Below are 56,104 nucleotides of genomic sequence, written 5' to 3'. Positions count from 1 at the left end.
AACCTCGACGAATGGGGGCTCGGCGGCCGTAGCTTCGGCACCTGGATCACCTGGTTCCTGCTGGGCGGCGACCTGTACACCGCGTACACCTTCGTCGCCGTCCCGGCCGCCATCTACGCGACGGGCGCGGCCGGGTTCTTCGCGGTGCCGTACACCATCCTGGTGTATCCGCTGATCTTCACCTTCCTGCCCCGGCTGTGGTCGGTGTCCCACAAGCACGGATACGTCACCACCTCGGACTTCGTCCGCGGCCGCTTCGGCTCCAAGGGGCTCTCGCTGGCCGTCGCGATCACCGGCATCCTCGCCACCATGCCGTACATCGCCCTCCAGCTCGTCGGCATCCAGGCGGTGCTGGACGTCATGGGCGTGGGCGGCGGCGAGGACACCAACTGGTTCATCAAGGACCTGCCGCTGCTGATCGCCTTCGGCGTGCTCGCGGCGTACACCTACTCCTCCGGGCTGCGCGCCCCCGCCCTCATCGCGTTCGTCAAGGACACCCTGATCTACATCGTCATCGCGGTGGCGATCATCTACATCCCGATCAAGCTGGGCGGCTTCGACGACATCTTCGCCAAGGCGGGCCACGCGCTGGCGCAGGAGAATCCGGCGACCGGGAAGCCGAAGGGGGAGCTGGCGAGCGGCGACAAGAGCCAATGGGCCTACGCCACGCTCGCCCTCGGCTCGGCGCTGGCGCTGTTCATGTATCCGCACTCGATCACCGCCACGCTCTCCAGCCGAAGCCGCGAGGTGATCCGCCGCAACGCCACCATCCTGCCGCTGTACTCGCTGATGCTCGGCCTGCTGGCGCTGCTCGGCTTCATGGCGATCGCGGCGGGCGTGAAGGTGGAGAACGGGCAGCTGGCCATCCCCCAGCTCTTCGAGAACATGTTCCCGGACTGGTTCGCGGGGGTCGCCTTCGCCGCCATCGGCATCGGCGCCCTCGTCCCGGCGGCCATCATGTCCATCGCCGCGGCGAACCTGTTCACCCGCAACATCTACAAGGACTTCCTGAAACCGGACGCCACCCCGGCGCAGGAGACCAAGGTCTCCAAGCTGGTCTCGCTGCTGGTGAAGGTCGGCGCGCTGGCCTTCGTCCTGACCATGGACAAGACCGTCGCCATCAACTTCCAGCTGCTGGGCGGCATCTGGATCCTCCAGACCTTCCCGGCCATGGTGGGCGGCCTGTTCACCCGCTGGTTCCACCGGTGGGCGCTGCTCGGCGGGTGGGCCGTCGGCATGGTCTACGGCACGGTCGCGGCGTACGGCGTGGCCAGCCCCACCCAGAAGCACTTCGGCGGCAGCTCGGACGAGATCCCGGGCATCGGCGAGATCGGCTACATCGGCTTCACCGCCTTCACCCTCAACGTCGTGGTCACCGTGGTGCTCACGTTCGTCCTGCGGGCGCTGAAGGCCCCCGACGGCGTGGACGAGACGTCCGCGTCCGACTACACGGCGGACGCGGGCGACCCCGGCGTCCAGGCCGACCTGCCCCCGGCGACGGCGGGCGCCCCCGGCGGCCACTGAGTCCGGCAGCGCGTCAGCGGGCCGCCGTCTCCCTCACGGGAGGCGGCGGCCCGTTCGTCTTGCTCACTGCACCGGACGGCGGCGGCCGCCGGGCCCCGGGAACGCACCGGACGCCCCAATTCCACCGAATTGTTCCAGCCAATCCTGTGCAGAATGGCGCATTCCGCCACCTTCCTCGCAACTGTTGTGCGCCCCCGGCGCGTCTGCACGTACGAGAAGTGTGCCGCCGGAGACCACCGGTGGCACGGGGGAGACACAACGGGGGTTCGGCCATGTCCGACACGCTTGTCCAGAACGATTCCGAGGAGACGGAGGAGCAGACCGCTCCGGCCGCGCCCGCGGCGGGGCTCGTGCCCTTCATGGACGCCCTGCGCGTACCGCCCCGGCTGCGGCCGGGGAAGGCAGAGGCGCTGCGGGGGATCACCGTCGATCTGCGCGCCACCTGGGTGCGGCTGCACTCGCAGCTGCCGCCGACCCGGGTGTGGGCCTACGAGGGGCACTTCCCCGGGCCCACCATCGAGGTGCGCCGCAAGCAGCGGCTCCGCGTGGCCTGGACGAACCGGCTGTCCGGCGCGTACCCGGTGACCGCGTACGAGGTGCCGGCCACCACCCCGCCCGCGGGCAACGCGCCGGGGCACGACGAGGTCGGTGCCGAGGAGGTCAAGGGCGTGGCGGAGCTGCCGCCCTGGTCGGTGACGCATCTGCACGGTGCCCCGACCGGCGCCGGAAACGACGGGTGGGCGCAGAACGCGGTCGCGCCCGGGGACGCCCAGCTCTCGGAGTACCCGAACGACTGCCGCGCGACGGCGCTCTGGTACCACGACCATGCCATGCACATCACGCGGTGGAACGTGTTCACCGGCCTGGCGGGCATGTACCTCATCCGGGACGAGGAGGAGGACGCGCTGCGGCTGCCGCGCGACGAGTACGAGGTGCCGCTGGTGCTGATGGACCGCAACCTCGACACGGACTCCGACGGACGGCTCACCGGGCGGCTGCTGCACAAGGTGCAGACCGTCGGCGAGGACCCCGAGGGGCGCAACGTCACCACGCCGTTCTCCGGGCCGTACACGCTGGTCAACGGGGTGATCTGGCCGTACTTCGACGTCGAGGCGCGCTGGTACCGGTTCCGGGTGGTCAACGCCTCCAACGCCCGCTTCTACCGGCTGGCGCTGATCGACGAGGAGACCGGTGAGCAGGTGACCGGGGCGGTCAAGCAGATCGGGACCGACGGCGGGCTGCTGGACCGCCCGGTGGATCTCGACGCCCCGGTGTCCATCGCCCCCTCCGAGCGGCTCGACCTGCTGATCGACTTCTCCCGGCTGCGCGGGCGCAACCTGCGTCTGGTCAACACCCCGGCCGGGAAGCGTCCGGGCGAGGCCGACGAGGCGAGGGGGATTCCGTATCCGCAGGTGATGCGGTTCCGGGTGGACCGCGAGCCGGTCCGCGACCGTTTCGTGCTGCCGAAGGTGCTCTCCTCCTTCCAGCGGCTCACCCACGCCAACGCCCCGTCGCACGGGCACCGGGTCATCGCCCTGACCCCGCCCGGCACGGTCGGCGGCAACGGCCACCCGGAGATCTGGGAGCTCCAGGAGGTCCCGGCGGCCGAGGTGACGGTCCCGGGGGACGGTGTGATCCAGGTCAGGAACGACAAGGGCGAGACGGTCACGTACCGGCGGATCGCCCGCTCCTTCGACGACACCATGGGCTTCAGCGTCGAGCTGGACTCCTGGGAGCAGTGGAGCTTCCTCAACCTGGGCGGCCCGACCCATCCGATGCACATCCATCTGATCAGCTTCCAGGCGATGAGCCGTCAGGCGTACGCGGCGGACGGCTTCGACCCGGCGCTGGGCGGTACGCGCGAGGGCGCGCCGGTCGCGTACTCCGGTGAGCTGGAGGTGCTGCCGAGCGAGCGGGGCTGGAAGGACACCATCCAGGTCGCGGGCGGCCAGATGGTCAACGTCATCGGCCGCTACACCGGGGCGACGGGCCGCTTCATGTATCACTGCCACATCCTGGAGCACGAGGACATGGCCATGATGCGGCCGTTCCTGGTCACCCCGGGCCAGGTGCTCGTCTTCGACCACCACCGCCCGGGCGGCGGCCACCACGGCATCGCCTAGGACACACGTCGGCACCGGCAGCCGGGGTGCCCCGGCTGCCGGTGCCGTACGGCTCACACGTGTCACACGTAGACGAAGCCGCCCAGGACGGTGGCGGTTCCGAAGGCCGTCACCAGGGTGACGGTCGCGGTACCGGCCACTCCGGGCGGAGTGACGCCGGTGACCGTGGTGGCGGTGGCGACCACGCTGGTGGCGGGAACGCCGTTGAACAGCACGCCCAGCACGCCGCCGAGGTTGGTCCCGTTGATGGTGAACGCCGTACCGCCGGCCGCCGGTCCGGTGTTGGGAACGATGTTGGTGGGCACCGGCGGGGGCGGAGCCACGAAGTAGGTGAACCCGCCCGGAACGGTGGCCACGCCACCGGGGCCAGTGAGGACCACAGCCGCGGTGCCGGCCGAGCCCGGCGGGGTGATGCCGACCAGCTGGGTCCCGGCGGGGTTCACGGCCACGATGGTCCCGGGGACACCGGCGAAGGTGATGCCGGTGACCGTGTTCAGGTTGGTGCCGTTGATCACGAACACGGTGCCGCCGGTGGTCGGGCCCACGGCCGGGGTGATGGAGGTGGCGGTGGGCGGGGGCGGCGCCACGTAGGTGTACGGCTGGCTGTTGCTGGTGCCCGCGGTGGTGATGACGAGGACCTGCACGCTCCCGGCCACGTGCGGCGGAGCGATCACCACGACGACGTCGGTGGACCCCGGCCAGCCGCCGCCCCAGCCACCGCCCCAACCGCCACCCCAGCCGCCGCCCCAGTCGGTGGGCTGGCTGACGATGGTGGCGGGGACGCCGCCGAAGGTCACGCTGATGACGTTGCGCAGGTTCGTCCCGGTCAGCTGGACGAGGTTCCCGCCGCTGGTGGGGCCCGAGTTGGGCACCACGGACACGAGCAACGGCGGGCCGGTCGGGGGCCAGTAGCCCGCGGTGGGTGCGGCGGCGGACACGAGATCGGTCGAGGTCATGGTCAGTCCTCCCGGGGAAGGGTGAGATGAGGTGCACTGGGCGCACGCAGGCCGACAGCGGAGGAAAGGAAAACCGGTGGGCCGCCGAGCGGTGCGCAGGGACGGTGCACGGATGAGGCGGGAGTAACGGGGCGAACGCCCGGCTCCTGAATGGCCGACGAGGTATGGGGCGGCCTCGATGCCACGTTTTCCAGTTATCCACGCGCATCCGTGTCGCTCAAGACTTCAGAACAGTCATCACTCGTTTGGCGCATGCGAGCTCGCACAGTGGCGTATTTATATGACGAACGCTCGGCTATTCGGGGGAATTCGCCGACGGAGTATCGCCTGTTGGGGCCCGTCGCGCTTGTAATACATGACATCGATCGAACCGGTAGATCGAACCGGTAAGGAACGATCCGATGAGCCTTGCAGCGTTCCTTCTCGCCCTCGGCACCACCTGCCGCATCACCCGCTTCATCACCAAGGACACCCTGGCGGCGGGCTTCCGGATGTGGATCGCCGACCGCTTCGGTGACGACTCTCCGGTCACCTATCTGGTCAACTGCGGCTGGTGTACGAGCACATGGGTGGGCGGAGCCACCGCCGCATACGCCTTCTCACTGGATACCACCGCGTGGTTCCAGATCCCGGCCACCGCCCTGACGCTTTCCTATCTCGCCGGTGTGGCATCGCGGTGGCTCGACTGAAAGGAAAATGCACCCATGGGCTGCAACTGTGGTGGAAGAACACCCCAACCCGTTGTCCTCTACCAGCTGACGCTGCCGGACGGCACGGTCCGCCGCTACGTCACCTACCAGGAAGCCGAGGCGGCCAACAAGCGCGCCGGTTCCACCGGAGTGATCAGCACCGTCACCCAGTGAGGGCCCGGTTGTCGGTGCCGTCCGGCAGACTGCGGACATGGATGTCACGATCAGGCGCGCGCGGGACGAGGAACTGGACGAGGTCGGGGAGTTCACCGCGGCCGTGTACATCGGGGACGGGCTGCTGGACTTCGGAGCCGAGGACCCGTACATCGAGGACCTGCGCGACGCGCGGAAGCGGGCCGCGGGGTCCGAGGTGCTGGTCGCGGCGGACGCGGAGAGCGACGCGGTGCTGGGCGCGCTGGCGTTCGCCGTGCACGGCGGGCCGTACGCGGAGCTGGCCGGTCCGGACGAGGCCGAGTTCCGGATGCTCGCGGTGCGGCCCGAGGCGCGGCGGCGCGGGGCGGCCGAGGCGCTGGTGCGGGCCTGTATGGACCGGACGCGGGAGCTGGGACTCAAGGGCATGGTCCTGTCCACCCACCCCAGGATGACCACCGCCCACCGGCTCTACGAGCGGCTGGGGTTCCGGCGCGCGCCGGAACGGGACTGGGAACCGATCCCGGGGATCGCCCTGTGGGCGTTCACCGTGGAGCTATGACCGCTCACGTCACCGCAGCCAGCCACGCTCCCGCAGGGCCGCAGTGAACGCGGCGTACGAGGCGTCGAGGGCTGCGTGCTCGCGCCCGTCCGGTTCGACGTCCCGGCCGGCGCCGACCATCGCGGCGGCGCTCGCCATGAGGTCCGGGTGGAGGGTCCCGGAGGCGGCCAGCAGGGCGGCGCCGAAGGCCGTTTCGGCATGGTCGGCGACGCGCAGCGGGCGGCCGAGGACGGTGGCGCGGATCCGGGTCCACAGCGGGCTGCGGCTGCCGCCGCCCGCGGCCCACAGCGGGCCCTCCACCGCCACGCCCAGCTCCGTCACCCGCTCCAACGCGAGGCGCTCCAGGAAGGCCACGCCCTCCAGCGTGGCGCGGTGCCGGTCGGCGTCGTCGGCCGGAGTGCCGAGGACGAAGCCCCGGGCGGCGCCGCTGACGAACGGGAAGCGCTCGCCCTCCCGGCGCAGCGGATACGCGACCACGGAGGCCGGGCCGCGGTCCGCGGCGGCGCGGTCGAGCGCGGGCAGGTGGTCGGACGGGACGTGCGCGAGGGCCTCGCCACCGGTGCTGGAGGCGCCGCCCGGCAGCCACCAGCCGTCGGGGTGGCGGTGGCTGTAGAGCGCGCCGGAGGGGTCGGCGAGCAGGTCGCGGGTGACGCCCTTGAGGACGTACGTGGTGCCGAGGATGCCCACGAACTGCCCGGGCCGCACGGCCCCGGTGGCGAGCTGTCCGGCGCAGCCGTCGGTCATGCCGAGCCGGACCGCGCACCCGATGGGCAGCCCTGTCTCCGCCGCGGCGTCCGCGCACACCGTGCCGATCGGCGTGGCCGGTGCCCGTACGGACGGCAGCCACCGGGCCGGTACGCCGAGCGCGTCGAACACCTCGCCCGGCCACTCCCCGGCGCGCGCGTCGTAGCCGCTCTTGAGCGCGTGCGACCAGTCGGTGGCCACGGGCCCGCCGGTGAGCCGCCACCCGACGAGGTCGGGGGTGTGGAGCAGATGCCGGGCGGCCTCATGGGCAACATGCCGGTTCCCCTGGGCCCGGTGCCCAAGGGCATCCGCATGCCGCTCCGCGCCCGCCAGCCAGGCAATGCGGCCGAGGGCGGCGGTCGGGGCGACCGACAGGCCGAGGGCCTGCCAGCGCGGCGCGCCCGCCTCCTGGGCGCGGGCGTTGAGCCCGGCGGCGCGGCGGTCGTCGTACATCAGGGCGGGGCCGAGGAGTTCGCCCCGGCCGTCCGCGAGGACGATCGTGCCGGAGGTGGCGGCGACGGCCACCGCCACGACCTCCCGGCCGCCCGCAGGAAGGGCCGCGGTGGCCTGGCGCAGGGCCGCCGCGACGGCGGGCCACCAGGCCGTGGCGTCCTGTTCGCTGTGGCCGCCCGCGCCCCGGCGCGGGGGCGGGAGTTCCGCGGTGCCCCGTGCCCGTACGCGCCCGTGCGCGTCGACGCACACCACCCGCACGGCCGCCGTGGCGATGTCGATCCCCGCGACGACCTCGGCCCGGTCGGACATCACCGATCACGCCCCTCACACGTGGAGTCAAGTTAACACTGACGATGTTAAGAAGGGCCGGGGGCGATCCTCACATCCGTACGCTCCCGCCACTCCCCCACCAGCCGGGCGTCCGCCGCACCGTCCACCACCAGATGGTCGAAGTCGGCCAGCGGGCACAGCCGGTGCAGCGCCGTACGCCGCGTCTTGGACGCGTCCATCAGCAGCGCCGTACGGGCCGCGGCGGCGAGCATGGCGCGCTTGACCAGCACCACGTCCTGCTCTTGGTGGTACGTGGTCGCCGCGTCCATGGCCGAGGTGCTGACCAGCGCCAGGTCCACCGAGACCGCCGCGATCGCCTCCGCGCACGGCACGCCGAGGAAGGAGTCATGGGTGTGCGAGTACTGCCCGCCGAGCCCGATCAGCCGGATCCGGGGCACCCCGGCGAAGACCTCGATCACCCGCCGGGCGTTGGTCACCACGGTCAGCGGGGCGGACTCCACCAGCAACGGGGCGAGCGCGAGGACGGTCGTGGAGTCGTCCAGCATCACCGACATCCCGGGCTCGACCAGCTCCGCGGCGGTGGCGGCCACCGCCTCCTTCTCGGCCCGGTGGGCGCCCATCCGATAGGCGAGGCTCGACTCGAAGACCGACGAGGGCAGGGCCGAGACCCCGCCCCGGAACTTGCGCAGCACCCCGAGCCGGGCCAGCTCGTCCAGGTCCCGGTGCACGGTCATCAGGCTGACGCCGGTGAGGTCGGCCAGCTCCGCCGCGGTGGCGGTGGAGTGCGCGAGGACGTATTCGGTGATGGTCTGTCTGCGGGCGTCCTGGGAGCGGACCGTGGTCATGGGCGGGTTCCTCCCGTAGCGCCGTCGGTGAGCACAATGTCGGTGGTGGGGACGTTCAGGGAGCGCAGCGCCGTGCGGTCGCCGTCGACGCCGATCTCGGTCACCGCCGCGTTGTCCAGCCGGGGGAAGACCGTGCGGTAGTGGCCGACGGGGATGCCGAGCAGGGTGCACAGCGCGGTCCGCAGCAAGCTGTTGTGCGCCACGACGAGCACCGTGCGGTCCGGATGCGCGGCGGCCAGCCGGCGCAGGGCGGCGACGGCGCGGGCCGCGGCCTCGCCGGGGCGCTCCGAGCCGGGGAAGGCGCCGGTCTCGGGGTCGTCGCGGAACGCCCGGACGGCCGCCGGGTCCTCCGCCTCCATCTCGGCGAGGGTGCGGCCCTCGCCCCAGCCGAAGTCCATCTCGCGCAGGTCCTCGACCACTTCGGGGACCAGGGACAGCGCGGTGGCGGCCGGTTCGGCGGTGTGCCGCGCCCGGCTCAGCGGGGAGCAGGCCACCGCGTCGATCTCCCGGCCCCGCGCCCAGTGGGCGAGGGCCCGTGCCTGCCGGTGGCCGCGCTCGGTCAGCGCGATGTCCGAGGTTCCGGCGTACCGGTTCTCCGCGTGCCACACGGTCTCCCCGTGGCGTACGAGCAGCAGTCGGGCGGTCATCCGGGTTCTCCCCTGCGTCCACCATGGCCTGAGCCATTGCCTGATCACGTCTCTGGTGTTAAATCTAGCATCACTCATGTGATGGAGCGCCGAGGTTCCGAAGGGAAGCAGGGCATGCGCATGATCATCGGAGTGGATGTCGGCACTTCCGTCACCAAGGCCGTGGCCTTCGGCCGCGACGGGGTCGCGCGCGCCTCCGCGGCCCGCCCCAGCCGACTGGACCGCCTGCCCGGCGGCCGGGTCGAACAGGACCTGGAGGACGTGCTGCGCACGGTCGCCGAGGTGGTGCGCGAGGTGGCCGCGGCGCTCCCCGGCCCGCCCGCCGCGCTCGCGCTCACCGGCCAGGGCGACGGGCTGTGGCTGCGCGACGAGGCGGGCCGGGCGGTGCGCCCGCCGATCTCCTGGCTGGACGGCCGGGGCGGCGGGACCATCGCCCGCTGGCGCGCCGACGGCACGCTCGAAGCCCTCTACGCGCTCACCGGCTCCGGGCTGTTCCCGGGCTGCCACGCGCCGCTGCTGCACTGGCTGGCCGAGCACGAGCCGGAGTCGCTGGAGCGGGCGGCGGTCGCGGGATACTGCGTGGACGCGGTGGCCCAGCGGCTGACCGGCGCCATCACCGTGGACGCCTCCGACGCGTCCCTGCCGTTCCTCGACGTCACCACTCGTACGTATGTGCCGGACGCCCTGGAACGCTGCGGTCTGTCCGGCCACGCCCGGCTGCTGCCGGACCCCGCCGCGCCCGGCACCGTCCTCGCGCTGGACGACGAGGGGGCCCGGCTGACCGGACTGCCGCCCGGACTGCCCGTGGTCTCCGGCCCGTACGACCTTCCGGCGTGCGCCATCGGCAGCGGGGTGCGGGACGTGGGCGACGGACTGCTCATCGTCGGCACCACGCTGGCCTGCCAGGTGCTCACCGACCGCGCGGCGGTGGACGCTTCGGCCGATCCGGCCGGAATGTGGCTGTGCACCCCCGACCCGGAGCGCTGGCTGCGCGCGATGCCCGCGATGGTCGGCACGGCCGCTCTGGAGTGGGTGCTCGATCTCACAGGCACGTCCACCACCGAACTCGACGCCCTGCTCGACGGCAGTCCGCCGGGCGCGAACGGCGTGACCGCGCTGCCCTTCCTGTCCGGCGCCGGGGAGCGCGCCCCGTTCGTGGAGCCCGCAGCCCAGGGGCGGTTGGACGGCCTCACCCTCGCCACCACCCGCGCCGACACCGTACGGGCCGTGTGCGAGGCCATCGCCTACGCGGCCCGCCACTGCCTGGAGGCGGCCGGGCTCTCGGGGCGGCTCGCGCTGTGCGGCGGAGGGGTGCGGTCCGCCGCCTGGACGGAGATTTTCGCGAACGTCATCGGCCGCCCGGTGGTCATTCCGGACGAGCCGGAGGTCGGCGCGCGGGGCGCGGTCGCGGTCGCGTGGCGGTCGCTCGGCGACCCCGTGGACGCGTCCCGGTGGCGCTCCGCGTCCCGTACGGTCGAGCCGCGGAGCGAGCTTCGCGGCGCGTACGAGGACGGCTACGCGGGCTACCGCGACCGCCTCGCCCGTGCCCTGGACGAATGGCGGACGAGCGGTCCGGCGAGCTAGTTTTCCCTGGGATTCCGGCGCGGCCAAAGCCCGCCGCGACTAGCACATCCATACGAATCCACCCAGCTGACGACACAACATCTGGGGGCGCGTGCGCAGCACGACACAAGATGTATGCTCGTCTCCGCTGTCGCCGCAGGGGAATCCGGCGCGAATCCGGAACTGTCCCGCAACGGTGTACGTGTGCGCTTTTGCGTACCCGTGAGTCCGATGACCTGCCGACGGCCGTCTGCATACGTCCGGGCCTCGCGGGTTGGGCCGATGGACGCTGCGTGGTGTGCCGTGAAGCGGAATCGGCATGCCCGTGAGCGGCCATCGCGCACTGCCTTCGCAGGCCCCAGCCGAGCGAGGGAGAACACTTCAGTGACCATCGCGCCCGCCGACCCGGTTTCAGAGGCAGCGGAAACTCCGGCAGCGGCCGACGCGCCCGGGACCGCCTTGTTGCGGACCCTCACCGGGCTCACCGCCGACCTGCCCGCCACCGACCCCGGCAAGGTCGCGGCCGCCGCCCTGCGCGGCCGCCATCCCGGTTCGGACGAGGCGGAGTTGCGCTCCCTGGCGACCGAGGCGGCGGCCGGACTCATCGGCGAGGAGCCGGAGTACTCCAAGCTCGCCGCGCGGCTGCTGACCCGCGCGATCGCCGAGGAGGCGGCCGGGCAGGGCGCGGACTCCTTCTCCGCGTCCGTCGCCGTGGGCCACCGCGAGGGCCTGATCGCCGACTCCACCGCCGAGTTCGTGACCGCCCACGCCGCCCGGCTGGACGCGCTGGTCGACCGGGCGCTGGCCGACGGCGCCGACGACCGCTTCGGCTACTTCGGGCTGCGCACCCTGCACAGCCGCTATCTGCTCCGCCACCCGATCACCCGTCAGGTGATCGAGACCCCGCAGCACTTCCTGCTGCGGGTGGCCTGCGGGCTCGCCGAGGACCTCACCGAGCGGGCGCTGGACGACGTCGCCGAGCTGTACCGGATGACGAGCACGCTGTCGTACCTGCCCAGCTCCCCCACGCTGTTCAACTCCGGCACCCGGCACCCGCAGATGTCCTCCTGCTATCTGCTGGACTCACCGCTGGACGAGCTGGACTCGATCTACAACCGCTACCACCAGGTGGCACGGCTGTCGAAGCACGCGGGCGGCATCGGTCTGTCGTACTCCCGCATCCGCGCCCGCGGTTCGCTGATCCGCGGCACCAACGGGCACTCCAACGGCATCGTGCCGTTCCTGCGCACGCTCGACGCCTCGGTGGCGGCCGTCAACCAGGGCGGCCGGCGCAAGGGCGCGGCCTGCGTCTACCTGGAGACCTGGCACGCGGACATCGAGGAGTTCCTGGAGCTGCGGGACAACACGGGCGAAGAGGCCCGCCGCACCCACAACCTCAACATCGCGCACTGGATCCCCGACGAGTTCATGCGCCGGGTCGAGGCGGACGCCGACTGGTCGCTGTTCTCGCCCGTGGACGCGCCCGAGCTGGTCGACCTGTGGGGCGAGGAGTTCGAGGCCGCGTACCGCAAGGCCGAGGCCGAAGGAAAGGCGCTCAAGCAGGTACCGGCCCGCCAGCTGTACGCCCGGATGATGCGCACCCTCGCGCAGACCGGCAACGGCTGGATGACGTTCAAGGACGCCGCCAACCGCACCGCCAACCAGACCGCCGAGGCGGGCCGGGTCGTCCACTCCTCCAACCTGTGCACCGAGATCCTGGAGGTCACCGACGACGGCGAGACGGCCGTCTGCAACCTCGGCTCGGTCAACCTCGCCGCCCACCTGGGCAAAGACGTCGGCGACGGGGAAGAGGTGATGGACTGGGAGCGGCTGGACCGCACCGTCCGCACCGCCGTGACCTTCCTCGACCGCGTGGTGGACATCAACTTCTACCCCACGGAAGAGGCCGGGGCCTCCAACTCCCGCTGGCGGCCGGTGGGGCTCGGCCTGATGGGCCTCCAGGACGTCTTCTTCCGGCTGCGGCTGCCGTTCGACTCGCCCGAGGCGCAGGCGCTCTCCACCCGGATCTCCGAGCGCATCATGCTCGCCGCGTACGAGGCGTCCTGCGACCTCGCCGAGCGCCACGGCCCGCACCCGGCCTGGGCCGAGACCCGCACCGCGCGCGGCGTGCTCCACCCGGACCACTACACCGGCGCGCAGGCCGCCTGGCCCGAGCGCTGGGAGGCGCTGCGCACCCGGATGGCGACGACCGGCATGCGGAACTCGCTGCTGCTGGCGATCGCGCCGACCGCCACCATCGCCTCCATCGCGGGCGTGTACGAGTGCATCGAGCCGCAGGTCTCCAACCTCTTCAAGCGCGAAACCCTCAGCGGTGAGTTCCTCCAGGTCAACAACTACCTGGTGAACGACCTGAAGAAGCTCGGCATATGGGACGCCCAGACCCGTGACGCGCTGCGCGAGGCCAACGGCTCGGTCCAGGACCTCTCCTGGGTGCCCAGGGACGTCCGCGACCTGTACCGCACCGCGTGGGAGATCCCGCAGCGCGCCCTGATCGACATGGCGGCGGCCCGCACCCCGTACCTCGACCAGAGCCAGTCGCTGAACCTCTTCATGGCGGCGCCGACCATCGGCAAGCTCAGCTCGATGTACGCGTACGCCTGGAAGCGCGGCATCAAGACCACCTACTACCTGCGCTCCCGCCCGGCGACCCGGATCGCCCAGAGCGCCCGCGGTGGCGCCGCCACGGCCACCGTCCCCGCCCCCGTCCCCGCCCAGCAGACGCCCGCCGAGGCCGACGCGGTCGCCTGCTCCCTGGAAAACCCCGAGTCCTGCGAGGCCTGCCAGTAATGCCCACCGCATCCGAGATGACCACCGCGAACACCGCGACGGATCACGCCAAGAACCTGCTCGACCCGGGCTTCGAGCTGACCCTGCGGCCGATGCGGTACCCGCAGTTCTACGACCGCTACCGGGACGCGATCAAGAACACCTGGACCGTGGAAGAGGTCGACCTCCACTCGGACGTCGCCGACCTCGCCAAGCTGTCCCCCGGTGAGCAGCACATGATCAGCCGACTGGTGGCGTTCTTCGCGACCGGCGACTCGATCGTGTCCAACAACCTGGTGCTGACGCTCTACAAGCACATCAACTCCCCCGAGGCGCGGCTGTATCTGTCGCGGCAGCTCTTCGAGGAGGCCGTGCACGTCCAGTTCTATCTGACCCTGCTGGACACCTACCTGCCCGATCCGGACGATCGCGCGGCGTCCTTCGCGGCGGTCGAGAACATCCCCTCCATCCGGGAGAAGGCGGAATTCTGTTTCCGCTGGATGGACTCGGTGGAGAAGATCGACCGCCTGGAGACCAAGGCCGACCGCCGCCGCTTCCTGCTCAACCTGATCTGCTTCGCGGCCTGCATCGAGGGCCTCTTCTTCTACGGCGCCTTCGCCTACGTCTACTGGTTCCGCTCGCGCGGCCTCCTCCACGGCCTCGCGACCGGCACCAACTGGGTGTTCCGCGACGAGTCCATGCACATGGAGTTCGCCTTCTCCGTCGTGGACACCGTTCGCGAGGAGGAGCCCGACCTCTTCGACGACGAGCTGGAGCGCCAGGTCACCGACATGCTGAAGGAGGCCGTCCAGGCGGAGCTCCAGTTCGCCCACGACCTCTGCGGCGACGGCCTGCCGGGTATGAACACCGAATCGATGCGCGCCTACCTGGAGTGCGTCGCCGACCAGCGCCTGGCCCGCCTCGGCTTCCCCGCGGTCTTCGGCTCGGAGAACCCGTTCTCCTTCATGGAGCTCCAGGACGTCCAGGAGCTGACCAACTTCTTCGAACGCCGCGCCTCGGCCTACCAGGTCGCGGTCGAGGGCTCGGTCTCCTTCGACGACGACTTCTGACCGTCTCCGGGGGCATACCCCCTCGCTTCCCGACACGGCCGCACTCCTTCCGGAGCGCGGCCGTGTCGTCGTTGACATCCCCTGTCGCCGACGGAACATTGGTCTGGCTCGGTTCACATAACACTGAATCACCGAGGGGGGCACATGGGGCACAAAGGGGACGGCTTCTCTATCGACAACACTTCCATCAACGGCAGTTCGAATCTGCTGATCGAGATGGCGGGGCTGCTCTATGAAGGGCGTCCTGACGGCGACCTCTGCACCATGGCACGAGCGCCACGTGCCCATCCTGACGTGGCGGCCAAAGCCGACCGGTTCGCCCGCTTCGCGAACGACCAGTACCAGGACCTGACGACGCTGCTCGCCGCACTCTCCACTCGCCTTCGGGAAACCGGCAGCAGCTATGTCGACTTCGACGGAGACGTCGCGGAAGGCCTCATGAACGCCCTCCTGGAACTGGGTCAGTACGTCGCGCCGGAAGACAGGTGAGTCGGGGGATGACGTATCGCAAGGATGTCGAATTCCTCGAAGACTGCAATCCCAAGCTCGTCGAGCGCAATTCCGATGAATTCCGCCGACTGCGTGACCTGCTGCTCGAGATCGAACCCGCCGCGAAACGCGCCGCCACCGGCACGGAGTGGGTGAGCAAGAGCCGCGAGCCCTACGACGACCGGCTGCGTCAAGCCCGTGACATGATCGCGCACCTCGCCGAAGGCTACGACGCGGCCCGCAAGGCGCTGCTGCACTACTCCGCGGCGCTGGACACCGCCAAGGCCCACTACTCCAACGGCAAGGCAGCCGAGCAGACCCTCGCGGATCTCATCGCACAGGTCGGCCAGGCCGTCACGCGTACGGCCCAGGAGGCCGAGCCGATGCGCCAGTGGGAGGACATGCGCGGCACCACCGGCTTCCTGGACTGGGCCGCTGAACTCACCATGGACATCGACGACATCAAGGACGATGCCAACCGCGCACACGATCAGGCGAGTTCGGACTTCGGCAATGCGAAGACGGTCGAAAAGGACGCGCGCGACGACTGTCTCGCCACGCTGAGGAAGGCGTACAAGGCTCTGCCCGATTTCCGCGGCGGCAGTTTTGCCGACGCCAAGGATCTGCTCGACAGCATCCCGGCGCTCCGCAGGGAGGCGGGCGAGGCCCGCAAGGACCCCCTCACCCGGCTCGAGGGCAGTGGCCCCAAGGCGGAGTTCGCTCCCCCGGTGGGCAAGGATGACGTCTCTCCCGCGCTCTGGGACATCCGCATGAAGCTCCAGGACCTTCCTGAGGCAACCGACAGCTACTGGATCCCGCCCCTGTCGAACGGGGACCGGGCCGAGTGGATCTCGGCGAACAAGGACATCATCAACGCCGCCGCGAAGCACTCGGGCCTGACCCCGGAGTTGGTCGCGGGCATCGCCTGGCAGGAGGTCGGCGGCCAGCCCGGGCCGGCGGACGACGTCACCGACTCGGTCCGGGAGATAGCGGAGCAGGACTGGTTCCCCGTCACCCCGGAGAACCTCCCCGGCCGGCTCGGCGGTGACAAGGACGAGACCTCCTTCGGTCCCATCGCGATCCAGGTGCGACGCGGTGCGGAGGTGCTCGGCTACGACCCCGAAAACCTCACCGGCAGCCAACGCGACCAGGTCGAGGCGGCCCTACAGGACCCCGGGCAGAACATCTTCATCGCTTCCGAATACCTCGCGATGCTGAAGGCCGAGAGCGACTTCGCCGATGTACCTGCCGACCAGATGACACCGGAGCAGCGCCAGGAGCTGGGGGCCCGCTACAACGGCGGACCGTACTGGCAGGACGGCAGCGCGCAGAACTACGGTAAGGCCTTCGACGGCAACCTGAAGGACGCGCGGAGGGCCCTGGAGTGACCAGCTTTCTTCGGTGGGCCGGTGCGGCGGTCCTGGTCCTCGCGAACGTCCTCAATGTCTACTTCGCCTTTTGGGCGCTGGTGACGGAGCCGGGCGGCAGCTGGGATGAGAACACGCTCACCGGCATCGAGACGGCGTCGTTCGTCGTGGTCGTCGTGGGGGTCGTGACCCTGCTGCTCGCGGCCCTTCCGGTCAGGAAGGGGGCGCTCAGCCGGTGGTGGCTGGCGCCGCCCGCGGTGTTCATCGTCCTGGGGGCAGCACGCTGGACGTACGTCGCGCAGTACTACCCCCAGGCGGCGAACGGCCCCTGACCCACGCCGGCCTCAGTCGTTCGGCACCGTCTCGTAGCGCGCGGTGCCCTCGGCCATCTGCCGGAGGACGTCCTTGCGGTCGCGCTTGGAGAGGCGGTCGATGTAGAGGTAGCCGTAGAGGTGGTCCGTCTCGTGCTGGAGGCAGCGGGCGAAGTAGCCGGTGCCGCGCACGGTGATCGGCTTGCCCGCGGCGTCCTGGCCGCGCACCACCGCATAGTCCGGGCGGGGCAGCTCGCAGTAGGCGGTGGGGACCGACAGGCAGCCCTCGTTGGAGTCGTCCAGGACGCGGCGGTCGGCGGGCAGCTCCTCCAGGACCGGGTTGCAGACCACGCCGACGTGACGTACGCCCTCGTCGTCCAGGCAGTCGTAGACGAAGACCTTGAGGTCGACGCCGATCTGGTTGGCGGCCAGGCCCACGCCCTCCGCCGCCCGCTGGCTGGCGAACATGTCGTCCACCAGCGCCGCGAGCTCGTCGCCGAACTCGGTGACGTCCTGGCACTCCTTGTGGAGCACCGGGTTGCCGACGACGGTGATCGGGCGGGCGGTGCCGCGCTCGCGGTACGCCCGCTCGCGCTCCTCGCAGTCCTCCGTGTCCACGACGAACTCGTCGTCCACCTGCTGCTTCGTGGTCCCTTGCTGCGACATCGTCCGCCGTACGCCTTCCTTCAAACCCTGATGCGTCGCCCTACAGGGTACGGCCCGCAGGTGAGGCCAGGGGGATCAGTGGCCCTTTCCGGGCATTCAGCAGACCTCAGCAGACCTCTTCAAGGTCTCGCCACTCCCGGGTGTCCGGGCTGTCGGCGACCCAGCCGTCCAGCAGCCCCCGCACCAGCCCGCTGGGGGCGGCGATCCCGCATTCGCGCTCGGCGACCCACAGCGAGCCCGAGCCCGCCGTGCGGTGTCCCAGCGGACCGGGGTGGCCCGGCTCGCTGTGGTCGTGCGGGTCCAGGTGCTCGCCCTCGCCCTCGTCGCTGGGCATCCGGCTCTCCGAACAGGAGCGGCACAGCAGCCGCACCGACGACGACCAGTCCTCGGCGGCGAAGCCCGCGTCGGCCGCCAGCCGCTCCAGGGCGTCCCGGTCGGCCTCGGTGGCCGCCTCCAGCAGCACCACCCAGGTCGGCACCGGGGACGGCGCCCACAGCTCGATCTCGTCGAAGACCGGGTAGGCCGGGCCCGCGGCGGTCACGCGCTCACCGTGCGGAACGCCGTCGTGCAGCACGACCTCGCCCCAGCGCCGCCCGGAGGACGGCAGCGGGATCGACAGCACCTCGATCCGGGCCGGGTCCAGCCGACGGCCCCAGACCACCTCGGCCTCGCCCTCGGGCGACAGCCGCACCGCCGCGCTGCCCAGCTCCATGCCGAGCGGCTCACCGGACGCGGACGCCTCCCCGGGCACCTTCAGCCCGTACGCCTGCCAGGCGCGGCGGGCCAGCGGCCAGTCCTGGAGGGCGGTCGCGGCGATGCCCACGTTCCACCAGTCGGGAGCGCCCGCCTCGCGGTCCAGCAGGGCGACGGCGCGCAGCCCTGCGGCCCGGGCCTGCTCCCAGTCGTGCCGGAACTTGTGCAGCAGCGCGAGGTTGAACCAGGACTCCGACAGCCACGGCTCCAGGTCGGCGGCGCGGGTGAGCAGCGCTCCCGCGTCCTCGTACCGGCCGTCGCCGATGAGCGTGAACGCACGGTCCGTGGCCTGCCGCCATGAGGCGGACGGCCGGTGCCGTACCTTGCCGAAGATCTTCACGATTCCCGCCTGCCGGTATCGAAGTAGTCCCGTACCAGAGCCTTGCGCGGACGGTGTCGCCCTCCCTGGAAGACAACCTGCCACACATCCGCGGACATCTCAGCCCAGCCCCTCACGCTTCGGCCGGGAGACGATGCCCACCACACCTCCTTGCCACCGGCCATCGGCCCGACACCCCTCTCTCGCATCCAACCATGCCTCTTGGGAGACCCGCTCATTACCGGCGAGTTCCACCTTCGTCACCGGGTTCCTCACCGCGGGCGGTCGTACGCCGGGCGGGACAGCACTGTCGCCAGCGCCTCCACCACCGCCGGATCGAAGTCCCGCGCGGTGGCCAGCCGCAGCCGCTCCAGGGCGCACAGCGGCGCCGCACCCCCCTGTCCCGCGGCCGCCGGGCCTCCCGCCGCCTCGGAGTACGCGTTCACCGCGCGCACGATACGCGCGGACAGGGGCTGTTCGCGGTACGGGTCCGCCTGCCGTTCGACGATCACCGCGACCTCCGCGGGCACCCCCGTCTGCCGTACCACGGCACCCCCCAGCAACGCGATTCGCCGCTGCTCGGCACGGGTCAGCGGCTCGGTCGCCCCGGCCGGAACCGGGTCCACCAGGGACAGCTGCCCGATGTCGTGCATCAGCGCCGCGTATTCCAGCACAGTCAGGGCGGGCTCGGAAAGCCCCAGCTCACGGCCGACCGCCCGGCTGAGCCCGGCGACCTTACGGGCATGCCCGGCCGGGGTGTACCCGGCGATCTCGGTCGAGCGGGCCAGGGAGGCGATGGTCTGCCGGCAGGTGGCCCGGATCGCGGCGTAGCGGCGGAACGAGTACTGGATCAGCAGCGGCGGCAGCGCCAGCACCGGCAGGGCCCACAGCCCGGTGACGGCCACCGTGAGCGCCATCACCACCCCGGTCGCGCAGATCGCCGACCCTATGCCGGTCAGCGCGCGCAGTTCGTCGCGCAGCAGCGGCCCGTACGGCCAGCCGGTGCGGGCGCGGGCCAGGGCGGCCGCGAGCACCGCGTCGCACAGCGCGGTCAGGGCCAGCACGCCCAGCAAGTAGCCGACGAGGGCGGGGCCGTGCCCCAGCCAGGAGACCAACCGGCCGGTGTGGTGCAACGGTTGGAAGCAGGTGGCCGCGAACCCCACGGTCAGCACGCGCCGGGCGGTGTGGCCCGGGTCGGCCGGGCGCCCGAGCGCCATGCGCGGCACCAGGCCCGTCAGGGAGGCCGCCACGACGACGGTGACGACCTGGAGCACCCCATGGCTGGTGGGCTCCCCGCCCAGCCGCCCCAGCAGCGCGTACCCGAGGGCGCCCGCGGCGGCCAGGGGCGTGGGCTCGCCGCGCTGCTCGTGCGCCCCGCTCGCGCGCGGGAGCGCGGCCGGGGCGTCACCACACCGGATGGCTTCCCCGAGGGCGATGAGCAGCCCGAAGGCGAGCGCCGCCCCCGGCTCGCGTATCCCGTGCCACTCCGTCCAGGCGAGCGCCACCACGGCGAGCGCCCCGGCGGCGCCGTACACCCCGGCGAGGGTGACCCTGCCGCCCCGCCGCCGGGTCGGAGGCGGGCCCCCGGCACGCATCGTCCGGGCCCGCCGGACAGCCCGCGCGTGCCGCTCCGCGAGCCGCCCGAGGCCGCCGCCCGGCCCGGCGCTCCGGTCCCGGTCCGGGCCCCGGGCCGCGTCTCGGGTCCGGCCATCCGGGTCGGGCGCCCGGACCGGGACACCGGCCTGGGATTCCTCGGCGTCGCCGGAGCCACCGGATGGCCCGGGCCCGCCTCCACCCCGCGCCCGGCCGGACCGGGGCTCCTGCGAGTCGCGGCGGGCCCCGACCGCGCTCCCGCGCGCCCCGCTCACGGCCCACTCCGCCGCGTCCCGGTCCCGGTCAAAAACCTGTGCCGGGCCAGGGCCGTCTGCCCCGCGGGCCCCGGCTGAGCCGCGGCCGCCGGGCGTCCCGGCCTCGCCCCCGCCGCGCGCCCTGGCGGACCGCGGGCGCGAGTCTTCGCCGTCGGGGGCCCGCCCCGCCGGGCCGGGCGCGCCACCGCGCCGGGCGGTCACGCGCCGCCGCCGGAGCGCGAGCCGTCGGGCGGCGGGGCGGCGGACGGGGGCGCCGCGGCGCGTACGAGCGGGGCGGGCGGGGGCGGCGGGACGTTTCCGCGCTCGTCGGCGGCGCCCCCGGCGCCCGTCACCGCGTCCGTACGGGCCTCCGTACGGGCGTCCGCGGTGACCGCCGCGTGCCAGCCGTGGCGGTCCAGCGCGCGGGCCAGGGCCCGCACCATGCGCGGGTCGAACTGCGAACCCGCGCACCGCTTCAGCTCCGCGACCGCCGTGTCCACCGGGCGGGCCCTGCTGTACGTACGCGTCGAGGTCATCGCGTCGAACGCGTCCGCGACCGCCACCACCCGCGCGAACTCCGGGATCTGCGCCCCGGCCAGCCCGTACGGGTAGCCGCTGCCGTCCAGCCGCTCGTGGTGGTGCAGGATCGCCGTCCGCGCCTCGCCCAGGAAGCGGATGCCGCGCACCATCTCGTGGCCGTATTCGGGGTGCAGCTCGATGACGCGGCGCTCCTCCGGGGTCAGCGGGCCGTTCTTGCGCAGCAGCCGGGTGGGGACGCCGAGCTTGCCCACGTCGTGCAGGATGCCCGCGATGCGCAGGGCCTCCAGCCGGTCGCCGCTCATGCCCAGCTCGCGGGCGATCATCACGGAGGCGCGGCCGACCCGCTCGCTGTGGCCCCGGGTGTAGCGGTCCTTGATGTCGACCGCCTGGACGAGGGCGCGGATGGTGGCCTGGTGGGCGGCGCGCTCGCGGTGGTAGAGCGCGAAGACGCAGGCGCAGACGTACATCGGCAGCAGCACCAGCAGGGCCGCCGCCGGTCCGTACGGGCTGGCCCACAGCACCGCCATGGCGAGCCCGGCGGGCCCGTGGACCAGCTGCGGCGCCAGCGCGCTCAGGTGGCGTCCGCGCCAGGCGGCGCGGGCCGAGCGGCGCTCGGCGAGGACCAGCACCCCGCCTTCGAGGGCGGCGGTGACCAGCCCCAGCACGAGCGCGGCGACCGGGGCGGCGGCCAGGGCCCGCGGAAAACCGGGCACACCGGGGTTCTCGGCGGCGCGCAGGGCGTACGGGCCGCAGAGGGCCCGGAAGGCGTGCGCGGCGGCCCAGACGGCCAGTGAGAGCTGTGCGGCGCGCCAGGCGCGGCGTACCGGCGCGGGCTGCCGCTCGACCCGCCCCAGCAGCGCCCCGGGCACCGCGACGAGCGCCGCGGCGGCCGGCGGCAGCAGAAAAGCCCCGGCCAGGAGGACGGGGCTGCACCATTCGGGGGACGGGGCCCGCACCGTACGGGACCCCACCGCGTACACCGCGGCGAGCAGGATCACCGTGGCCCACGGGACGGCCGCCTGGGACCACAGCACCGGGGCGGCGCACAGCGCCCCGGCGAGAACGGCGCTGAGCACATAGGCGCGCGCCCCGAGAGGAAGTGCCCGCAACGACCGCCCTCCTCCCCATCCACATCCGGTCGCCGCCCCGTCCGGGGCGGGTCAGATTGGGGAGAATAGGGCCGCATGCGGCGGGCGGGGACGGATGGACCGCCCGATTGCACCCCTTCGGGTGATGATCGGACCGTTCGGTAAACGCCGCCCGCGGCCCGCGGGCCAGGGTCACACCCGGGCGGTCACACCCGGGCAGTCACACCTCGGCGGTCACTCCTGGGCGGTGGCGGGCCGGGACGCCTCGGCGGTCTCCGCGCCGGTGCCGGGCTCCGCGGTGAGCTCGCGCTCGGGCACGGCCTGCCCGGAGCGGATCAGCTCGATGCGGCCCATGACCTTCGAGCGGAGGTCGGCGGGCACGTCGTCATGCCCGCAGCACCGCTTGACCAGCTTCTTCACGGCCTGCTCCAGGCCGTACTTCTCCAGACAGGGGGAGCACTCGTCGAAGTGCACCTCGAACTTGGCACAGTCCCCGTCGGGCATCTCGCGATCGAGGAACTCGTAGAGATGGTCGAGGACCTCGGAGCAATCCGTCTCGTGCGGCTCTCCGCAGCTCATGAGTCCGCGCCTTTCCGATCGTGCGACCCGTCCGCCGCCGCACCGGACGCGCCCGCCGGGACGAGCCCGCGCCCACGGGCGTAGTCCTCCAGCATTTCGCGCAGCTGACGGCGCCCACGGTGCAGACGGGACATCACCGTACCGATGGGTGTCCCCATGATGTCGGCGATCTCCTTGTACGCAAACCCCTCGACATCCGCGAGATAGACCGCGATCCGGAACTCCTCGGGAATGGCCTGAAGAGCCTCCTTGACATCCGAATCAGGAAGGTGATCCAGGGCCTGGGACTCGGCGGACCGCAGACCGGTCGACATATGCGACTCGGCGCGCGCGAGCTGCCAGTCCTCGATCTCCTCGGCCGCACTGCGCTGGGGTTCGCGCTGCTTCTTGCGGTACGAGTTGATGAAGGTATTGGTGAGAATGCGGTACAGCCACGCCTTGAGGTTGGTGCCCTCGCGGAATTGGTGGAAGGACCCGTATGCCTTCGCGTACGTCTCCTGCACGAGGTCCTCTGCGTCGGCCGGATTACGGGTCATGCGCAGCGCGGCAGAGTACATCTGGTCGAGGAACGTCAAGGCGTCGCGCTCGAAGCGCGCGTTGCGCTCCGCGGACGTCTCCTGCCGCTGCTCGTCCTGCGCTCCCTCGATGACGCCGTCGGTCTCTGCGTCGGTCCCAGTGACCTGACCCACCTCCTCCGTATTCGCGGCGGTACCCGATGCGGACCCGCTCGAATCGGAGAATAGACGACGATCCGGTCCGCCCGCCGCCTCGATCTTCGCGGTCTGCTCCGCCTCCATCTGACGCCAGTCCAGGTCAGCGGCGTGCGGGCGGGCCGGGCAAGCAAGCGAACCCATGCGGGGAACTCCCTCTCCTCGTGCTGGTGCCTCTTACGCGGTCGATACCTACGACGCGTATAACACCGGCCCCCGGGACGGCATTCCCGTGACCTCACCCACACCACTCAGCGCGCGGGCCCCGCGAGGCGCGTCAGCCACTCCCCGACCGCTTCGGTGATCACGGCGAGGGCTTCCGCTTCGGTGATGTCCGCCGACTTCGGCACGGCGAAGCCGTGGTCACCGTGGGGCACCTCAACCAGCTCCGTGGCTTCCGGCAGCGCCGGGAACTCCCCGGGGCGGCCGAAGGCGTCGCGGCCGCCCTGGAGGACGAGCGTCGGCAGGCCCGTGGACAGCAGCTCCTCGGCGCGGGACTTCTCCGGCTTGCCCGGCGGGTGCAGCGGGAAGGACAGCGCGAGCACGGCGCGGGCGCCCAGCTCGGCCCCCGTACGGCAGGCCACCCGCGCGCCCGCGCTGCGGCCGCCCGCGACGACCGGCAGGCCGCGCCGCTCCAGCGCGGGCCACAGCGCGCGCCAGCCGGTGTCGAGGGTCTTGGGGGCGGGCGCGACCTTCTTGCCCGCCACCCGCCACGGCTGTTCGACCAGTGCGACGCTCACTCCCCGCGGCGGCAGCGCGGCGGCCAGCGCCCGGAGGTCGCGCGCCTCGATGCCGCCGCCCGCGCCGTGGGAGACGGCCAGCACGGTGTGCGCGCCGGAGGCGTGGTGCCAGGTGATGCGGGCGTCGCCGACCGGGGTCGGCACGGTCTCGGCGGTCGTCCCAGTGGTCCCGGTGGTCCCGGTAGTGCGCGTCATCAGAACAGCGTGCCCTCTTCCGGGCCCTCCAGCTCCTTCAACAGCTCCGGGCCGTTGTTACGGACGTCACTCACCCCGGTCGCGACGGGGTACGCGCGCAGCAGCCCCGCGGGCGGCGGCGCCAGCAGCGGGAGCAGATCGTCGGGGTCGGTACGGGCCGGATCCAGCCAGGAGGACCACCGGTCCTCGGTGAGGACGAGCGGCATCCGGGGATGGATGTCGGCCAGCGAGCGCGGGCCCTCGTCCCCGGCGGCGCCGCCCGCGAACGGCTCCCGCTCCGCCTCGGTGGTGATCACGGTGCAGGTCACCCACCAGGCGCGCGGATGCTCGTCCGGCAGCGTGCGGTCCCGCCAGAACTCGTACAGCCCGGCCATCGCCATGACCGAACCGTCCACCGGGGTCACGAAGTACGGCTGCTTGCGCGGCCGTTTGCGCTTCCCCTTCTCCTCCAGCTGCCGCTCCCCCGACGCGGTGACCCACTCGTAGTAGCCGTCGGCGGGCAGGATGCAGCGGCGCGCGGCGAAGGGGCGCCGGTACGAGGGCTTCTCGTGCACGGTCTCGGCCCGGGCGTTGATCATCTTCGCGCCGCCCTCGGGGGACTTCGCCCAGGACGGGACGAGACCCCACTTCAGCGCCCGCAGCTGGCGGACCGGCCGCGGCCCGGCGGCTTCGGCCTCGGGGCCCTTGAGCGGGCGTTCGAGCACCGCGTACACGTCCTTGGTGGGCGCGACGTTCCAGTCGGGCGCCAGTGTCTCCTCCGGCTCCCACTTCTCCACCCCGAAGACCCCGGCGAGATCCTCGGGTCTCCGGCTCGCTGCGTATCGACCGCACATAGGTGCCACACTGCCACGACGCAACCCGACGTGAGGAGCCGCCCGCACATGGACGTAACGAACGCCGCCGACCTGTGGGACCGGGTCGTGGGCGCCCAGCCCGACCCCACGCTGTGGCTGGTGGCTTCCACCGGGTTGATAGCCCTCGCCGTCGTCGTCTTCCGCACCTCCTGGCGCATATCCCGCAACGCGATCACGATCGCCCACGAGGGCGGCCACGGACTGGTCGCGCTGCTCAGCGGGCGGCGCCTGGACGGCATCCGGCTGCACTCGGACACCTCGGGGCTGACCGTCTCGCGCGGCAAGCCCACCGGCATCGGCATGGTCCTCACGGCTGCCGCCGGCTACACCGCGCCCTCCCTGATCGGGCTGCTCGGCGCCTGGCTGCTGGCCGCGAACCACATCACCGCGCTGCTGTGGGGCACGACGGCGCTGCTCGCCGTGATGCTGGTGATGATCCGCAACGCGTACGGCGTGCTCACGGTCGTCTCCGCCGGGGCCGCCTTCTTCCTCGTCTCCTGGCTGACCGAGCCGGACGTGCAGGCCGCGTTCGCGTACGGCGTGGTGTGGTTCCTCCTGCTCGGCGGCGTCCGTCCGGCCTTCGAGCTCCAGCGCAAGCGGCGGTCCGGCGGTGCGTACGACTCCGACCCCGATCAGCTGGCCCGGCTCACCAACGTTCCGGCCGTGGTGTGGCTGCTGCTCTTCCACGTCGTCTCGCTGAGCTCGCTGATCGGCGGCGGCCGCTGGATGCTGCGGCTGTGACCCGGCCGCGGCTGTGACCCGTACGGGCCGGATGCGCCCCGTACACACCCTCGGCGCGCCCCTCCACCGCCTGTACCAGCGCTGTGTTTCGACTGGGTTTCGCCACTTTTGATCAAGATTCGCACTCTCGGTGAGCCACTAAAGTGAGACCCATGACCGGCATTGAGACTTCCCCGGGCGATCACACCGCCCTCTGGCCCGCCCCGACCGCTGACGGGGCGGTCGACGCGACCGTCACCGTGCCCGGATCGAAGTCCGTCACCAACCGCGGTCTGATCCTGGCCGCGCTCGCCGCCGAGCCCGGCTGGCTGCGCCGGCCGCTGCGCTCCCGCGACACCCTGCTGATGGCCGACGCGCTGCGCGCGATGGGCGTCGGCATCGAGGAGACGGTCTCCGACAGCGCCTTCGGCGCGGGCGGCTCCTCCGGCGGCGGCGAGGCCTGGCGGGTCATCCCCGCCGGACTGCACGGCCCGGCCACCATCGACGTCGGCAACGCGGGCACCGTGATGCGCTTCCTGCCGCCGGTCGCCTCCCTCGCCGACGGCCCGGTCCGCTTCGACGGCGACCCGCGCTCGCACGAGCGCCCGCTGCACGGCGTGATCGACGCCCTGCGCGCCCTCGGCGCCCGCATCGACGACGACGGCCGCGGCGCGCTGCCGATGACCGTGCACGGCGGCGGGGCGCTGGACGGCGGCCCGGTCCGCATCGACGCCTCGGCGTCCTCCCAGTTCGTCAGCGCGCTGCTGCTGTCCGCGCCGCGCTTCAACCAGGGGGTCGAGGTGCGCCACATCGGCGCCGCGCTGCCCTCCCTGCCGCACATCCGGATGACCGTCGACATGCTGCGCGCGGCGGGCGCGCGGGTCGACACCCCGGAGGCGGGCGGCGAGCAGGGCGTGTGGCGGGTCGCGCCGAGCGCGCTGCTCGGCCGGGACCTGGTCGTCGAGCCCGATCTGTCCAACGCGGCGCCGTTCCTGGCCGCCGCCCTGGTCACCGGCGGCCGGGTGACCATCCCGGACTGGCCGGAGCACACCACCCAGCCCGGTGACGCGCTGCGCCGGATCTTCACCGACATGGGCGGTTCCTGCGAGCTGACCGACGCCGGGCTGACCTTCACCGGCACCGGCCGGATCACCGGCATCGACGCCGATCTGCACGAGGTCGGCGAGCTGACCCCGGTGATCGCGGCGGTCGCGGCGCTGGCCAACTCCGAGTCCGTCCTGCGCGGCATCGCCCATCTGCGGCTCCACGAGACCGACCGGCTGGCCGCCCTCGCCAAGGAGATCAACGAACTCGGCGGCGACGTCGCGGAGACCGAGGACGGGCTGCGCATCCGGCCGCGCCCGCTGCACGGCGGGATCTTCCACACCTACGAGGACCACCGGCTGGCCACCGCCGCCGCCGTGCTGGGCCTGACCGTCGAGGGCGTCCAGATCGAGAACGTGGCGACCACGGCCAAGACCCTGCCCGACTTCCCCGGCCTGTGGACCGGAATGCTCGACGCGGCGACAGCCACGGCGCGGAGAGCCTGAGGGCGTACCGCCATGCGCCGCTACGGCAAGCACACCGACGAGGACGACGTACGGGTCCGCCCCAACCGCAAGGGCAACCGTCCGCGTACCCATATCCGCCCCAAACACGAGGACGCCTCCGAGGGCATGGTCCTGACCGTCGACCGCGGGCGGCTCCATGTCCTCATCGAGGGCCGCACGATCGTCGCCATGAAGGCCCGTGAACTCGGCCGCAAGGGCGTCGTGGTCGGCGACCGGGTCGCGGTCGTCGGCGACCTGTCCGGCGCCAAGGACACCCTGGCGCGCGTGGTGCGCGTCGAGGAGCGGTCCTCCGTACTGCGCCGGACCGCCGATGACGACGACCCGTTCGAGCGGGTGGTCGTCGCCAACGCCGAGCAGCTGGCCATCGTCACCGCCCTCGCCGACCCCGAGCCGCGGCCGAGGCTGATCGACCGCTGTCTGGTGGCGGCGTTCGACGCGGGGCTCGAACCGCTGCTCGTCCTCACCAAGTCCGATCTGGCGCCCGCCGACGGCCTCCTGGAGACCTACCGGACGCTCGGCGTGCCCTATGTCGTCACCAACCGCGAGGAGCTGGCCGACGGAGAGGCCGCCGACCGGGTGCGGGAACGTCTCACCGACCGGATCACGGTCTTCGTCGGCCACTCCGGCGTCGGCAAGACCACTCTGGTCAACGCCCTGGTGCCGGAGCGCAAACGGGCCACCGGACGGGTGAACGCGGTCACCGGCCGCGGCCGCCACACCACCACCTCGGCGCTCGCGCTGCCCCTTCCGGACGACAAGGGATGGGTGATCGACACGCCGGGCGTGCGGTCCTTCGGACTGCACCATGTGGACCCGACGAGGGTCATCCACGCCTTCCCCGATCTGGAGGCCGGCACCGACGACTGCCCGCGCGCCTGTAGCCATGACGAGCCGGACTGCGCCCTGGACCAGTGGGTGGCCGAGGGCCACGCCGACCCGGCCCGGCTGTACTCCCTGCGGAGGCTGCTCGCCACCCGCGAACGGCGGGAGGGCGACTGACCCGGGTTTGCCGCCTCCCCGGTGAGGTAAAGGGATAATCGCACCGAAGCAACCGGGCGAGGGACCAACCCAGGCAAACAAACGCAGCCGTCAGCGGTACGTACGGGAGGAATCTGTATGGCGTGGCTGCTGGTCGTGGTCGCCGGGCTCCTGGAAACGGGCTTCGCGGTCTGCCTCAAGCTCTCGCACGGCTTCACCAGGCTCTGGCCGACGGTCGCGTTCTGCGCGTTCGCGCTCGGCAGCTTCGGACTGCTGACGCTGTCCCTGAAGAAGCTCGACGTGGGGCCCGCGTACGCGGTCTGGACGGGCATCGGAGCGGCCGGGACGGCGATCTACGGCATGGTCTTCCTCAACGACCTGGTCTCCGTGCTGAAGATCGTCTCCATCACGCTGGTGATCATCGGCGTGGTGGGCCTCCAGCTCTCCGGCTCGGGGCACTAGCCGCTGCGGGCGAGCGCGCCGCGCACCGCGCTCGCCACCTCCACCGCGGGCGCGGGCACCAGGACGTACGACAGCGCCAGCCGCGCGGCCGTCTCGCAGGCCCGGGCCAGCTCCACCGGCCCGCCCGGCGGCCACTCCGCCTCCAGCAGCCGCACCGCGCGGTCCCGTGCCTGGCCCAGCAGATCGACGGGCGCAGGCACCGGCTCCACGACGGCGGCCCGGGACGAGCGCGGTGAGCCCGGCGGGCGCGACGGGCCACCGGTAGGGGCGGGACGTGTGGGTGACGGGGGCGCGGGACACGGGAGCCGTTCGTTCCAGCATCCGGTGAGCACCGCCCGCACCAGCGGGTTCTCGGTCCCGGCCCGGACCGTCCACACGGCCGCCGCCGCCAGCCGCTCCCCGGGCCCCGCGGCGCCCGGCACCCCGGTCAGGGCCCGCTCGACACCGTTGAGGTACGCCTCGGCCTCGCGCCGCACCAGGGCCCGCGCGAGGCCGTCCTTGCCGCCGAACTCGTTGTAGAGGGTCTGCCGCGACACCCCGGCGGCCGCGGCGACGTCCGTCATCCGGATCCTGGCCCACGGTCGGCGCGCGAGGGCGGCGAAGGCCGCGTCGAGCAAGGATTCACGCGCTGCGGGCATCGTCGCCTCCCCGGCTTTCCGCGTGCACAGAATTGACGGCCCGCCAGATGCTGTCAATAGCCTCCTGTGGATCGCCCCGATGTGGCTCGATACTGTTCGGCCATGGCCGACTACCACGATGACCTGCGTTTCGCCCATGTACTGGCCGATGCCGCCGACGCCCAGACCATGGAGCGGTTCAAGGCGCTCGACCTCAAGGTCGAGACGAAACCCGACATGACGCCGGTGAGCGAGGCCGACAAGGCGGCCGAGGAGCTGATCCGCTCCCAGCTCCAGCGCGCCCGCCCGCGGGACGCGGTGCTCGGCGAGGAATTCGGCAGTGAGGGCACGGGTCCGCGCCGCTGGGTGATCGATCCGATCGACGGCACCAAGAACTACGTACGCGGGGTTCCGGTGTGGGCCACCCTGATCGCGCTCATGGAGCGCGGCGCGGGCGGCGACCGGCCGGTGGTCGGGGTCGTCTCCGCACCGGCGCTGGGCCGCCGCTGGTGGGCCGCCGAGGGGCTCGGGGCGTACAGCGGCCGGAGCCTGTCGTCGGCGACCCGGCTGCACGTGTCGAAGGTGGCCGAGCTGGGGGACGCGTCGTTCGCGTACTCCTCGCTCAGCGGCTGGGAGGAGCGCGGCAGGCTGACCGGCTTCCTCGACCTGACCCGCGCCTGCTGGCGCACCCGCGGCTACGGCGACTTCTGGCCGTACATGATGGTCGCCGAGGGGTCGGTGGACCTGTGCGCCGAGCCGGAACTGTCGCTGTGGGACATGGCGGCGAACGCCGTGATCGTCCAGGAGGCGGGTGGCCGCTTCACCGGGCTCGACGGCGTACCGGGCCCGAACAGCGGCGACGCGGCGGCGTCCAACGGGCTGCTGCACGGCGCGATGCTGGATTACCTGCGGCCGTAGGGGCTGTCAACCGGAGCGTACGGGCGCGCTGAGCAAGAGATCGGCCTCCGCGCGCCCTTGTGGTGCCCACCGGAGCATGTGAACATGAGAATCCAGAGCCTTGTGAACTTGTGAATCCGTTCTCGAACGCGCATGACGGATTCCACCAAGGAGGTGCCTCCATCCATGCCCATGCACGTCCGTGACGCCATGAGCTCGGTGGTCCTCACCATCGGCCCCGCACATACGCTCCGTCAGGCCGCCCGGCTGATGTCCGCCCGGCGGGTCGGGTCGGCCATCGTGCTCGACCCCGACACCAGCGGCCTCGGCATCCTCACCGAGCGGGACATCCTCAACTCCCTCGGCGCGGGCCAGGACCCGGACCACGAGACCGCACACGCCCACACCACCGCCGACGCCGTCTTCGCCGCCCCCGGGTGGACCCTGGAGGAGGCGGCCCGCACGATGTCCCAGGGCGGCTTCCGCCATCTGATCGTCCTGGAGGCGGGTGACCCGGTCGGGGTGGTGTCGGTGCGCGACATCATCCGCTGCTGGGCCCCGGTGCCGCAGCCCGCACTGGCCTGACCCCCCGGGGCGAACCCGTACGAACGCCTGCGAACACGGAGAGGCCGGAGCCCACTGGCGTCCGGCCTCTCCGGTTGGTACGGCAAGCGTCCTAGCCGCGCAGGGCCTGGACCGCGGCCTCCAGCCGCTTGCCGTAGTCCGCGTCCGCCTTGCGGAAGTTGTCGATCGCCCGCTGCGCGATGTCGTCGCGCGAGACCTGCGCGATGAAGCCCGCGAGGTTGGCGATCAGGCGCTCCTTCTCCTCGTCCGACATCAGCCGGTAGAGGGTGCCCGCCTGGACGAAGTCGTCGTCCTCGGCGTGCGAGGGCGCCTCGTGGTCACCGGTCACACCGCTGACCGCGGACGGCTGCCACAGCGGCCGGTCGGTCTGCGCCGGGCCGCCGAAGCTGTTCGGCTCGTAGTTCTTGGCGCCCGCGTGGCGGCCGTCGTACAGCAGGCCGTCGCGGCCGTGGGTGCGCGCCTCGGTGGCGTGCGGACGGTTCACCGGCAGATGGTCGGCGTTGATGCCGACGCGGTAGCGGTGGGCGTCGCCGTACGCGAAGAGGCGGCCCTGGAGCATCTTGTCCGGGGACGGGCCGATGCCGGGCACCAGATGGGCCGGGGAGAAGATCGACTGCTCGACCTCGGCGAAGATGTTCCGCGGGTTGCGGTTCAGCTCCAGCGTGCCGATCTCGATCGGCGGATAGTCCTCGTGCGGCCAGACCTTGGTCAGGTCGAACGGGTTGAAGCGGTAGGTCGCCGCGTCCGCCGCGGGCATGATCTGCACCTGGACGGTCCAGGTCGGGAAGTCACCGCGCTCGATGGACTCGCGCAGGTCGCGCTGGTGGCTGTCCGGGTCCCGGCCCGCGAGCACCGCGGCCTCTTCCGAGGTCAGGTTCTTGATGCCCTGGTCGGTCTTGAAGTGGTACTTGACCCAGAAGACCTCGCCCGCGGCGTTGTTCCACTGGTAGGTGTGCGACCCGTACCCGTTCATGTGGCGGTACGAGGCGGGGATGCCGCGGTCGCCGAACAGCCAGGTCACCTGGTGGGTGGACTCGGGCGACAGGCCCCAGAAGTCCCAGACGTTGTCCGCCTCCTGCGAGCCCGTGTACGGGTCGCGCTTCTGGGTGTGGATGAAGTCGGGGAACTTGATGGCGTCCTTGATGAAGAACACCGGGGTGTTGTTCCCGACCAGGTCGTAATTGCCGTCCTCGGTGTAGAACTTCAGCGCGAAGCCGCGCGGGTCGCGCACCGCGTCCGCCGAGCCGAGGTTGCCCGCGACCGTCGAGAAGCGCAGGAACGTCTCGGTCTGCTTGCCGACCTCGGAGAGGAACGCCGCGCGCGTCCACCGGGAGACGTCGCGGGTCAGCGTGAAGGTGCCGTACGCCCCGGCGCCGCGCGCGTGCACGATCCGCTCCGGGATCCGCTCGCGGTTGAAGCGGGCGAGCTTCTCGATCAGGTGCTGGTCCTGGATCAGGACCGGCCCGCTGACGCCCGCCGTCTCGCTGTTCTGGTTGTCCGCCACCGGAGCCCCGGACTCCGTGGTCAGCGGACCCGTGATGTTCTCCTGGACCGTCACGTGCGCCTCCTGCCTGCTTCAAGCTCGATCGAACTCGATCCTACCTTGGACATTGTCTAAGTCAAGAAGAGTTGGAGACCGATACCCGATCCGGGCATGGACGCGACCACTGCTACCCTGTCCTTATCTGACTGATAGGTGAATGGCATGAGTGACCTGCTGAAACGACTCCGGGGACGCGGCTGGCGGCTGACCGCGCAGCGGCGTGTCGTCGCCGAGGTCCTCGACGGGGACCACGTGCACTACACCGCCGACGAGGTACACGCGCTGGCGGCCGACCGTCTGCCCGAGATCTCCCGCGCGACGGTGTACAACACCCTGGGCGAGCTGGTCTCGCTCGGCGAGGTGATCGAGGTCAGCACGGACGGCCGGGCGAAGCGCTACGACCCGAACGCGCACCACGCGCACCAGCACCTGGTGTGCGCGCGCTGCGGCACGATCCGCGACGTCCACCCCGTGGGCGACCCGCTGGCCGACCTGCCCGCGCAGGAGCGGTTCGGCTTCGCGGTCTCCGCGGCCGAGGTGACCTACCGCGGGGTCTGCCCCGACTGCGCGGCCTGACGGCTCAAGGCCCCGGGAGCGCCACCGGCGCCCCGGGGCCACGTATATCCGCCCGGGGCCGTCCCCCGGGGTCGCCTTCTCGGGGCCGGACATGACGAAGGGCCCGGATCTTCGGAAGATCCGGGCCCTTCGTTCTCGTAGCGGGGACAGGATTTGAACCTGCGACCTCTGGGTTATGAGCCCAGCGAGCTACCGAGCTGCTCCACCCCGCGTCGGTGTGAAGCAACCTTAACCCGAGGCCAACGCCAGGAGCAAACCGGTTACCCGGGCGTCACCGGCGAGGGCCCCGAGAGGCCCTCCGGAGAGTCTCCGGGGGGTCTACGCGGTCAGCTCCTGCTGGAGCGCGTCCCGCAGCCGTGCGGCCCGCTCGGCGACCTCCGCCGGGCCCAGCTCGACCGCCCGGGCGCACCACCGCTGCCCCTCGGTCAACGCGCCGCGACGGGCCGCGAGCAGCGCCAGCCGCAGCGCGGCGCGGCCGTGCCCGGCCTCGGCCGCGCGCGTCCACCACAGGGCGGCCTCCGGCTCGCTGCCCTCGCGGGCCAGCAGCAGCCCCAGGTTGAACGCCCCGTTGCTGCTGCCCGCCTCGGCGGCCGTCCGGTACCAGCGAGCGGCCTCGACCACCTCGCCCCGGGCGGCCGCGAGCATGCCGACGCGCACCTGGGCGCGCCGGTGGCCCTGGCGGGCGGCCCGCTCGTACCACTCCTCGTACTCGGGCACGTGCCCGTCCTCGGGCGGGACAGGGAACCGCGTCCCGGAACCGGCGGCGAAGCCGGTACCGGTCGCCGCGGGGTCACCACCGACCGCCGAGCGGTCCAGCAGCGCCGCCAGCCGGAACGCGGCCTCGGCGCTGCCGCCGCCCGCGGCGCACCGCAGATGGCGCTCGGCCGCCTGGTGGTCGCCCTCCCGCAGCAGGGCGATGCCCACCTGGAGGGCGGCCTCGGTGTGCCCGGCGGCCGCGGCCCGCTCGTACCACTGCCGGGCGGCCCGCTCCTCGTCCCGGCCCGCGTACAGGATGCCCAGGTTGAACGCGGCGTCCACGCTGCCCGCCTCGGCCGCCTTGGAGAACCACGGCTCGGCGCCCGCCGCGTCGCCGCGCTGGAGCAGCAGCACGGCGACCGCATTGGCGGCCTCGCGGTGCCCGGCGTAGGCGGCGCGGCGGTACCACTGCTCGGCCTGGGCGGTACGGCCCTGCTCGGCGCAGAGCAGGCCGAGGTTGTACGCGCCGTTGATGTCCCCGGCGTCCAGGGCGGCCCGGTACCAGCGCTCGGCGGTCTGGGTCTCCCCGCGGTCGGCGTGCAGCGCGCCCAGCGCGTTGGCCGCGTTGCCGTCGCCGTCCTGGGCGGCACGGCGCCACCACTCCGCCGCGCTGTCGGTGTCGCCCGCGTCGCGCAGCAGGAAGCCGAGCGCGCAGGCGGCGCGCGCCTCGCCGTCCTTGGCGGACGTCAGGTACCAGCGGCCCGCCTCCTGGGTCTCGCCGCGCTTCTCCAGCAGCGTGCCGAGGCGGAGCGCGGCGCGCCGGTGGCCGCGCGCGGCGGCCTGCCGGTACCACTGCTCGGCCTCCTCCGGCTCCGCGCTCTCACCGCTCCGGCCGCGCTCCCCCGCGGCCTCGTCGTCGCTGTGGTCGAGGAGGCGGGCGAGGCGGTACGCGGCCTCGCGGTGGCCACGCTCGGCGGCCGTGCGGAACCACCGCTCGGCACCGATGTCGCTGCGGTGTTCGAGCAGGTCGGCGAGGGCGTACGCACCCAGGGTGTGGCCGGATTCGGCGGACTGGCGCAGCCAGTACTCGGCGGCCGGTTCGTCGCCGCGCTCGCGGTGGTGGCGGCCGAGGGCGTGCGCGGCCGCGGCGGATCCCGCGACGGCGGCGATGCGCCACCAGCCGGCCGCCTCGTCGGCGTACCCGCGCTGGTGGAGAAGGACGCCGAGGTTATTGGCCGCGGCGCGGTCGCCCGCCCCCGTGGCCTCCCGCAGATACGGCTCGGCGCCGTCGAGGTCGCCGCGGCGCAGCAGCAGCGCGCCGAGGGCGCTCATCGACGCCGTATCCCCGGAGTCGGCCGCACGGCGATGCCGTGTCTCTTCTTCGGCATCGTCATGCGTGTGCGCAAAACGCCCTGTCTCCAACAGACTGACCCTGTCCCCCATAAATCCCATCGTGGCATCACCCGCATCCGCCGTACACCTGGTATACCGCAGCCAGCGAGGTCACTTCAGCGTTTTGTCGACTTGCCCACAGAGAGACAACCCAAACGCTTGTATCCCGAATCGTTGAGTAGACACACAACGAGGCCCGGATCCTTGCGGATCCGGGCCTCGTCTGTCAGTAGCGGGGACAGGATTTGAACCTGCGACCTCTGGGTTATGAGCCCAGCGAGCTACCGAGCTGCTCCACCCCGCGCCGTTGTGTTCACAACCCTACCACGGCGCGGGATTTCCCCTGGTCGCGGGCGTCAGCCGCCCTTGTTCGACGCCCCCTGACCCTGCGGCTCGTTCTGCGTCTTCGCGCCCGAGCCGCTCTTCTTCTCGGCGGCCTTCTGCTCCGCCTTGGCAGCCTTGTCCAGCGCCGCCTTGAGGTCCTCCTGGGCCCTGCCGTAGGCGTCCCAGTCCTGCGGCTTCTCCTCCAGCGCCTTCTGGCTGTCCTCCCAGGCCTCCTGGGCGTCCTTCAGCGCCTCCTGCACCGTGGGGTCGGCGCTCGGCTTCCCGGTGCTGTCGTCCGGCGGCTGCTGCCCGTCGGACGTGTCCTCGCCGAAGACCGCGTCCAGCGCCTCGGGCAGGGTGTTCTTGAAGGCGGGTTCGTTGCCGTTGTAGGAGACGCCGACCTTCTTCAGCAGCGGGTAGTTGGAGTTGCCACCCCGCGCGTACACCGGCTCGATATAGAGGAAGCCGCCGTTGAACGGCACCGTCAGCAGGTTGCCGTACTCGATGTCCGAGTCGGTGCCCCGCAGGTTCCGCACGAACTCGGCCACTTCGGGGGTGCCGTTGAGCTTGCTCTGCACCTGCTGCGGACCGGGCACGTCATTGGTGACCTTCAGCATTCTTATCGTGCCGTAGTCCTTGCTCTTGGCATCGGCGTCGACGGACATGAACGCCCCGAGCGTGGGCCGCCCGGTGGGGGTGAAGGTCGTCGTCAGCGAGAAGGCCTGCTTCTGCTGGTCCGGCATCTTCATGCTCAGGTAGTACGGCGGGACCGCGCTGCCGTCCTTGCGGGTCGGGTCGTCCGGCACCTGCCAGGCGTCACTGCCGCTGTAGAACTGCTGCGGGTCGGTGACGTGGTAGCGGGTCAGCAGCTCGCGCTGGACCTTGAACAGGTCCTGCGGATACCGCAGATGCTCCTTCAGCTGGTCGCTGATCGCGCTCTTCGGCTTGACCGTGCCCGGGAACGCCTTCTTCCAGGTCTTGAGCACCGGGTCCTTGGTGTCCCACTCGTAGAGGTCGACGGAGCCGTCGTACGCGTCGACGGTCGCCTTCACCGAGTTCCGGATGTAGTTGACCTTGTTCTGCTGGGCGACCACCGAGCGGTCCTGCCCGCTCAGCGAGTCGGCCGTGCTGTCGCCGAGGGTGGTCCGCGACGCGTACGGATAGCCGTTGGTGGTGGTGTACGCGTCCACGACCCACTTGATGCGGCCGTTGACCACTGCCGGGTAGGCGTCCCCGTCGATGGTCAGCCACGGGGCGACCTTCTCGACGCGCTCCTTGGGCGTGCGGTTGTACAGGATCCGCGAACCCTCGCCGATGGCACCGGAGTAGAGCATCTGCGGCTCGCCGAACGCCACCGCGTAGGCGGCGCGGTTGACCGGGTTGGAGAGGCTGACCCCGCTCTTGCCCTTGTAGCTGGTGGTCTTCTCCCCGTTGTCCTCGTAGTCCAGCTCCTTCTGCGGGCCGCCCACTATCGAGTACTGATTGGTCTTCTCGCCGTAGTAGACCTGCTGCCGGTAGGTGCTCAACCCGCCGCCGGAATTCCCGGTGGTGGGCAGCCCGGCCTCGGTGAAGTCCGGGGCACCCTGCTGGTCCGCCTTGGGGTCGGGGCTGGTGCCCTTGGCCGCGATCATGCCGTAGCCGTGGGTGTAGGTGAAGTGGTCGTTGATCCAGTTCCGCTTCGGCACACCGGCGAGGTTCAGCTCGCGCACACCGACCACGGTGTCCTGATCCTTGCCGTTGGCGTCCTTGTAGCGGTCGACGTCCAGGGTCGACGGGAACTGGTAGTACTTCCGCTTCTGCTGGAGCTGCTGGAAGGTCGGCGAGACCACGCTCGGGTCGATCAGCCGGTAGCTGGCCGTCGAGTCGGCGGTCTGGCGCAGCTCGGTGCCGGCCTTGTCGTCGGTCTTGCCGGTGTAGTCCGCCACCTTGGAGTCATCGATGCCGTAGGCGTTGCGCGTGGCCTCGATGTTCTTCTTGATGTACGGCGACTCCTTGGCCTGCTCGTTCGGCTCGACCTGGAACTTCTGGACGATCGCCGGGTAGAGCCCGCCGATCAGGATCGCCGACAGCACCATCAGCCCGAAGCCGATCACCGGAAGCTGCCAGGTGCGCCGCCACAGCGTCGCGAAGAACAGCAGCGCGCAGATGACCGCGATGCAGAACAGGATCGTCTTGGCGGGCAGATAGGCGTTGGCGTCGACGTAGCGCAGACCGGTCCAGTTGCCCGTCGCCTTGAAGTCGCTCGACTTCACCGCCAGGCCGTACCGGTCCAGCCAGTACGCCACGGCCTTGAGGGCCACGAAGACGCCCACCAGCACCGACAGATGGCCGGTGGCCGCGCCGGTCGCCCGGGCACCCGGGCTGGTGACGCGCAGGCCCCCGTAGAGGTAGTGCACCAGGGCCGCGGCGATCAGGGAGAGCACCGTGGCCGCGAAGCCGAAGCTCAGCAGGAAGCGGTACCAGGGCAGGTCGAAGGCGAAGAACGCCACGTCCTTGTGGAACTCCGCGTCCTTCTGGCCGAAGGGCACACTGTTGATCCACAGCAGCCACAGCCGCCACTGACCGGCCGCGGAGGCCCCGGCGATCAGCCCGACCAGCGCGGTGACCGCGAGCAGCACCCACTTCTTGAACGGGGCGATGCCCATCCGGTACCGGTCGAGGCTCTGCTGCTCCATCGACATCGCGCTCAGCGGCGGCCGCAGCCGGTGCGCCAGCCAGATGTTGACCCCGACGGCCGCGGACATCAGCAGCCCGAAGACGAAGAACAGTCCGATCTTGGTCCGCAGGGTGGTGCTGAAGACCGATGAGTAATGAAGCGAGCGATACCAGAGCCAATCGGTCCAAAACCCCGCGAACATGACGAAGAGCATGGCCAGCACGGCCAGCACACCCAAGGTCATGAACAGGGTCCGGACTCGCCGGGACGGTCGGCCGACTCTGATCCGCGGCCCCGTCGGGCCTCCGCCGCGGTCCGGCATCTGGAAAGCCAAGGTGCGCACCTCGAAGTTCGCTGTTGTCTGGACGGGCCCGGACAGAAGGGCCCACCTGATGCAACTTACTCAGGCTTTACTCAGTTCCCGATTCCGGGTCCGATCAGGGCACGATATGAAGCATGTCCAACGCAACCCCCGGTACCGGCCCCCTTGCCGCGAATCCGCTCACCCGCGCCGTCCTGGAAATCGACGAGTACGCCTCCGGGCTCGGCTGGGATCAGCCCGCCCGGCTCTTCGCCCTCGTCGACACCGCCCAGCTGCGCGCCCAGGAGCCCGAGCTGGCCGGCCAGCTCGGGCTCGACGAGGACGGCGACGAGCCCGCGGCGTCCCTCACCCCCATCGAGCAGGACGAGCTGCCCTCGCAGGCCCCGCTCGACGAATTCCTGGCCACCATCGCCTGGCCCGACGCCGTGATCGGCTGCGCCATGACCGTGGAGCGGCTGATGCTGCCGCCGTCCGCCGAATCCTCCGTGCCGAAGGACATGGACGACGCCCAGCTGGCGTCCTGGGTCGCGGAGCACCCCGAGCGCCAGGAGGTCCGTATGACGGTCGCCGTGCTGCGGGACGGGGAGCGCGAGTCGGCGCTGCGGCTGCGCGAGAAGGACTCCGCGACCGAGGTGCTGACCGGGTCCGGCCTGGTGCCGGGGCTCGCCGACGCGCTGGCCGCCACCTTCGCCACCGACTGACGCCGGGGCAGTCCGGCCCCGGACGCGAGGCGGCCGCCGGACCAGATGTCCGGCGGCCGCCTCGCGCGTCGTCAGGGAACCGCCGCGCTCAGCTCGCGGCGCACCGCGGCAGACCCGCGGTGTCTCCCGAGCGGATCTTCTTCAGGGCCTTCAGTGCGTCGTCGATGGTGTGCACCTTCACCAGCCGCAGGCCGTCCGGTACGTCCTTGGCCGCCGCCGCGCAGTTCTCCTTGGGGGTGAGGAAGAAGCGGGCGCCGGCCTCGCGGGCGCCGATCGTCTTCATCCCGATCCCGCCGATCGGGCCCACGACGCCCTTGTCGTCGATCGTGCCGGTGCCCGCGATGAACTTCCCGCCGGTCAGGTCGCCCTCCTTGGACACCCGGTCCACGATGCCGAGGGCGAACATCAGACCCGCGCTCGGCCCGCCGACGTCGGCCAGCTTGATGTCGATCTTGAATGGGAAGGTGTAGTCGATCCCGGCCTGGATGCCGACGATGGCCCGGCCACCGGCCTTCTTGGTGGTGATCGAGATCTGCTTCTCGCCGGTCGGCCGCTTGCCGCTCTTCTCGGCCGCCGCGGCCTGCTTGGCCGGGATGATCGAGAAGGTCACCTTCTCGCCGGGCTTGTGCTTGGTGACCAGCTTGGCGACGTCGTCGGGCTCGGGCACCGCGGTGCCGTCCACCGACTTGATCACGTCGCCCGCGTGCAGCTTGCCCTCGGACGGGCTGCCCTTCACGACGGCACCCACGATCACCTGGGAGGTGACCTTCTTGTTCAGCGCCTTGAGCGCCGCGACCTTGGCGCTCTCCTGGGATTGGCTGAATTCCTCCGCATTCTGCTGGTTCACCTCGTCCGGAGTTTTGTCGTCCGGGTAGAGGGTGTCGTGCGGCACCACCACGTTGTCGTGGGAGAGCCAGCCGTAGACGGCCTCCACGAGGTTCATGCGGTATTCGGAGCCGGTGACCCGGACCGTCGTCATGTTGAGGTGGCCCCCGGTGGTCTCACAGCCTTTGTGGCCGGAGATCTGGAGCACGCACTCGCCGTTGTGTTCGCCCAGCGTGTTGTAGGTCGGCCCCGGAGACATCTCCGCGTACGGCACCGGGATCAGCACACCGGCGCACAGCAGCGCGATCAGCATCAGGAGGGAGGCGAGCATCGTCGCGGTGCGGCGTGGCATGGAACGACAGTACGGGACGCGTACGGCAGTCCACTCCCGGGGCCGTCCGTACGAGGGGCCGGGCCTCAGGCCGCCGCGTCCGTATCCGTGCGCGCGCGTTCCATTGCCTCTCGGAACCGTGTATATCCGGCCAGTTCTTCGACGTCCCCCACGCTCTTGCGGTTGTTGCGCGCGGCCCAACCGGCATAGAGCGTGGCGGCTATCGCCGCGAGAACGGGAATGGTCAACCAGAGAAGCGCTCCCATAGCGGCCTCCCGACCCCTTAAGCACCGCGACTGACAGATGAGCAGATTAATCCTCCGCGAGGTCAACGCTCACGGCGGGGTGCCGGTTACGCAAGTGGAGTACACCATTCCGAGTGGACTTCATGGCGTAACTGTTATCCCGGCCCGCCGGGCGCTGTCTTTCTCGCGTGCCCGCTACGCGCCCACCCATTCTTCGGTGCCGTCGGCGAAAGTCTGGTGCTTCCAGATCGGGACCTCGCTCTTGAGGTCGTCGATCAGCCGGCGGCAGGCGGCGAACGCCTCTGCGCGGTGCGGACACGAAACCGCCACGACGACGGCCAGGTCGCCGACCACCAGATCGCCGACCCGGTGGACGGCGGCCAGCGCCCGCACCGGGAAGTCCGCCGCGACCTTCTCGGCCACCCGGCGCAGCTCGGCCTCGGCGCTCGGATGCGCGGAGTAGCCGAGGGCGCCCACGTCCGCGCCCCCGTCGTGATTACGCACGGTGCCCACGAAGAGCGCCGTACCGCCCGCCGCGGCGTCGCCGACCGCCCCGAACACCTCGTCCACCGACAGCGGGGTATCGCGGACCGCGAGCAGGCGGATGGGGTCGGCCGCCGCGCCTTCGCCGGGGTGATCGTACGTGTGTGCCATGTCGTCCATCGTGCCGTATGCCGTCCCGTGGTGGCGGACTGTCCCGGCGGGCTGCCGGTTCGCGAGGGGGTTCAGGCGCGGCGGCGCGCCTTGCGGGCGCGGCGCACGATCGCGGCGGTGCCCACCAGGGCGACGGTCGCGCCCGCCGCGCCCAGCGTGGTGGCGTCCTTGCGGCCCAGCCGCCGCCCGGCGACCGTATGCCGCCCGGCGACCTCCTCCAGCAGCTCGGCCAGCACCTCCTCGTTGGTCCACCGGGGCCGCCAGCCCGCCGCGTGCAGCCGGCTGCCGCTGACCGCCCAGGGGTGCATCGTGTACGCGAGGTCCCCGGCGGGGGACGGGGTCAGGCCCAGCCGGTGCAGCCGGGACGCGGCGCCGAGGGCGACCGCCGACGGCAGCTCCATGCGCCGGATCCCGGTCAGCTCCTCGACCTCGTCCTGTTCCAGCCAGCCGTCGCAGCCGACCGCGAGCTCCCCCTCGACCTTCTCCAGCGCGGCGTACTCCAGCGCGCTGACCAGGTCTTCCATATGGCAGAACTGCCAGGTGGGACGGGATCCCGCGACCACCAGCAGCCGGGGCGACTCGAAGTAGCGGGTGAGTGCGGTGTCCGTGCCGCCGACCAGGATCGCGGGGCGCACGACGGTCACGTTCAGCCCCGGATGCGCCCGGGGCGCGCGCTCCCCCAGCCGCTCGATCTCCAGCAGGTCGCCGACGCCGGTGGCCTCGGCGGTGGCCCGCAGCTCCGCGTCCTCGGCGAGCGGAACGTCGTTGTCGGCGAGGGCGCCGTAGACCATCGCGGAGGTGCACAGCACCACCCGGTGCACCCCGGCGGCCGCTGCCGCGGTCAGCACGGTCTGGGTGCCGCGCACGTTGTAGGCGGTGCGCGCGGCGGGGTCGGTGCCCAAGTCCAGGTCGACGGCGAGATGCACGACGACGTCGGCGCCGCGCAGCTTCTCGGCGATGGCCGGATCGCGCACGTCCAGCACGTGCCACTGCGCCTCGGTCACCTCGCCGCGCCGCTCGTCGAGGGCCAGCACCTGTTTGATCTCTTCGGACTCCGCGAGCCGCTGCGTGAGCAGGGCGCCGGGGCCCGAGGCGGCACCGGTGACCGCCACGACGGGGCGTCGTGCGGTACGGGCCGTATCGTTTCGCGCAGCGCGAACTTCTCGGTCTGGGGAACTCACCGGGCGTCTCCAGCGGTTGTCTTCAGTACGCAGCGCGTGCACACGTACGTACCAGGTAACGCCCATCCTGCCGCAGCTCGGCGATCAGCGAAGCACTGAGCCCGTAAACCGGCGAGGTGTCTAGGCTGGGTGGTGATGTCGGGCATCCGCCGCCGGTCCGTGGCCGGTGGCCCAACGAGCCGAGGAACCCCGTGAGTGACACCCCATTCGGATTCGGCCTTCCGCCGGAGGAGCCGGAGGACGGCGACGACGGTAAGAAGAAGGGCGGCCAGGGCGGCGAGCAGGGCCCCGCGAATCCCTTCGGGTTCGGTAGCGGGGCGGGCGGCCCGGCCGGAGCAGGCGGCGCGGACAATCCGTTCGCCGCGATGTTCGGCTCCCTCAACCCGAACGACCTGGGCGCCGCCTTCCAGCAGCTCGGGCAGATGCTCTCGTACGAGGGCGGCCCGGTGAACTGGGACATGGCCAAGGACATCGCGCGGCAGACCGTCGCGCGCGGCACCGCCGACGGCACCAAGGACGAGAGCGTCGGCCCCGCCGACCGCGCCGCGGTCCAGGAGGCCGTGCGCCTGGCGGACCTGTGGCTGGACGGGGTCACGTCGCTGCCCTCGGGCTCGGGGGCCGCCGTCGCGTGGAGCCGCGCCGAGTGGGTCGAGGCGACGCTGCCGGTGTGGAAGGACCTGGTCGACCCGGTCGCCGAGCGCGTCGGCTCCGCCATGGGCGACGTGCTGCCCGAGGAGATGCAGGCCATGGCCGGCCCGCTGCTCGGGATGATGCGTTCGATGGGTGGCGCGATGTTCGGCACCCAGATCGGGCAGGCGCTCGGCGTGCTGGCCGGTGAGGTGGTCGGCTCGACCGACATCGGGCTCCCGCTGGGCCCGGCGGGCAAGGCCGCGCTGCTGCCGGTCAACATCGCGGCGCTCGGCTCCGGCCTCGGCGTCCCCAAGGACGAGGTGCGGCTGTACCTGGCGCTGCGGGAGGCGGCCCACCAGCGGCTGTTCTCGCACGTGCCGTGGCTGCGCTCGCATCTGTTCGGCGCCGTCGAGGGGTACGCCCGCGGCATCAAGGTGGACACCGCGAAGCTGGAGGACGCGGTCGGCCAGCTCGATCCGACCCACCCCGAGCAGCTTCAGGAAGCGCTCCAGCAGGGCATGTTCCAGCCGGAGGACACCCCGGAGCAGAAGGCCGCGCTGGCCCGGCTGGAGACGGCCCTCGCACTGGTCGAGGGCTGGGTGGACGCCGTGGTGCACGCCGCCGCCAAGCCCCATCTGCCGTCCGCGGACGCCCTGCGCGAGACGCTGCGGCGCCGCCGGGCGAGCGGCGGGCCCGCCGAGCAGACCTTCGCCACGCTGATCGGCCTGGAGCTGCGGCCGCGCCGGCTGCGGGACGCCTCGCGGCTGTGGGCGTCGCTCACCGACGCGCGCGGCGTGGACGGCCGCGACGGGCTGTGGGAGCACCCGGACATGCTGCCGACGGCCGAGGACCTCGACGACCCGGACGGCTTCGTCCACCGCGAGCAGCTGGACTTCTCCGAGCTGGACAAGATGCTCGGCGAGGCCGCGGGCGGTGAGGAGCGCGCGGAGGGCTCCGACGACCGTGACGACCGTAAGGACGACGAGCGGGGCGACGGCGAGAAGTGAGCCTTCACAGCCCCCATACCCTTCATAAGGACGCGGCGCGGGTTCTCGAACGGTGGCCCGCGCCCGACGCCGACCAGGAGCGGCTGCGGCAGGCGTACGGCGACCATCTCGCCGCGTATCCCGACGGCATGTGGAAAGCGTGCGGCGACGGGCATCTCACGGCGAGCGCCCTGGTGATCGACCCACCGCGGGAGCGCGTCCTGCTCACGCTCCACCGCAAGCTGCGGATGTGGCTCCAGATGGGCGGCCACTGCGAGCCGGAGGACACCACGCTGGCGGACGCGGCGCTGCGGGAGGCCACCGAGGAGTCGGGCATCGCGGGGCTGACCCTGCTGCCGGGCGGGCCGGTGCGGCTCGACCGGCACCACACGCCGTGCGCCTGGCACCTGGACGTGCAGTACGCGGCGGTGGCCCCGCCGGACGCGACGGCGGCGATCAGCGACGAGTCGCTGGACCTGCGCTGGTTCGGGTACGACGAGGTGGCGGACGTGGCCGACGCGTCGGTGCGCCATCTGGTGGCCCGTACCCGCGCGCTGGTCTGAGGAGCCCGCGGGCACGGACCGGCGGCCCCATGCCGCCTTGCCGCTGCCGTCAGTTGCTGAAGATGTTGCCCTGGTTCTGCCCGCGGGCGCCCTGCTGGCCCATGCCGAACTGGGCGGCCGCGCCGCTGCCGACCACCGCGTTCTGCGGCGGCAGCAGCTCGCTGGGCTGGACCAGGGCGTAACCCTGGCCGAGGAAGCTCAGCTCCCAGCCCTCTCCGGTGTTGCCGCGCCGGCGCCACACCCCCGAGGAATGCGTCTGCGCCTGCATCTGGACGCGCAGCGAGCTGGACCATGCGACGATCGCGTCCGCGTCGGCGTTGACGTACTTGTCCGGGGTCACCTGGAGCAGCAGCGGCTTGCCCGAGGTCATGAGCGCGACCTTGCCCCGGCCGGAGATGTTGAGGTTGTACTTGCCGGAGCCGGTGATGCCGAACTGGCTGTCCACCGCGATGGATTCCCAGTGCAGCGTCGAGTCGAGCGCCAGCACGTACGCGCTGTCGACCGTCAGGCCGTCGTGGTCCACGTCCACCACGTGGATGTGCTGGGCGAGGTTGGCGAGGAAGACCGTGCCCTGCCCCGAGCAGCGCATCAGATCCAGGCCCTCGCCGGTGCGGGCGCGGGCGCGCCGCTGGCCGGGGGTCTGGTACTCGCCGTCGAACTCGATCAGCCCCTGATAGGCGACCATGCTGCCCTTGCGGGCGAGCACGTCCTCGTGGCCGGTGAGCGCGACCCGCAGCATCTTGCGGTTCTGGAGCGCGTAACGGTCCTCGGTCTGGGCCTCGGTGTAGCCGAAAAGCGGGCTCTGCATGTGTCCTTCTCCCCCTCAGCCCCGGGCCCGGAGCCGGTCGGTGCTGTCCTCGCTGGGCTGTACGACGACGAAGCCCTGTCCGGAGAAGCCGAGCTGGTACGCCTCGCCACTGCCCCGGCCGATCAGGGACGACGCCTTGAAGCTGCGCTTGCCCTTCACCTTGAGACCGCTGGACCAGGCGACGAGCGCGTCCGGGTCCACGTACGTCTCGTCCTCGCCGCGGCCGCAGTCGACGACGATCGGGGTGCCGCGGGAGGTCAGCGCGACCCACCCGGTGCCGGAGACGCCCACGTTGAACAGGCCCTGCCCGGCGAACTTGGCGATGCCCTTGACCCGTTCGACACCCCACTGGAGGTGGGCGTCGAAGGCGAGCAGATTGGTGCCGTTGACCGAGAGCGAATCGCCGTTGAGGTTGATGCAGACGACGTTCGCCCCGTAGTCGGCGAGATAGAGCAGCCCGTCGCCGCTGCACCGCATGAGCGGCGCGCCCTCGCCGGTCAGCCACTGGGAGGCCATCTGGCGCACCGCGGGCGGGTTCGGCTCGTACTGCACGAAGCCCTCGTACGCCACCATCGAACCGGTGCGGGCGAAGAGGTCCTGGCCGCTCTGCATGGCGACCTTGAGCATGCTGCTGCCGTGGTTCTCCATGCGGGCCGCGACCGGGGTGGCTGCGAAGCCCGAGATCATTTGCTGGTCCATGACGGGCTCCCTCAGACCTCGTAGGGCTGGACGACGATGAAGTTGCCGGGCGCACCGCGGAACTGGAGGTTCACGGTCTCCCCGCTGTGGCCGGGGTAGGCGCTGCGGCGCAGCCGCACCTGGCTGGAGATGATCACCTGCGCACCGGCGGACCAGGCCACGATGGCGTTGCTGTCGGCGAAGGTCGTCGGCGTGACGGGGAGCACCACCGGGGTGCCCTGGGTCTTCACGATGACGGTGCCGGTGCCCTGGAACTGCATGGTGAACAGCGCGCCGCCGGGGATGCCATGGCCTTCGATCCGGCGCACCTCGTGCTGGAGCGACTCGTCGAAGGCGAGCACGTTCTCGGCGGAAACGCAGATCGCGTCGCCCTGGAGCTCGATCGGGTGCAGCTCGGCGGCGTTCTCGGCGAGGAAGACCTGGCCCTGGCCGCTACAGCGCATCAGCTGCATCTCCTGGCCGGTCGCGTTGCCGACGATCCGGCCGCGGACACCCGCGCCCTTGTAGCTGAAGTCGACCTTGCCCTGGTACAGCACCATGCTGCCCTGGCGGGCGAGCACCGGCTGACCGTCGACGCCGAGGTCGACCCGCATCATCCGCGGGTTCTGCGCCGTCCAGCGCTGGCCCGTGGCCGCCTCGCGGTACTCGGCGAGCGCGGCCTGCACACCGGGGGCGCCGCCGCCCTGCGGCGCGGCCATGCCCTGGGGCACGGTGGCGCCCTGGGGCTGGCCGTACGGGGCGGGCTGACCGGGCTGCTGGCCCGGGTACGGCTGGCCGGGCGGCTGCTGGCCGTACGGGGCGGGCGGGGCCTGACCCGGCGTCTGGCCGAACTGCTGCTGGCCGGGGTACTGCCCGGGCGGGCCGGGAGGCGGCACCTGCCCGGGCGGCGGCACCGGACCGGGAGGCGGCGGTGCCTGGCCGGGAGGCGGTGCCTGCCCCGGCGGCACGACCGGCGCGGCGAGCGTCGGCGCCGCGTGCACCTGCGGTGAACCCGGCGCGGGCTGCGGGGCCGGGGGCTGCTGGGGCGTTCCCTGGGGCGTTCCCTGCGGCGGGGTGCCCTGGGGCGGGGTGCCCTGGGGCGCGCCGAAGGCGGGTGCGGGGGCGGGCTGCTGGGGCTGCTGCGGTGCGGGCGGGGCCGCGGGGGCGGGCGCCGCCGGAGCCGAGAAGCCCGGGGCGGGGGCCGCCTGGGCGGGCGGCGCGAAACCGGGCGCACCGCCCTGCGCGGGCGCCGGTGCGGGCGCGGGCTCCTCCTCGGCGACCTCGCCGCCGAAGTTCTTGAGCAGCGCCTCGAGTCCGCCGTCGAAGCCCTGCCCGACGGCGGCGAAGCGCCAGACGTCCTTGAGGTAGAAGTCGCCCAGCATCACCGCGCGCTCGGTGCTGAACTCCGTGCCGTCGAAGGCGTACCGGGCCACTTCCTCGCCGCCCGCGACGATCCGGATGTAGCCGGGGCCGACCTGCGACATCTGGCCCGCGCCGTCGATGGTCGCGGTGAAGGAGAGCTTCTGGACGGTCGGCGGAATGCTGTCGAGCGTGACCCGGAACGACTCGGTGTCACCGGCCTGCGCACCCAGCTGCTGTATCGCTTCTTCAGGCGATTTGGGCTGATTGAAGAAGATGAAGTAGCGGTCGTCCGAGAGCCGTTCGTCCGCGTCGAGGCCGAAGCAGCTGATGTCGAAGCTCAGCCCGGGCCCGGCGATCTGCACGCCGACGTACAGATCCCTCCCGGCCGTCAGGTCGCTGATCTTGGCCTTGTGGCCGCGCTGGAATTCCCTGGCCATACGTAACGACCGTCCCCCATCCCGAACCGGTGAATGCTTTTGCGCCAGGCTAGCCGCTGCCGCCGACAAAAAACGACGCCGGGGAGCGTCGTCTGGTTCCTCAGCCGGGTTCCGTTCCGCTTCCGGCACCCGGCAGATGGGGCAGCCGCCCGGCGGCCACCACGCCCTCCAGATAACCCCGGGCCCGCTCGGTGCGCGGATACGCCTCCAAGAGCTCCCAGAAGCGGCGCCCGTGACCGGGCACCAGCAGATGGGCCAGCTCATGGACGAGGACGTAGTCCACCACGTACTCCGGCATGCCCTTGAGCCGGTGGGAGAGCCGGATGCTGCCCTCGGCCGGAGTGCACGAACCCCAGCGGGTGTTCTGGTTGGTGACCCAGCGGACCGAGGCGGGCCGGGCCCGGCCGCCGAGATACTGCTCGGACAGCCACTCCGCGCGCGCCGCCAGCTCCGTGTCGCCCAGCATGCGCTTGCTCTCCTGCGCCGCGAGCTTGTCCAGCATCACGCCGACCCAGCGCTGTTCCTCCGCTTCGGACATCCGGGCGGGGATGAGGACGATGGTGCGGTCGCCCTCGCGGTACGCGGAGACGGTCCTGCGCCGACGCGAACTCCGGCGGACCTCGACCGCGCTCGTGCCCGAGCCTCGGTTCTGCGGACTCGGCGGGCTCGAAGGGGTCGGGGCGGTGCGCGGGGAAGGATCGGCGGGCACGCCCCGACGTTACCCGCTGGCAGCCGGGGAAGTCCTGCCCTCGCCCGCGGTTGCGGGGCGAACCACTCCTCGGCGTGCACCGCTTGTACGACTATCAACACAGCCTGTGGATAACTTTCGGCGGCGGGTGGGCGGCGGGGCGCATGCTGAGAACCGTTCGACGAGGCGATGCGGCACCGATGCGTGGCGGCACGTCGACACCTGTGGCACATCGACACCTGTGGCACATCGACGAAGGGGGACGGCGATGCATCCGATGCTCAAGCCCGCGCTGCGGCGCGCCTGGCGGAGCCGGGACACGGTGCAGTTCGGGGTGGCCCGGGCGCATGCGGTGGTGGTGGGCCCGCTGGACACGGCGACGGGCAGCTTTCTGGAGCTGCTCGACGGCACCCGAGGGCTGCCCCTGCTGCGGCAGGAGGCCCAGGCCCTCGGGCTGCCAAAGGAGCGGGCCGACGAGCTGCTGGACAGACTCACGGCCGCCGGGCTGCTGGACGATACGAGACCCGGCGGCAAGCCCGCGGCCACGGCGAGCGGGCCCGCCGCGGCCCTCGACCGGCTGCGGCCGGACGCGGCGGCGCTGTCGGTGCTGCACCCGGAGCCGGGAGCGGCGGCGCGGCTGCTCGCCGCGCGGCGGGCGACGCGGGTGCAGGTGCGCGGTGCGGGCCGGGTCGGGGCGGCGGTCGCCGCGGTGCTGGCCTCCTCGGGGGTCGGGCAGGTCGATGTGGTGGACGGGGGCTGTGTCGAGCCCTGGGACGTGGCGCCCGGCGGGCTGGTGGCCGAGCAGATCGGCGAGCGGCGGGATGTGGCCGCGCGCCGGATGGTGCGCCGGACCGCGCCGGGCCCGCGGCCCCGCGCGCGGACCGGGGAGGCCCCGCCCGGCGGGGAGCCGGGGCTGGCCCTGGTGGTGATCGCCCCGCGCGACGGCCTCGCGGCGTACGCACCGGATCCGGCGGCGGCCGAGCCGCTGCTCGCCTCCGGCACACCCCATCTGTACGCGGGGGTGATCGAGGGCACCGGGGTGGTGGGGCCCCTGGTCCTGCCGGGCGTCACCCCCTGTGCGGGCTGCGTCGCGGCGGCCCGTGCCGAGCGGGAGCCGGTGTGGCCGCGGATGCTGGCCCAGTGGCGGTCCGGCCGCCGCGGTGCCGCGCCCGCCTGTGACACGGCGCTGGCCACGGTGGTGGCCGGGCTCGCCGCCTCCCGGGCGCTGGCCTTCCTCGACGGCGGGCTGCCCGGGGGCGCGGCGGCCCGCTGGGAGCTGGCGCTGCCCGCCCTCTCCTGGCAGGCCGAGCGCGTCGAGGCGCATCCCGGATGCGAGTGCGGAGCGGCCGGGCGGGATGATGCGGTATACGCCTCGGCCGCGGAGAGACCGCACGCCACAATGTGCGGGTGACCGACGTCCGCGGAGTGGGCGACGGGGGTCCGGGAGGCTGCTCCCGGGATGGCTCAGCTGTAGTTGGAGGGCGCATGTCCGATCTGCCGCGCAAGGCGATCACCCGCACCGCCAAACTGGCGGCGCTGCCCTTGGGATTCGCGGGGCGCGCCACCTGGGGGCTGGGGAAGCGGATAGGAGGGCGACCGGCGGAGATCGTCGCGCGCGAGATGCAGCAGCGCACCGCCGAGCAGATGTTCAAGGTCCTCGGCGAGCTCAAGGGCGGGGCGATGAAGCTCGGGCAGGCGATGTCGGTCTTCGAATCGGCGCTGCCCGAGGAGATCGCGAAGCCCTACCGTGCGGCGCTCACCAAGCTCCAGGAGGCCGCGCCGCCCATGCCCACCGGCACGGTCCACGCGGCGCTGGAGGAGCGGCTCGGCCCGGAGTGGCAGGAGCTGTTCCTGGAGTTCGAGGACAAGCCGGCGGCGGCCGCCTCGATCGGGCAGGTGCACCGGGCGGTCTGGCATGACGGGCGTCAGGTCGCGGTCAAGGTGCAGTACCCGGGGGCGGGCCAGGCGCTGCTGTCCGACCTCGGCCAACTGAGCCGGTTCGCCCGGGTGCTGGGGCCGCTGGTGCCGGGCATGGACATCAAGCCGCTGATCGCGGAGTTGCGCGACCGGGTGGCCGAGGAGCTGGACTACGAGCTGGAGGCGGAGTCCCAGCGCGCCCATGTGACGGAGTACGCCGAGGACACGGAGATCGTGGTGCCCGAGGTGGTGCACCAGGGCGATCAGGTGCTGATCACCGAGTGGCTGGAGGGCATACCGCTCTCCGATGTGATCGCCGAGGGCAGCCCCGAGGAGCGTGACCGGGCCGGTCAGCTGCTGGCCCGCTTCCTGTTCTCGGGGGCGTCCCGCACCGGCCTGCTGCACGCCGATCCGCACCCCGGAAACTTCCGGCTGCTCACCGGGGACGCCCCGGACGGGCCGCCGGAGCAGTGGAAGCTGGGCGTCCTGGACTTCGGCTCGGTGGACCGGCTCCCCGGGGGACTGCCCGAGCCCATCGGCATCGCGCTGCGGATGGCGCTGGAGGGCGACGCCGCGGGGGTCTACGACCTGATGCGGGATGAGGGGTTCGTCAAGCCGACGATCGAGCTGGATCCTGACGCGCTGCTGGAGTTCCTGCTGCCGATGCTGGAGCCGGCCCAGGTCGAGGCGTTCCACTTCGAGAGGCAGTGGATACGCGGCCAGGCGGCGCGGATGGCCGACCGCGGTTCGCCCGTCTACGAGCTGGGCAACCAGCTCAATCTGCCGCCCGCCTATCTGCTGATCCACCGGGTGACCCTGAGCACGATCGGGGTGCTGTGCCAACTGGGCGCCACGGTGCGGCTGCGGGATGAACTCGAGGCCTGGGTCACCGGCTTCGCCGCCGAGGCGGACGAGCCCGATGAGCCCGATGCGACCGATGAGACCGGCGGGGAGGCCGAGGACGCCGAGGGCTCAGGCGACGCCGCGGGTCCGGCGGAGCGGGCGGCCGAGGACGCGGAGACCTCGGCCTGAGATTCCCGAAACGGCCGGAGGGCCGGTCCGCAGGGGACCGGCCCTCCGTGTCGACGCGCGGCCGCGTCAGGACATGACCGCCGTGGCCAGCGCCCGGCGGGCGCGCAGCGACGCCCGCCCCGCGCTGCGATGCAGGCGCATATGCGCACGCGCCAGGGCTTCTGGGATGAGTTGCATTTCTCGGGTCCTGTTCTGGCGCGACTCGGGCGCGCCGGAGTGATGGCGTGTGGGTGTGTCGGAGACCGGTGGGGTCATCGTCGGGTCCTGCTTCATGGGCTCGTGCGTCGCTGGGCGATCGATGGTGCCGGGGGTGCTCATGCCGCGACCGGGTTCTTGCGCGGGCGACCACGCGGCCGCTTGCGGGCCACGACGACCCCCTGGACGAACAGCTCGCCGCCCCAGACGCCCCAGGGCTCGCGACGGTCTTTGGCCCCGGCGAGGCAGGCCTCGCGCAGCGGACAGGTCTGACACAGCGACTTGGCGTACTCGACGTCGGCCGGGGACTCGGCGAAGAAGACTTCCGGGTCGTAGGAGCGGCACGGGACGGCTACGCCCAGGCTCTCGATGGCGTCATCGAGCTCGGTGAGGGCGGTGAGGGGGGTCAAGGGGTCCTCCGAGGAGTCAGGCGGGCGGTTCAGGTCGGTCTCTGCGGACGGGGCGTGTGCGTTGAGTTGCACGGTGGCGTGTTCCTCGTCTGTTCGGTCCGGCTCGTGGCCGGGCGCTGGCAAATCAAAAGGACCGCGGATCCCGGTGTGGGTTCCGCGGCCCTGGAAGGTGCCGACCTGATCCTGAATCAGGCTGGATAACTCCAGGGTTCGAGCCTGCGGAAGGCCCACTTCTCGTGGTGCTGCTGCGTCGTCCGGGATCCGGCACCATTGGCCGCCAGGGCATAGGCAAATGCCCGTGCCGCTGCCGCTACCGCAGGTGCCTGCGTCGGTCGCTCGCTGCGCTCGCTGAGACGCGCTTCATTGGCGCCGGGCATACCGGTGCCGGGAAGCGGGGAGCCGAGCGGGCAGGTGGCGAGGACCGAGCGATCGGTCATTTTGATGGTCTCGATGAAGCTGATCATTGGTCTCCGCCTCCTCTCGGCGTCTCAGGGGACCGGTGCGAACCGGTCCGGACTTACGTAGTACAACACGGATTCCTCGGTTCCCGGAAGGGCCGTTGTCTCCGTGCTCGGAAGGCTATGGGTATGCCGTCCGCGCGCGCAAACTATTTTTCCGTCGAGTTTTCCGCGGGGTCACCCGGTTGGCTTCCCCCGCCCTCGACTCCCCCGTCACTCTCGTGCGCCCGGGGCAGTTCCCGGCCCGCGCAGAGCGCGAGAACGTCGGCGCCGAACCTGCCGAGTTTCCGTCGTCCGACACCAGAGATGCCGGACAGCTCCGATTCGGTTCCCGGCACGGCCTCGGCAATGGCGAGCAGCGTCTTGTCGGTGAAGACGCAAAAGGCCGGCTGGCCCAGCAGCCCGGCCTGCTCGGCCCGCCAGTCGTGCAACCGCTCGTACAGCGCCTCGTCCAGCTCCGAGGGGCAGTCCTCGCAGCGCATCAGCTTCATCTCGCCCGCGTCGGTCAGCGTCCTGCCGCAGACCCGGCAGTGCACCGGGGTGCGCCGCTTGCGCACCGGGGCGCTCGGACCGGTGCCGCGCTCGATTCCGCCCCCGCCGCCGGGCATCCGGGCGGCGGGCGCCGCGGAGCCGGGCCGCAGCCCGTCCAGAAAGCGGGTGGGCCTGCGGGAGGGGCGGCCGCCGGGCGCCCGCGAGAGCGCCCACGACAGGCTCAGATGGCGGCGGGCCCGGGTGATCCCCACATAGAGCAGCCGACGCTCCTCCTCGATCTGCTGATCGGTCTTGGCGTAGGTGATCGGCATCATGCCCTCGGTCAGCCCCACCAGGAACACCGCGTCCCACTCCAGGCCCTTGGCGGCGTGAAGTGAGGCGAGTGTCACACCCTCCACGGTCGGGGCGTGCTGGGCGGCCGCCCGCTCGTCCAGCTCCGCCACCAGATCGGAGAGGGTGGCCCCGGGCTTGCCCCGGGCGAAGTCCTCGGCGAGCCGCACCAGGGCGGCCAGCGACTCCCAGCGGTCGCGGACCGCTCCGGAGCCCGCGGGGGGCTCGGGCGACCAGCCGCGGGTGCCGAGCACGGCCCGCACCTGGGACGGGATGTCGTCGTCGGACAGCACCGGGTCGGCGCTTCCGGCGCGGGCCGCGCCCCGCAGCAGCATCCCCGCCTCGCGGACCTCGGGCCGCTCGAAGAACCGCTCGGCGCCGCGCAGCTGATAGGGCACCTCGGCGTCGGCCAGCGCCTGCTCGTACAGCTCGGACTGGGCGTTGACCCGGTAGAGGACCGCGACCTGGCTGGGCGGGACCCCTGCGCCGCCCTGCCCGACCGGGGTGATCAGCTCGCGGATCCGGCGGGCGGTGGCCTCAGCCTCGGCGGGCTCGTCCGCGTGGGCGGTGTAGACCGGCTCGGGGCCCGCGTCGCGCTGCGAGACCAGCTCGAGACGGTGCTCCGCGGCCCGGCCGCGGGCCTGGGACAGCAGCCCGTTGGCCAGGTGCACCACCTGGGGGGTGGAGCGGTAGTCACGGATGAGCTTGACCACCGTGGCACCGGGGTGCCGGGTGCGGAAGTCCAGCAGATGGTCGGGGGTGGCGCCGGTGAAGGAGTAGATGGTCTGGCTGGCGTCGCCCACCACGCACAGGCTCTGCCGGTCGCCGAGCCACAGCTCCAGCAGCCGCTGCTGGAGCGGGCTGACGTCCTGGTATTCGTCGACCACGAAGTGCTGGTATTGGCGGCGCACCTGATCCGCGATGTCCGGCCGCTCCTCCAGCACGCCGACCGTGAGCAGCAGCACATCCTCGAAGTCGATCACGCCGCGGTCGCGCTTCAGCTGCTCGTACGCCGCGTAGATCCGGCCGATCTCGGCCGGGTCGCGGGGGGCTTCCCGGCCGTGCTTGGCGGCCGCCGCCGGATAGTCCTCGGGCACGGTCTGGGTGACCTTCGACCATTCGATCTCGCCGGTCACATCCCGCAGCTCGTTGCGGTCCAGCCGGACGCGGCAGCGCGCGGCGGCCTCGGCGACCAGCTGCACCTTGCGCTCGGCCAGCCGCGGCACCTCTCCGCCGACGGCCTTGGGCCAGAAGTACTGGAGCTGGCGCAGGGCGGCCGAGTGGAAGGTGCGCGCCTGCACCCCGCCCGCGCCGAGCTGCCGCAACCGGCCGCGCATCTCGCCCGCCGCGCGGTTGGTGAAGGTGACGGCCAGCACGCTGGCGGGCTGGAGGATGCCCGCCCGCACCCCGTAGGCGATGCGGTGGGTGATCGCCCGGGTCTTGCCCGTGCCCGCCCCGGCCAGCACGCACACCGCCCCGTGCAGGGCCGTCGCCACCTCGCGCTGCTCGGGGTCGAGCCCCTCCAGCACCGCGTCGGCGTCATGCGGCGTGGCCGCGTAGGCGCCCGGCGTGGAGACCTGCGGGAAGAGAGTGGAGTGCGTTGCTGGTGTCACCCCGCCATGCTGCCAGGTACCCCGGGACCAGCGCGCCGGTTGTCCACAGCCGTGACCATGCGGTCATATGAACGCCGGGCGCCGCGCTCGCGGCGCCGCCGGGAATGCGGCTGGGAATGAGCGATGGAAGATGAACGTTCACCCTTTGCCCATACGCCACGACCCCGAGGAGAGCGAAGACCGATGTCCGGCACTGTGACGATGTACAGCACCACCTGGTGCGGCTACTGCCGTCGGCTGAAGGGCCAGATGGACCGCGAGGGGATCGCGTACACCGAGATCAACATCGAGCACGACCCGGAGTCCGCGGCCTTCGTCGAGAAGGCGAACGGCGGCAACCAGACGGTGCCCACCGTCCTCTTCTCCGATGGATCCACGCTGACCAACCCCTCCCTCGCCCAGGTGAAGGCCAAGGTCGGGGCCTGAGTCAGCGGTTCCGGTCAGCCGCGGGGCAGCGGCTCGCCGTACCACAGCTCGATCAGCCGCGCCGCGATCGAGATCCCGGACGGGGGCAGCACCTCGCCGGACTCGATCGCGGTGCGCAGCTCGTCCCGGGAGAACCAGCGCGCCTCGTGGATCTCCTCCCCGTCCACCTGGATCAGGGATGACGTGGCCCGGGCCATGAAGCCCAGCATCAGGCTGGACGGGAACGGCCACGGCTGGCTGGCGACGTACTCGACCTCGCCGACCGGGACGCCCGCCTCCTCGGCCACCTCGCGGATCACCGCCTGCTCGATCGACTCCCCCGGCTCCACGAAGCCCGCGAGCGTCGAGAAGCGCCCCTCCGGCCAGTGCACCTGCCGCCCCAGCAGCGCCCGGTCCAGGTCGTCCGTCACCAGCATGATCACGGCGGGGTCGGTGCGCGGGTAGTGCTCGGCGCCGCAGGCCGGGCAGCGGCGGATGTGGCCCGCCGCCGCGATCACCGTGCGCTCGCCGCACCGGGAGCAGAAGCGGTGCAGCCGCTGCCAGTTCTCCAGCGCGACCGCGTGCACCAGCAGCCCCGCGTCGCGCTCGGACAGCAGCGAGCCCGCCTCGCGCAGCCCCGCGGGGCGCGCCGACTGGTCCATGCGGCCCGGCAGGGTGTCCTTCTGGAGCGCGAAGTAGCGCACCCCGTCCTCGTCCGTGCCCAGGAAGTAGCGGTGGGTCTCGGTGGGCGGGGCCTCGAAGGCCGGGGTCATGACCAGCTCGGTACGGCCGTCCGGGGTGTCGTCGACCAGGGCCTGGCCTCCGGAGACCACGAAGACCCGCGTCGTCGGGTGGCTCCACGCCGCGGCCAGCCACGCCTCGTCCAGTCGGTGGTGCGCCGCGCGGTCGATGCCGCTCGGGGCGCTGAGCGTGATCGGCCGGGTGGCGGCGCGCTCGGTCCA

53 protein-coding genes, 2 tRNA genes and 1 riboswitch (2 of these 56 running past the window's edge) are annotated in these 56,104 nt (G+C 72.0%); of the genes, 24 read left to right on the top strand and 31 right to left on the bottom strand.

Going from position 1 to position 56,104, the window contains the following annotated elements:
• Both mctP and phsA read left to right on the top strand, forming a co-directional pair.
• A protein-coding gene (gene mctP / locus LCH29_RS17385) for a monocarboxylate uptake permease MctP (RefSeq protein ID WP_446462629.1) crosses the window boundary here: on the top strand, positions 1-1,524 show its 3' portion. The gene continues 111 nt to the left of window position 1, outside the view; only the last 1,524 of its 1,635 coding nucleotides appear in the window; its start codon lies beyond the left edge, outside the window; the stop codon is at positions 1,522-1,524.
• A 272-nt stretch (positions 1,525-1,796) separates the two neighbouring features.
• Positions 1,797-3,647 (top strand): O-aminophenol oxidase PhsA, encoded by a 1,851-nt coding sequence (gene phsA, locus LCH29_RS17380; protein WP_446462628.1) that lies wholly within the window; start codon positions 1,797-1,799, stop codon positions 3,645-3,647.
• 62 nt (positions 3,648-3,709) lie between these two features.
• Here phsA and LCH29_RS17375 read toward each other — a convergent pair whose 3' ends face one another.
• Positions 3,710-4,603 (bottom strand): IPT/TIG domain-containing protein, encoded by an 894-nt coding sequence (locus LCH29_RS17375; RefSeq protein WP_446462627.1) that lies wholly within the window; start codon positions 4,601-4,603, stop codon positions 3,710-3,712.
• Between the two features lie 401 nt (positions 4,604-5,004).
• Here LCH29_RS17375 and LCH29_RS17370 point away from each other — a divergent pair, with 401 nt between their 5' ends.
• Genes LCH29_RS17370 through LCH29_RS17360 form a run of 3 tightly spaced genes read left to right on the top strand, consistent with a single transcriptional unit; the run spans position 5,005 to position 6,004 of the window.
• Complete coding sequence (locus LCH29_RS17370; RefSeq protein ID WP_009715168.1) at positions 5,005-5,292, top strand: hypothetical protein; 288 nt, start codon at positions 5,005-5,007, stop codon at positions 5,290-5,292.
• 15 nt (positions 5,293-5,307) lie between these two features.
• Entirely contained in the window at positions 5,308-5,466 is a 159-nt protein-coding gene (locus tag LCH29_RS17365) for a DUF7196 family protein (protein WP_167542491.1), read from the top strand.
• A 37-nt stretch (positions 5,467-5,503) separates the two neighbouring features.
• Positions 5,504-6,004: a GNAT family N-acetyltransferase gene (locus LCH29_RS17360; protein WP_446462626.1), complete on the top strand. Its 501-nt coding sequence runs from the start codon at positions 5,504-5,506 to the stop codon at positions 6,002-6,004.
• 9 nt (positions 6,005-6,013) lie between these two features.
• Here the strand turns inward: LCH29_RS17360 and LCH29_RS17355 are convergent, their stop codons facing one another.
• The 3 genes from LCH29_RS17355 to LCH29_RS17345 are packed head-to-tail and all read right to left on the bottom strand — an operon-like array spanning position 6,014 to position 8,984.
• Positions 6,014-7,510 carry an FGGY-family carbohydrate kinase gene (locus tag LCH29_RS17355; RefSeq protein ID WP_446462625.1) on the bottom strand — a complete coding sequence of 499 codons (1,497 nt, stop codon included), beginning with the start codon at positions 7,508-7,510 and terminating at the stop codon, positions 6,014-6,016.
• Positions 7,511-7,557: 47 nt separating this feature from the next.
• The gene (locus LCH29_RS17350) at positions 7,558-8,337 is read right to left on the bottom strand and encodes a DeoR/GlpR family DNA-binding transcription regulator (RefSeq protein WP_123108237.1); all 780 of its coding nucleotides are present in this window, start codon (positions 8,335-8,337) and stop codon (positions 7,558-7,560) included.
• Positions 8,334-8,984 carry a histidine phosphatase family protein gene (locus tag LCH29_RS17345; RefSeq protein ID WP_446462624.1) on the bottom strand — a complete coding sequence of 217 codons (651 nt, stop codon included), beginning with the start codon at positions 8,982-8,984 and terminating at the stop codon, positions 8,334-8,336. Before LCH29_RS17345 ends, LCH29_RS17350 begins: the two co-directional genes overlap by 4 nt.
• A gap of 114 nt (positions 8,985-9,098) precedes the next feature.
• Here LCH29_RS17345 and LCH29_RS17340 point away from each other — a divergent pair, with 114 nt between their 5' ends.
• From LCH29_RS17340 to LCH29_RS17315, 6 genes are all read left to right on the top strand, one after another.
• Entirely contained in the window at positions 9,099-10,568 is a 1,470-nt protein-coding gene (locus tag LCH29_RS17340; RefSeq protein ID WP_446462623.1) for an FGGY family carbohydrate kinase, read from the top strand.
• Positions 10,569-10,682: 114 nt separating this feature from the next.
• Positions 10,683-10,805: riboswitch (cobalamin riboswitch) on the top strand.
• Between the two features lie 126 nt (positions 10,806-10,931).
• A complete protein-coding gene (locus tag LCH29_RS17335) occupies positions 10,932-13,355 on the top strand; it encodes a ribonucleoside-diphosphate reductase subunit alpha (protein ID WP_446462622.1) in 2,424 nt (807 codons plus the stop codon).
• 17 nt (positions 13,356-13,372) lie between these two features.
• The gene (locus tag LCH29_RS17330) at positions 13,373-14,404 is read left to right on the top strand and encodes a ribonucleotide-diphosphate reductase subunit beta (RefSeq protein WP_446462621.1); all 1,032 of its coding nucleotides are present in this window, start codon (positions 13,373-13,375) and stop codon (positions 14,402-14,404) included.
• A 144-nt stretch (positions 14,405-14,548) separates the two neighbouring features.
• Positions 14,549-14,893, top strand: a complete 345-nt coding sequence (locus LCH29_RS17325; RefSeq protein ID WP_446462620.1) for a hypothetical protein — start codon at positions 14,549-14,551, stop codon at positions 14,891-14,893.
• Positions 14,894-14,901: 8 nt separating this feature from the next.
• On the top strand, positions 14,902-16,281 hold the full coding sequence (locus LCH29_RS17320; RefSeq protein ID WP_446462619.1) for a hypothetical protein: 1,380 nt from the start codon (positions 14,902-14,904) through the stop codon (positions 16,279-16,281).
• Positions 16,278-16,592, top strand: coding sequence for a hypothetical protein (locus tag LCH29_RS17315; RefSeq protein ID WP_446462618.1), 315 nt, complete (start codon positions 16,278-16,280; stop codon positions 16,590-16,592). The genes LCH29_RS17320 and LCH29_RS17315 overlap by 4 nt, the downstream gene beginning before the upstream one ends.
• Before the next feature lie 12 nt (positions 16,593-16,604).
• Here the strand turns inward: LCH29_RS17315 and def are convergent, their stop codons facing one another.
• From def to LCH29_RS17275, 8 genes are all read right to left on the bottom strand, one after another.
• Positions 16,605-17,237 (bottom strand): peptide deformylase, encoded by a 633-nt coding sequence (gene def / locus LCH29_RS17310; protein ID WP_446462617.1) that lies wholly within the window; start codon positions 17,235-17,237, stop codon positions 16,605-16,607.
• 106 nt (positions 17,238-17,343) lie between these two features.
• Positions 17,344-18,330: a tetratricopeptide repeat protein gene (locus tag LCH29_RS17305; protein ID WP_055547955.1), complete on the bottom strand. Its 987-nt coding sequence runs from the start codon at positions 18,328-18,330 to the stop codon at positions 17,344-17,346.
• A 251-nt stretch (positions 18,331-18,581) separates the two neighbouring features.
• Positions 18,582-19,904, bottom strand: coding sequence for an HD-GYP domain-containing protein (locus tag LCH29_RS17300; protein WP_446462743.1), 1,323 nt, complete (start codon positions 19,902-19,904; stop codon positions 18,582-18,584).
• 470 nt (positions 19,905-20,374) lie between these two features.
• Positions 20,375-21,805, bottom strand: coding sequence for an HD-GYP domain-containing protein (locus LCH29_RS17295; RefSeq protein WP_446462616.1), 1,431 nt, complete (start codon positions 21,803-21,805; stop codon positions 20,375-20,377).
• A 213-nt stretch (positions 21,806-22,018) separates the two neighbouring features.
• On the bottom strand, positions 22,019-22,363 hold the full coding sequence (rsrA, locus tag LCH29_RS17290) for a mycothiol system anti-sigma-R factor (protein WP_446462615.1): 345 nt from the start codon (positions 22,361-22,363) through the stop codon (positions 22,019-22,021).
• Positions 22,360-23,052, bottom strand: a complete 693-nt coding sequence (locus LCH29_RS17285) for a sigma-70 family RNA polymerase sigma factor (protein ID WP_425473001.1) — start codon at positions 23,050-23,052, stop codon at positions 22,360-22,362. Before LCH29_RS17285 ends, rsrA begins: the two co-directional genes overlap by 4 nt.
• A gap of 272 nt (positions 23,053-23,324) precedes the next feature.
• Complete coding sequence (locus LCH29_RS17280; protein WP_446462614.1) at positions 23,325-24,008, bottom strand: alpha/beta hydrolase family protein; 684 nt, start codon at positions 24,006-24,008, stop codon at positions 23,325-23,327.
• Positions 24,008-24,841: an SOS response-associated peptidase gene (locus LCH29_RS17275; RefSeq protein WP_446462613.1), complete on the bottom strand. Its 834-nt coding sequence runs from the start codon at positions 24,839-24,841 to the stop codon at positions 24,008-24,010. The genes LCH29_RS17280 and LCH29_RS17275 overlap by 1 nt, the downstream gene beginning before the upstream one ends.
• A gap of 48 nt (positions 24,842-24,889) precedes the next feature.
• Here LCH29_RS17275 and LCH29_RS17270 point away from each other — a divergent pair, with 48 nt between their 5' ends.
• The 4 genes from LCH29_RS17270 to LCH29_RS17255 all read left to right on the top strand — a co-directional run bounded on the left by LCH29_RS17270 (position 24,890) and on the right by LCH29_RS17255 (position 28,593).
• A complete protein-coding gene (locus LCH29_RS17270; RefSeq protein WP_446462612.1) occupies positions 24,890-25,603 on the top strand; it encodes a M50 family metallopeptidase in 714 nt (237 codons plus the stop codon).
• A gap of 152 nt (positions 25,604-25,755) precedes the next feature.
• Positions 25,756-27,132: a 3-phosphoshikimate 1-carboxyvinyltransferase gene (gene aroA, locus LCH29_RS17265; RefSeq protein WP_446462611.1), complete on the top strand. Its 1,377-nt coding sequence runs from the start codon at positions 25,756-25,758 to the stop codon at positions 27,130-27,132.
• Between the two features lie 12 nt (positions 27,133-27,144).
• Positions 27,145-28,152 carry a ribosome small subunit-dependent GTPase A gene (gene rsgA, locus LCH29_RS17260; protein ID WP_446462610.1) on the top strand — a complete coding sequence of 336 codons (1,008 nt, stop codon included), beginning with the start codon at positions 27,145-27,147 and terminating at the stop codon, positions 28,150-28,152.
• Positions 28,153-28,269: 117 nt separating this feature from the next.
• Positions 28,270-28,593 (top strand): DMT family transporter, encoded by a 324-nt coding sequence (locus tag LCH29_RS17255; protein WP_446462609.1) that lies wholly within the window; start codon positions 28,270-28,272, stop codon positions 28,591-28,593.
• Here the strand turns inward: LCH29_RS17255 and LCH29_RS17250 are convergent.
• Positions 28,590-29,231 carry a TetR family transcriptional regulator gene (locus LCH29_RS17250; protein ID WP_446462608.1) on the bottom strand — a complete coding sequence of 214 codons (642 nt, stop codon included), beginning with the start codon at positions 29,229-29,231 and terminating at the stop codon, positions 28,590-28,592. The two genes, LCH29_RS17255 and LCH29_RS17250, sit on opposite strands and share 4 nt — an antisense overlap.
• Positions 29,232-29,333: 102 nt before the next feature.
• Here LCH29_RS17250 and hisN point away from each other — a divergent pair, with 102 nt between their 5' ends.
• Both hisN and LCH29_RS17240 read left to right on the top strand, forming a co-directional pair.
• Positions 29,334-30,128, top strand: coding sequence for a histidinol-phosphatase (gene hisN / locus LCH29_RS17245; protein WP_123106753.1), 795 nt, complete (start codon positions 29,334-29,336; stop codon positions 30,126-30,128).
• A 171-nt stretch (positions 30,129-30,299) separates the two neighbouring features.
• On the top strand, positions 30,300-30,692 hold the full coding sequence (locus tag LCH29_RS17240) for a CBS domain-containing protein (protein ID WP_446462742.1): 393 nt from the start codon (positions 30,300-30,302) through the stop codon (positions 30,690-30,692).
• Between the two features lie 91 nt (positions 30,693-30,783).
• On the opposite strand, the gene LCH29_RS17235 is transcribed toward LCH29_RS17240, so the two are convergent.
• Positions 30,784-32,250: a catalase gene (locus tag LCH29_RS17235; RefSeq protein WP_446462607.1), complete on the bottom strand. Its 1,467-nt coding sequence runs from the start codon at positions 32,248-32,250 to the stop codon at positions 30,784-30,786.
• A gap of 147 nt (positions 32,251-32,397) precedes the next feature.
• Here LCH29_RS17235 and LCH29_RS17230 point away from each other — a divergent pair, with 147 nt between their 5' ends.
• A complete protein-coding gene (locus tag LCH29_RS17230) occupies positions 32,398-32,811 on the top strand; it encodes a Fur family transcriptional regulator (RefSeq protein WP_009715192.1) in 414 nt (137 codons plus the stop codon).
• A gap of 138 nt (positions 32,812-32,949) precedes the next feature.
• On the opposite strand, the gene LCH29_RS17225 is transcribed toward LCH29_RS17230, so the two are convergent.
• The 4 genes from LCH29_RS17225 to LCH29_RS17210 form a co-directional block, all read right to left on the bottom strand.
• A tRNA-Met gene (locus LCH29_RS17225) sits at positions 32,950-33,023 on the bottom strand.
• Positions 33,024-33,129: 106 nt separating this feature from the next.
• Positions 33,130-34,959, bottom strand: a complete 1,830-nt coding sequence (locus LCH29_RS17220; RefSeq protein ID WP_446462606.1) for a tetratricopeptide repeat protein — start codon at positions 34,957-34,959, stop codon at positions 33,130-33,132.
• Positions 34,960-35,129: 170 nt separating this feature from the next.
• A tRNA-Met gene (locus tag LCH29_RS17215) sits at positions 35,130-35,203 on the bottom strand.
• 52 nt (positions 35,204-35,255) lie between these two features.
• Positions 35,256-38,201: a UPF0182 family membrane protein gene (locus LCH29_RS17210; RefSeq protein WP_446462741.1), complete on the bottom strand. Its 2,946-nt coding sequence runs from the start codon at positions 38,199-38,201 to the stop codon at positions 35,256-35,258.
• 134 nt (positions 38,202-38,335) lie between these two features.
• Here LCH29_RS17210 and LCH29_RS17205 point away from each other — a divergent pair, with 134 nt between their 5' ends.
• Positions 38,336-38,902, top strand: a complete 567-nt coding sequence (locus LCH29_RS17205) for a PPA1309 family protein (RefSeq protein ID WP_446462605.1) — start codon at positions 38,336-38,338, stop codon at positions 38,900-38,902.
• An 88-nt stretch (positions 38,903-38,990) separates the two neighbouring features.
• Here LCH29_RS17205 and LCH29_RS17200 read toward each other — a convergent pair whose 3' ends face one another.
• The 4 genes from LCH29_RS17200 to LCH29_RS17185 form a co-directional block, all read right to left on the bottom strand.
• Positions 38,991-40,079: a YlbL family protein gene (locus LCH29_RS17200; protein WP_446462604.1), complete on the bottom strand. Its 1,089-nt coding sequence runs from the start codon at positions 40,077-40,079 to the stop codon at positions 38,991-38,993.
• Between the two features lie 65 nt (positions 40,080-40,144).
• Positions 40,145-40,324 (bottom strand): hypothetical protein, encoded by a 180-nt coding sequence (locus tag LCH29_RS17195; RefSeq protein WP_079152613.1) that lies wholly within the window; start codon positions 40,322-40,324, stop codon positions 40,145-40,147.
• A gap of 174 nt (positions 40,325-40,498) precedes the next feature.
• Positions 40,499-40,957: a molybdenum cofactor biosynthesis protein MoaE gene (locus LCH29_RS17190; protein WP_446462603.1), complete on the bottom strand. Its 459-nt coding sequence runs from the start codon at positions 40,955-40,957 to the stop codon at positions 40,499-40,501.
• A 71-nt stretch (positions 40,958-41,028) separates the two neighbouring features.
• The gene (locus LCH29_RS17185) at positions 41,029-42,138 is read right to left on the bottom strand and encodes an SDR family oxidoreductase (protein ID WP_446462602.1); all 1,110 of its coding nucleotides are present in this window, start codon (positions 42,136-42,138) and stop codon (positions 41,029-41,031) included.
• 191 nt (positions 42,139-42,329) lie between these two features.
• Between LCH29_RS17185 and LCH29_RS17180 the strand changes: the two genes are divergently transcribed.
• Together LCH29_RS17180 and LCH29_RS17175 are read left to right on the top strand one after the other, a co-directional pair.
• Positions 42,330-43,775, top strand: coding sequence for a zinc-dependent metalloprotease (locus tag LCH29_RS17180; RefSeq protein ID WP_446462601.1), 1,446 nt, complete (start codon positions 42,330-42,332; stop codon positions 43,773-43,775).
• On the top strand, positions 43,772-44,317 hold the full coding sequence (locus tag LCH29_RS17175) for an NUDIX hydrolase (protein WP_446462600.1): 546 nt from the start codon (positions 43,772-43,774) through the stop codon (positions 44,315-44,317). The genes LCH29_RS17180 and LCH29_RS17175 overlap by 4 nt, the downstream gene beginning before the upstream one ends.
• 49 nt (positions 44,318-44,366) lie before the next feature.
• Here LCH29_RS17175 and LCH29_RS17170 read toward each other — a convergent pair whose 3' ends face one another.
• From LCH29_RS17170 to LCH29_RS17155, 4 genes are all read right to left on the bottom strand, one after another.
• Positions 44,367-45,125, bottom strand: coding sequence for an AIM24 family protein (locus tag LCH29_RS17170; protein WP_446462599.1), 759 nt, complete (start codon positions 45,123-45,125; stop codon positions 44,367-44,369).
• Between the two features lie 15 nt (positions 45,126-45,140).
• Positions 45,141-45,824, bottom strand: coding sequence for an AIM24 family protein (locus LCH29_RS17165; protein ID WP_009715203.1), 684 nt, complete (start codon positions 45,822-45,824; stop codon positions 45,141-45,143).
• Positions 45,825-45,835: 11 nt separating this feature from the next.
• On the bottom strand, positions 45,836-47,602 hold the full coding sequence (locus tag LCH29_RS17160) for a TerD family protein (protein ID WP_446462598.1): 1,767 nt from the start codon (positions 47,600-47,602) through the stop codon (positions 45,836-45,838).
• Positions 47,603-47,702: 100 nt separating this feature from the next.
• Positions 47,703-48,311 carry a M48 metallopeptidase family protein gene (locus LCH29_RS17155; protein WP_446462597.1) on the bottom strand — a complete coding sequence of 203 codons (609 nt, stop codon included), beginning with the start codon at positions 48,309-48,311 and terminating at the stop codon, positions 47,703-47,705.
• A 247-nt stretch (positions 48,312-48,558) separates the two neighbouring features.
• On the opposite strand from LCH29_RS17155, the gene LCH29_RS17150 reads away from it, so the two are divergent.
• Both LCH29_RS17150 and LCH29_RS17145 read left to right on the top strand, forming a co-directional pair.
• A complete protein-coding gene (locus LCH29_RS17150; protein WP_446462596.1) occupies positions 48,559-49,701 on the top strand; it encodes a ThiF family adenylyltransferase in 1,143 nt (380 codons plus the stop codon).
• 74 nt (positions 49,702-49,775) lie between these two features.
• On the top strand, positions 49,776-51,239 hold the full coding sequence (locus tag LCH29_RS17145) for an ABC1 kinase family protein (RefSeq protein WP_446462595.1): 1,464 nt from the start codon (positions 49,776-49,778) through the stop codon (positions 51,237-51,239).
• Between the two features lie 66 nt (positions 51,240-51,305).
• On the opposite strand, the gene LCH29_RS17140 is transcribed toward LCH29_RS17145, so the two are convergent.
• The 4 genes from LCH29_RS17140 to LCH29_RS17125 form a co-directional block, all read right to left on the bottom strand.
• Positions 51,306-51,557: a hypothetical protein gene (locus LCH29_RS17140; RefSeq protein ID WP_446462594.1), complete on the bottom strand. Its 252-nt coding sequence runs from the start codon at positions 51,555-51,557 to the stop codon at positions 51,306-51,308.
• Positions 51,554-51,916 (bottom strand): WhiB family transcriptional regulator, encoded by a 363-nt coding sequence (locus LCH29_RS17135; RefSeq protein WP_446462593.1) that lies wholly within the window; start codon positions 51,914-51,916, stop codon positions 51,554-51,556. The genes LCH29_RS17140 and LCH29_RS17135 overlap by 4 nt, the downstream gene beginning before the upstream one ends.
• A gap of 116 nt (positions 51,917-52,032) precedes the next feature.
• Positions 52,033-52,308 (bottom strand): hypothetical protein, encoded by a 276-nt coding sequence (locus tag LCH29_RS17130; RefSeq protein WP_009715210.1) that lies wholly within the window; start codon positions 52,306-52,308, stop codon positions 52,033-52,035.
• Between the two features lie 143 nt (positions 52,309-52,451).
• Complete coding sequence (locus LCH29_RS17125) at positions 52,452-54,737, bottom strand: ATP-dependent DNA helicase UvrD2 (protein WP_446462592.1); 2,286 nt, start codon at positions 54,735-54,737, stop codon at positions 52,452-52,454.
• Positions 54,738-54,920: 183 nt separating this feature from the next.
• Between LCH29_RS17125 and LCH29_RS17120 the strand changes: the two genes are divergently transcribed.
• Complete coding sequence (locus tag LCH29_RS17120; RefSeq protein WP_123106776.1) at positions 54,921-55,163, top strand: mycoredoxin; 243 nt, start codon at positions 54,921-54,923, stop codon at positions 55,161-55,163.
• 14 nt (positions 55,164-55,177) lie between these two features.
• On the opposite strand, the gene nudC is transcribed toward LCH29_RS17120, so the two are convergent.
• Positions 55,178-56,104, bottom strand: the 3' portion of a protein-coding gene (gene nudC, locus LCH29_RS17115; RefSeq protein WP_446462591.1) for an NAD(+) diphosphatase. The gene runs 9 nt beyond the window's last position; the window shows 927 of its 936 coding nt (coding positions 10-936); its start codon lies beyond the right edge, outside the window; it ends in the stop codon at positions 55,178-55,180.

Source organism: Streptomyces sp. BRA346 (assembly GCF_052851135.1).
Note: the sequence above shows the minus strand (reverse complement) of the source record. Positions and strands in the feature narration are given on the sequence as shown.

Coding starts and splice junctions, on each gene's coding strand:
- LCH29_RS17165 (WP_009715203.1), bottom strand. CDS start 45,824: ATGGACCAGCAAATGATCTCGGGCTTCGCAGCCACCCCGGTCGCGGCC.
- LCH29_RS17300 (WP_446462743.1), bottom strand. CDS start 19,904: ATGCGTGCCGGGGGCCCGCCTCCGACCCGGCGGCGGGGCGGCAGGGTC.
- def (WP_446462617.1), bottom strand. CDS start 17,237: ATGTCGCAGCAAGGGACCACGAAGCAGCAGGTGGACGACGAGTTCGTC.
- LCH29_RS17195 (WP_079152613.1), bottom strand. CDS start 40,324: ATGGGAGCGCTTCTCTGGTTGACCATTCCCGTTCTCGCGGCGATAGCC.
- LCH29_RS17275 (WP_446462613.1), bottom strand. CDS start 24,841: ATGTGCGGTCGATACGCAGCGAGCCGGAGACCCGAGGATCTCGCCGGG.
- LCH29_RS17350 (WP_123108237.1), bottom strand. CDS start 8,337: ATGACCACGGTCCGCTCCCAGGACGCCCGCAGACAGACCATCACCGAA.
- LCH29_RS17340 (WP_446462623.1), top strand. CDS start 9,099: ATGCGCATGATCATCGGAGTGGATGTCGGCACTTCCGTCACCAAGGCC.
- LCH29_RS17160 (WP_446462598.1), bottom strand. CDS start 47,602: ATGGCCAGGGAATTCCAGCGCGGCCACAAGGCCAAGATCAGCGACCTG.
- LCH29_RS17370 (WP_009715168.1), top strand. CDS start 5,005: ATGAGCCTTGCAGCGTTCCTTCTCGCCCTCGGCACCACCTGCCGCATC.
- LCH29_RS17150 (WP_446462596.1), top strand. CDS start 48,559: ATGCATCCGATGCTCAAGCCCGCGCTGCGGCGCGCCTGGCGGAGCCGG.
- LCH29_RS17320 (WP_446462619.1), top strand. CDS start 14,902: ATGACGTATCGCAAGGATGTCGAATTCCTCGAAGACTGCAATCCCAAG.
- LCH29_RS17280 (WP_446462614.1), bottom strand. CDS start 24,008: ATGACGCGCACTACCGGGACCACCGGGACCACTGGGACGACCGCCGAG.
- LCH29_RS17330 (WP_446462621.1), top strand. CDS start 13,373: ATGACCACCGCGAACACCGCGACGGATCACGCCAAGAACCTGCTCGAC.
- LCH29_RS17250 (WP_446462608.1), bottom strand. CDS start 29,231: ATGCCCGCAGCGCGTGAATCCTTGCTCGACGCGGCCTTCGCCGCCCTC.
- phsA (WP_446462628.1), top strand. CDS start 1,797: ATGTCCGACACGCTTGTCCAGAACGATTCCGAGGAGACGGAGGAGCAG.
- LCH29_RS17325 (WP_446462620.1), top strand. CDS start 14,549: ATGGGGCACAAAGGGGACGGCTTCTCTATCGACAACACTTCCATCAAC.
- LCH29_RS17255 (WP_446462609.1), top strand. CDS start 28,270: ATGGCGTGGCTGCTGGTCGTGGTCGCCGGGCTCCTGGAAACGGGCTTC.
- LCH29_RS17200 (WP_446462604.1), bottom strand. CDS start 40,079: ATGCCACGCCGCACCGCGACGATGCTCGCCTCCCTCCTGATGCTGATC.
- LCH29_RS17230 (WP_009715192.1), top strand. CDS start 32,398: ATGAGTGACCTGCTGAAACGACTCCGGGGACGCGGCTGGCGGCTGACC.
- LCH29_RS17360 (WP_446462626.1), top strand. CDS start 5,504: ATGGATGTCACGATCAGGCGCGCGCGGGACGAGGAACTGGACGAGGTC.
- LCH29_RS17220 (WP_446462606.1), bottom strand. CDS start 34,959: ATGGGATTTATGGGGGACAGGGTCAGTCTGTTGGAGACAGGGCGTTTT.
- rsgA (WP_446462610.1), top strand. CDS start 27,145: ATGCGCCGCTACGGCAAGCACACCGACGAGGACGACGTACGGGTCCGC.
- LCH29_RS17270 (WP_446462612.1), top strand. CDS start 24,890: ATGGACGTAACGAACGCCGCCGACCTGTGGGACCGGGTCGTGGGCGCC.
- LCH29_RS17120 (WP_123106776.1), top strand. CDS start 54,921: ATGTCCGGCACTGTGACGATGTACAGCACCACCTGGTGCGGCTACTGC.
- LCH29_RS17345 (WP_446462624.1), bottom strand. CDS start 8,984: ATGACCGCCCGACTGCTGCTCGTACGCCACGGGGAGACCGTGTGGCAC.
- LCH29_RS17190 (WP_446462603.1), bottom strand. CDS start 40,957: ATGGCACACACGTACGATCACCCCGGCGAAGGCGCGGCGGCCGACCCC.
- LCH29_RS17140 (WP_446462594.1), bottom strand. CDS start 51,557: ATGAGCACCCCCGGCACCATCGATCGCCCAGCGACGCACGAGCCCATG.
- LCH29_RS17355 (WP_446462625.1), bottom strand. CDS start 7,510: ATGTCCGACCGGGCCGAGGTCGTCGCGGGGATCGACATCGCCACGGCG.
- aroA (WP_446462611.1), top strand. CDS start 25,756: ATGACCGGCATTGAGACTTCCCCGGGCGATCACACCGCCCTCTGGCCC.
- LCH29_RS17145 (WP_446462595.1), top strand. CDS start 49,776: ATGTCCGATCTGCCGCGCAAGGCGATCACCCGCACCGCCAAACTGGCG.
- rsrA (WP_446462615.1), bottom strand. CDS start 22,363: ATGAGCTGCGGAGAGCCGCACGAGACGGATTGCTCCGAGGTCCTCGAC.
- LCH29_RS17365 (WP_167542491.1), top strand. CDS start 5,308: ATGGGCTGCAACTGTGGTGGAAGAACACCCCAACCCGTTGTCCTCTAC.
- LCH29_RS17205 (WP_446462605.1), top strand. CDS start 38,336: ATGTCCAACGCAACCCCCGGTACCGGCCCCCTTGCCGCGAATCCGCTC.
- LCH29_RS17240 (WP_446462742.1), top strand. CDS start 30,300: ATGCACGTCCGTGACGCCATGAGCTCGGTGGTCCTCACCATCGGCCCC.
- LCH29_RS17210 (WP_446462741.1), bottom strand. CDS start 38,201: ATGCCGGACCGCGGCGGAGGCCCGACGGGGCCGCGGATCAGAGTCGGC.
- LCH29_RS17130 (WP_009715210.1), bottom strand. CDS start 52,308: ATGATCAGCTTCATCGAGACCATCAAAATGACCGATCGCTCGGTCCTC.
- LCH29_RS17375 (WP_446462627.1), bottom strand. CDS start 4,603: ATGACCTCGACCGATCTCGTGTCCGCCGCCGCACCCACCGCGGGCTAC.
- hisN (WP_123106753.1), top strand. CDS start 29,334: ATGGCCGACTACCACGATGACCTGCGTTTCGCCCATGTACTGGCCGAT.
- LCH29_RS17170 (WP_446462599.1), bottom strand. CDS start 45,125: ATGCAGAGCCCGCTTTTCGGCTACACCGAGGCCCAGACCGAGGACCGT.